This window comes from Streptomyces sp. NPDC059875 (genome assembly GCF_042731085.1).
Classification (GTDB): domain Bacteria; phylum Actinomycetota; class Actinomycetes; order Streptomycetales; family Streptomycetaceae; genus Streptomyces.
Window position 1 is genome coordinate 54,972 of record NZ_JBHWJZ010000009.1, and the last position, 48,063, is coordinate 103,034.

The following is a 48,063-nucleotide window of genomic DNA, read 5'->3' on the forward strand; positions in this document are numbered from 1 at the left end:
CCGTCCCGCTGTCGGCGTACGCGATGTCGAAGCGCTCCCGCCGCCCCGCGAAGTACTCGTCCAGCTGCCGGGCGATCTCCTCGAACGCCTCGGGCGCGTGCCGCCAGCCGTCCTCGACGGCGGCGGCACCCTTCTGCCCGGGCAGCGACAACGAGACCAGTGCGGTCCGCCCGTCCTCGTCGGTGCCCCGCCCGACGAGCAGCATCTCGCCCAGGGGGCCCTCGACGTACGCGTACACCGTCATGACAGTTCCTCTCCTCGCGCTCACTCCGCGTCCAGTGTGCGAGGCCCGCCACCCCTGAGGCTGGCGGCTTTCGGACACGCAGTCCGTGACCGGCGCTCGTGACTAGCGGTAGTTCACGAACTGGATCGCGAAGTCGAAGTCCTTGCCCTTGAGCAGCGCCTGCACGGCCTGCAGGTCGTCCCGGCTCTTCGAGCTGACGCGCAGCTCGTCACCCTGGACCTGCGCCTTGACGCCCTTGGGGCCCTCGTCGCGGATGGCCTTCGCGACCTTCTTGGCGTTCTCCTGGGAGATGCCCTCCTCGATCGTCGCGAAGATCTTGTACTCCTTGCCGGACAGCTGCGGCTCGCCGGCGTCCAGCGACTTCAGCGAGATGCCGCGCTTGATCAGCTTGGTCTCGAAGATGTCGAGGATCGCCTTCACGCGCTCCTCGCCGTTGGCCTGCATCAGGATCTTCTCGCCCGACCAGGAGATGGAGGCGTCGGTGCCCTTGAAGTCGTAGCGCTGCGAGATCTCCTTCGCGGCCTGGTTGAGGGCGTTGTCGACCTCCTGCCGCTCGACCTTGGAGACGATGTCGAAACTGGAGTCGGCCATGACGTGTGGCTCCTTGCGTCGAATGCGTTGCGGTTGCGTGGGCGTACGAGGCAAGCCTAGTCATCCGATCACGCTCGAACCGCTGATCAATCCGGTGGCGAAGCACCCCTGAGGATCAGGTATCGTTTACGTCGTTGCCACGGAGCACCGCCGAAAAGCGGCTCCGAGCAGCGACATCCCATGGCGGTGTGCCCGAGTGGCCAATGGGAGCGGACTGTAAATCCGTCGGCTTAGCCTACCCAGGTTCGAATCCTGGCGCCGCCACGCGATAAGAACGGCCCCTGATCTGCGGAAACGCGGAGCAGGGGCCGTTCTGCTGTGCAAGTGGGAGCGGCAGCGTCCCGGCCTGTCTCACGGGCCCGTAGGCTCGCAGCATGGTGGGTGCACAGCCGCGTGGGGCGGAACGGGGGCCGGGGCGGCCGCGCGAGGAGCGGGTCACCGGGGCGGTCCTCAAGGCGGTCGTCGACCTGGTCGCCGAGCAGGGGATCGGGGCGGTCACGATGGACGTCGTCGCGGCACGGGCCGGGGTGAGCAAGCCTGCCATCTATCGGCGGTGGCCCACCAAGCAGGATTTGATCATCGCCGCCGCGGAGACCCGTCTGGGCGTCCTGGCGGTGCCTGATCTGGGTGACTTCCGGGCCGAGCTGCGTTTCGTGCTCACCGCTCGCTTGGAGGCCTATCGGCTGCCGGGTACGGACCGGCTGATCGCGGGCCTCATCGGCGCGGCGGCCGAGACCGGCGCGGTGCGAGGCCAGTACGCGGAGTACACCGAGCGGATCACGAGCGAGACGAGGCGCATCCTCGAGCGGGGGATCGTCCGCGGTGACGTGGGCCCGGACACCGATGTCCGGGCCGCAGCCACCTTGGTGGCCGCGCCACTGATCTTCCGGCTGATCGGTGAGCAGGAGATGCCCGACACCCGCTTCGTGGACACCCTGGTCGATCTCGTCGCCCGCGCTGTCGGCCCGGTCGACTGACAGCCTCCGGGCGCGATTTCAGGTTCCACATTTCATGCCGTCAGGTCTCTTGCCTCCCCACACCCTAATAACAATACTGCCGGTATCGATTTTAGCCCTCGTCGCCGGAGGCCTCATGGACAGCGCCGTCACCACCCCCGCCCCCGCCCTCGACAAGCCGCTGATGCACTACGGCAAGCGCACGCTCGACCGCCTCGAGCCGGGCGCGCCCCAGCCCGACTACGAGCTCCTGGACGTCAGCCCGCTCACCCCGCACATCGGCGCCGAGATCGACGGCGTCGACCTCTCGCTCCCGATCGGCGCGGACCTCGCGGAGGAGATCAGGCAGGCCCTGCTGGAGTGGAAGGTGCTCTTCTTCCGCGACCAGTACGCCTTCGACCCGCAGTCACAGCTTGCGTTCTCCGGTCTGTGGGGCGAGCCGGAGTCGAACCCCTTCTTCCCCAAGGGCGACACCGTCGGCGTCTCCCGGCTGGCCAAGGACGCCATGGCCATCGGCACCGAGAACATCTGGCACAGCGACCACTCGTTCATGGCCGCGCCGGCCCTCGGCTCCGTCCTGCGCGCCGTCGAGGTCCCGTCCGCCGGTGGCGACACCATGTGGGCGGACATGGCGGCCGCCTACGACAACCTCACCGAAGCCATGAAGGCCCGGATCGAGGGGCTCACCGCCGTGCACGACTGGGTGCCCAGCTGGGGCTCGCTCATGACCGAGGCCCAGGTCGCGGCGCACCGTGCGAACCTGCCGGCCGTCGAGCACCCGGTGGTCGTCCACCACCCGCGCACCGGCCGCAGGCTGCTCTACGTCAACGAGCCGTTCACCACCCGGATCGTCGGCCTGTCGGACGAGGAGAGCCGCGAGCTGCTCGCCGAGCTCGTCCTCCAGGCCCGAATCCCCGAGTACCAGGTGCGCTTCCGCTGGCAGCCGGGCTCGGTCGCGATCTGGGACAACATCGCCACCCAGCACTACGCGATCAACGACTACTTCCCGCAGCGCCGGGTCATGGAACGCATCGCCATCGCCGGCGTCCCGCTCTCCTGACGGTCCACCGGACCTGTCCCGCTTCTCGCCCTCCCTCCCCATCCAGTCTCCGCGGAGCCCTTGTGACCGACACCGATGTCGCACCCGCTGTGCCCGCCGGCCCCCTGAAGGCGCCGAGCAGATCCGGACGCCGCGCGTGGATCGTCACCGCGCTGCTCGTCGTCTTCATGATGATCAATTTCGCCGACAAGTCCGTGCTCGGGCTGGCCGCGGAGGAGATCCGACAGGACCTCGGCCTGTCCGCGTCGGCCTTCGGGCTCGCCAGCAGCGCCTTCTTCCTGCTGTTCTCGATCTCCGGTGCCGCGGTGGGGCTGCTCGCGGACCGCATACGGCCCAAGTGGCTGATTCTCGCGATGGCCGTCCTCTGGTCCGTCTCCCAGGCGCCGCTGGCGGTGGGCGGAGGGCTCGCGGTGCTCATCACCTCGCGTGTACTCCTCGGTGCTGCCGAGGGGCCCGCCTTCCCCGTCGCCCAGCAGGCCACCCTGTCCTGGTTCCCCAACCACCGGCGCAATCTGCCCGGGGCGATGATCGTCCTCGGCGTCACCCTGGGGGTCCTGGTCGCGGCTCCCGTTCTCACCTGGGTGATCCAGCACCACGGGTGGCGCTCGGCCGTCGCCGCGGTGGCGCTCGTGGGTGTCGTGTGGGCGCTGCTGTGGATCCCCCTCGGCGGGGAGGGACCGTACGCGGCCGCGTCGGACACCACGTCGGACACCGCGGCGCCGGCCGCCTCCGGCCAAGGGAGGGGCGAGGGGGTGGTGGCGGGAACCGGGCCGGGTTCGGCCCGGCACAGGACGCCGTACCGGCGGATCCTCGCGACCCGTACCTGGATCGGCGCCACGGCCGCCTACTTCGGTACGTACTGGGTCATCGCCTTCGCCCTGGTCTGGCTCCCCTCGTACCTCCAGGACGCGCTGGGCTACGACTCGGCCGGGGCCACCCAGGTGCTGATGCTGGTCTGGGGGCTGGGCGGCCTCGTGGTGCTCGGTCAGGCAGGCCTGACCGGATGGCTGCTGCGCCGCGGGACCGCGAGTCGGTGGGCCCGCGGCGGGGTCGGCGGCGTGCTGCTGCTCATCGGTGCCGTGTCGTGCCTCGCCCTGCCGCTGGCCCCGGCCGGTGCCGTGACCGCCATGCTCCTGGTCGCGGGATTCGGGCTCGCGGGAGCGATGAGCAGCGTCGCCGTCACCACCGTCACGGAGCTGGCTCCGGCCGACCGCCGCGGCGGTGCCCTGGGCATCATGAACGCCCTGGTGACCACCGCCGGTCTGATCGCCCCGACGTTGATCGGGCGCCTCGTGGACACCCACGGCGCCGAGGGCTACCAGCACGCGGTCCTGATCACCGGCGGCGTGCTCCTGCTGAGCGGAGCAGCCGCCCTCACCCTGATCGACCCGGACCGCGACGCCCGCCGACTGTCCGCGTGACCGCGACGCCCCCCCGACTGTCTGCGTGAGCGCCCGCCCGCCGACTGTCCGCGTGACCGCACCCCCGCCGACTCTCTGCGTGACCGTCGCCCCCGCCCGTCCGCGTGACCGCACCCCCGCCCGACCGTCCGCGCGACCCCACGCCCGCCGGCCGTCCGCGTGACCGCACGCGCGTCGTCTTCTCCGCGCGCAGCGCCCAGACCAGGCATGCCTCCCGACCCCACACCTTCCCCAAGGGACGACGTTGAACACCAGCGCCCTCGACACCTCCTTCCTCGACCGCACCGTGGCCGACGTACGCGCCAACGCCGAGTCCTGGACCTCCACCCCCCTCACCGAACGCATAGCCCTCCTGGAGCGGCTGCTGCCACGCGTCATCTCCCGCGCGGCCGAGACGGCCGGCGCGGGCGCCAGGGCGAAGGGATACGGCCCCGGGTCCCCCTGGGCCGCCGAGGACTGGATCGGCGGCCCGTGGGCCCTGGCCCAGAACACCACCGCGCTTCTGCACGTCCTGCGACGGATCGCCGCCGGCCGGGATCCGCTGGACGCCAAGGCCGTCCACGAGGAGCACGGCCGCACCCGGGTGGACGTCTTCCCCGCCACCGGCTGGGACACCCTGCTGCTCAACGGGTTCACGGCCCAGGTGTGGATGCGCCCCGGCGTCACCGCCGAGCAGGCGCGATCGCTCGCCGCGGGCGAGTACCGGGGAAGGCAGGGGAGCCCCGCCCTCGCCCTGGTGCTCGGCGCCGGCAACGTCGCCGCCATCACCGCGCTCGACATCCTGCACAAGCTCTATGTCGAGGGCCAGGTCGTCATCGCCAAGATGAACCCGGTCAACGCCTATCTGCGCCCCCACTTCGCGTACGTCTTCACCGAGTTCGTCGAGCGGGGCTGGCTGCGCTTCGTCGACGGCGGCGCGGACGAGGGCGGCTATCTCGCCCGTCACAACGGCATCGACACCATCCACGTCACCGGCAGCGACCGCACCCACGACGCCCTCGTCTGGGGCACCGACGAGGGCGCCGAACAGCGCCGTCGCGACGACCTCCCGCTGATCGCCAAGCCGTTCAGCAGCGAACTCGGTGGCGTCAGCCCGTGCATCGTGACGCCGGGACCGTGGAGTGCCGCCGACTTCCGCTTCCAGGCCGAACACATCGTCACCAGCAAGATGAACAACTCCGGCCACAACTGCATCGCCAGCCAGATCCTGGTCCTGCCGCGCGACTGGGACGGCACCGAACGGCTCCTGGACGAGATCCGGCGGGTGTTGCGTGAACTGCCCCCGCGCACCGACTACTACCCCGGCGCCGCCGGCCGTCTCGCCGCGGTGCGCGAGGCGCACCCGCAGGCGGAGATGCTCGGCGACGACTGCAGGCTGCTCGTCCCCGACATCACCGACCACCACGACGACCTCCTCATCACCGACGAGGTCTTCGGCAGCGCCCTGGGCGTCGTACGCCTGCCCGGCGCGACCCCGGCCGAATTCCTGCGGCACGCCGTCGACTTCGCCAACGACACCCTGCCCGGCACCCTCGGCGCCACCCTGATCGTCCACCCGAGGACCGAGAAGACCCACCGGGAGGCGGTGCGTACCGCCATCACCGAGCTGCGCTACGGCACGCTGGGCGTCAACTGCTGGTCGGGCGTCGGCTTCCTTCTCGGCTTCACCCCCTGGGGCGCCTTCCCCGGCCACACCCGGCAGGACATCGGCAGCGGCATCGGCTTCGTCCACAACGCCTTCATGCTCGAGGGCGTCGAGAAGACCGTGCTGCGCGCCCCCTTCACCCCCGCCCCGCGCGGTCTGCTCACGGGCGACCCGTCGCTGTCCCCGCGCCCCCCGTACTTCGTCACCCACCGCACCGCCCTGACGACGGTGGAGCGCCTCACCCGCTTCACGGCGGCGCCGGGCCTGACGAAGCTGCCCGCTCTCTTCGCCTCCGCGCTTCGAGGCTGACCCCCGGTCTGCCGCGCCCGCACGTCCCCGCGCCCGCCGACACACCCTTACGGAGACCCCATGCTCAACCTCGCCGCCCTCCTGGAGCACAGCGCCCGTACCGTGCCCGACCGCACGGCAGTCGTGCTGGGCACCCAGCGGCTGACCTACGCCGAACTGGACACGGCCGCCCGCCGAGTGGCCACCCTGCTGCGCTCACGCGGCATCGAGCCCGGTGACAAGGTCGCGCTGTCCTGCCCGAACCTCCCCTGGTTCCCGATCGTCTACTACGGCATCCTCAAGGCCGGAGCGGTGGTCGTCCCGCTCAACGTGCTGCTCAAGGGCCGGGAGATCGCGTACCACCTCGCCGACTCCGAGGCGAAGGCCTACTTCTGCTTCGAAGGCACCGCGGACCTCCCGATGGGGCAGGAGGGCTGGTCCGGTTTCGGTGAGACCCCCGGCTGCGAGCACTTCTTCCTGATGACCGCCGCCCCCACCGAGAACTCGCCGATCGCGGGCGCCGAGACCCTGACCGCGGCGCTGGCCGGTCAGAGCGCGGACTTCGAGACGGCGGCCACCGAGTCCGATGACACCGCGCTCATCCTGTACACCTCCGGCACCACCGGCCGCCCCAAGGGTGCTGAGCTCACCCACTCCAACCTGATACTCAACGTCCTCACCTGCCACAAGTTGTTCGGCGAGGCCGACCACGACGTACACCTGATCGCCCTGCCGCTCTTCCACTCCTTCGGCCAGGTCGTTCAGATGAACGCCGGTATCGCCTCGCAGGCGACGCTGGTGCTGCTGCCGCGCTTCGACGCCAAGTCCACGCTGGCCCTGATGCAGCGTCACGCCGTCACCATCTTCGCGGGCGTCCCCACGATGTACTGGGCCCTGCTCGAAGAGGACGCGCCCGATGTGGACGTGGAGCAGATCGCCAAGAACCTGCGGCTGGCCATTTCGGCCGGCGCGGCCCTGCCGGTCGAGATCCACCGCCGGTTCGGCGAGCGCTTCGGGGTCACCCTCATGGAGGGGTACGGCCTCTCGGAGACCAGCCCGGCGGCCACCTTCACACCGCGCGGTGAGGAGGCGCGCCCGGGCTCCATCGGACTCCCCGTCTGGGGCGTCGAGGTGGACCTGGTCGACAAGGACTGGACCCCGGTCCGGGGCGCCGACGCGATCGGCGAGATCGTCATCCGCGGGCACAACATCATGAAGGGCTACTACAACCGGCCCGAGGCGACCGCCGAGGTGATGCGCGACGGCTGGTTCCGCACCGGCGACCTGGCCCGCCGGGACGCCGACGGATGGTTCTACATCGTCGACCGCGCCAAGGACATGATCATCCGCGGCGGCTTCAACGTGTACCCGCGGGAGATCGAGGAGGTGCTGCTCACCCACCCCGCCGTGAGCATGGCGGCCGTCATCGGCGTGCCGCACGACCGCCACGGCGAGGAGATCAAGGCCTGCGTGGTCCGCGCGCCGGGAGCGACGCTCACCGAGGAGGAGCTGATCGACTGGTGCAAGGACGAGATGGCGGGCTACAAGTACCCCCGTCTGGTGGAGTTCCGTACGGTCCTTCCCACCAACGCCACCGGCAAGATCCTCAAGCGCGAACTCCGGGACATGGACGGCGGCGCGGTCGAGGGGACCGGGTGAGCGAGGCGCCCGGCAGCGCCGACCACGTCGTCGTCGGGGAAAGGGCGGCGGATCTGCTCGCGGCGAGCTGAGAACGAGAACGCCGGGGCGACCGGTCCCTCGGAGACCGGCCGCCCCGGCCTTCACTCGCCCGCCACGGCCTTCACCGCCACCGTCACCGGGATCGAGCCGCCGATCAGTTCCAGGGTCAGGCCGGCCGTCGCCGGAGTGTCCAGGAGTTCCGCGAGGACCGCCGCCACGTCGTCGCGGGAGATCGGGCCGCGGCCCGTCGAGGCCTCCAGGCGGACCAGGCCCGTGCCCGCGTCGTTCGTCAGCATGCCGGGGCGCAGGATCGTCCAGTCCAGGCCCTTGCGGGCGCGTACGGAGTCGTCCGCCGCGCCCTTGGCGCGCAGGTAGACGTCGAAGACCTCGTCGCCCTTGTGGGCGGCGTCGGCGCCCATGGACGAGACGACGATGTAGCGGCGTACGCCCGCCCGTTCCGCCGCGTCGGCGAACAGGACCGCGGCCGCGCGGTCCACCGTGTCCTTGCGGGTCGTGCCGCTGCCCGGGCCCGCGCCCGCCGCGAAGACCGCCGCGTCGGCGCCCTGCAGGACCGCCGCGACCATCTCCACCGTGGCCGACTCCAGGTCCAGCACGACCGGTTCGGCGCCCGCCGCGCGCAGGTCGGCGGCCTGCTCCGGATTGCGGATGAGCCCCGCGGGTTCGTGCCCCGCCGCCGAGAGCAGCCGCTCCAGACGCAGGGCGATCTGACCGTGTCCTCCAGCGATGACAATGCGCATACTCACGACCGTACGACGGGACCGGCCGGAGGGCTCCCCGGCTCCGGACGTTCCGGGCGGGCCTGGCGCGGCAGGTCGAGCGCCGCCGCCGAGTCGCAGTACTCCCGCACCGCGCTCGTCCGCGCCACCACCCGGCCCCGGTGCACCACGATCCGGCTGTACGCGAGGGACAGCACGCCCGACAGGCGCTCCCCGCGCACCGCCAGCAGCTCGGCCGGGAAGCCGGCCTCCACCCGTACCTCCGCGAGCCCCATCGCCGTACGGGCCGCCGCGCTCACCGCCGCGTACGCGTCCTCGGCCGGCAGCCCGCCCAGCGAGGCCAGCAGGTACGCGGCCTCCAGCGGGTCCCCGCGCCCCACCGGGTTGGAGACGTCCCGCAGCGCCCCGCCGCCGGCCGCGAGCCGCACCCCCGCGGCGCGCAGCAGCCGGACCGGCGGCGCGGCGCGCAGCTCGGTCGCCCCGCAGCCGCCCTGCGGGAGACAGACCACCGTCACCCCGGCCGCGGCCAGTTGGTCGGCGGCCCGTCGGGCCACGTCCGCGGGCAGCAGGGCCAGGCCCGCGCAGGGGCCGATCGTCACGCCGGGCCGCAGCCCGCCCGCCATCGCCGCCAGTCGGGCGAGCCGCGCCGGGTCGTCGCCGTCGGTGTGCAGGTCGACCGGGCATCCGTGCTCCGCCGCCACCTCCAGGACCGCCTCCACGTACCCGGCCGGGTCGGGGTCGAGGTCCGGGCAGCCGCCCACCACGCCCGCGCCCATCTTCACGGCGTCCCGCAGCATCGCGAGGCCGTCCGCGCCCGCCACGCCGGTGAGCAGCCGGGGCACGGCGACCGTCGTCAGTTCCGCCAGTCCGCGCAGCGAGCGCCGGGCCTGGAGGACGGCTTCGAGGGGGCCGAGGCCCTGGACGTCGCCGATCCGCACGTGCGCGCGCAGCGCGGTGGCGCCGTGGCCGAGTTGCAGCAGCGCGGCCTCGGTGGCCCGCCGCTGCACCTCCTCGGGGGCGTACGAGACGGGGCCGGGGGAGTCGGCGCTGAGCGCGGTGTCGGCGTGGGCGTGCGGCTCCGCGGGGGCGGGGAGCAGGAGGTAGCCGGCGAGGTCGACGCGGGCGCCGAGGGCGGTGAGGCTGCCGGCCGTACCGACCGCCTCGATCCGGCCGCCGCCGAGCCGGACGTCGACCGTCCGTCCGTCGGTGAGCCGGGCGTTGGAGAGCAGGAGCGAGGTGGAGTCGGCGGTGGCGGCGGCCCAGTCGTCGGGCGGCTGGGGCTGCTTGCTGTCGGCTGACATCGGGCTCCTCAAGGCTCCTCAGGTTCCAGCTCACGTTCCAGCTCAAGATCAAGATCACGCAGCGTGGGGCCGAGCCTAGGGGCGCTCCGCCCGCCCTTCGAGGAGGAGCGCAATAGTCGTACTGATGAGGCCACGTGTGGCGTACGGGACGGGCGAGAAGACCTCGCGAAGACCTCGTGCGCGGGCGCGCGGAGGGAGGGCGGGAAACGGATTTGGGCGATCGGCGGAGGACCGTGTAATGTCTTCATCGCTCGCCCCAATAGCTCAGTCGGTAGAGCGTCTCCATGGTAAGGAGAAGGTCTACGGTTCGATTCCGTATTGGGGCTCTGGTGAGGAGGAACCCGCCTTCGGGCGGGAACCCGATCATCAAAGCGGTGTAGCTCAGTCGGTAGAGCAAGCGGCTCATAATCGCTGTGTCACCGGTTCAAGTCCGGTCACCGCTACACACAGTAGCCGATTGTGGGGTCGGTCCTTCGATCGGCTACTCTTCTATGCGTTCATCCGTCCATCCGTCCGTCAAGGAGCACTCACGTGGCTGCCACCGACGTCCGCCCGAAGATCACGCTGGCCTGCGTGGAGTGCAAGGAGCGGAACTACATCACCAAGAAGAACCGGCGTAACAACCCGGACCGTCTTGAGATGAAGAAGCACTGCCCTCGCTGCAACTCGCACACGGCGCACCGCGAGACGCGCTAATCAGGCTCGTACACGAGGCCGTCCCCACCAGGGGGCGGCCTCGTGTCGTTTGTCGGCAACAAATCCAGGAGGTATCGAGTCCATGGCGCTCGACCAGTCCTTCGTGGGCCGGACCTATCCGCCCACCGCGCCCTACGAGGTGGGCCGCGAAAAGATCCGCGAGTTCGCCGAGGCGATCGGCGACGCGAATCCCGCCTATGTCGATCAAGAAGCGGCGAAGACTCTCGGTCACCCCGATGTGATCGCCCCGCCGACTTTTGTGTTCGCGATCACCTTCAAGGCCGCGGGGCAGGTCGTCGAGGACCCGCAGCTGGGCCTGGACTACAGCCGTGTCGTGCACGGCGACCAGAAGTTCGCGTACACCCGGCCGGTGCGGGCGGGGGACCGGCTGTCGGTCACCTCGACCATCGAGGCGATCAAGTCGCTGGCGGGCAACGACATCCTGGACATCCGCGGTGAGGTCCACGACGAGACCGGCGAGCACGTCGTGACCGCGTGGACCAAGCTCGTGTCGCGCGCCCCCGAGGAGGTCTGAGGATGACCGCGAAGATCGCTTACGACGAGGTCGAGGTCGGCACGGAGCTGCCGGCGCAGTCCTTCCCGGTGACGCGCGCCACGCTGGTGCAGTACGCCGGCGCCTCCGGGGACTTCAACCCGATCCACTGGAACGAGAAGTTCGCGGTCGGGGTCGGTCTGCCCGACGTCATCGCGCACGGCATGTTCACCATGGCCGAGGCGATCCGCGTCGTGACCGACTGGGCCGGCGACCCGGCGGCCGTCGTCGAGTACGGCGTGCGCTTCACCAAGCCGGTGGTCGTGCCGAACGACGACAAGGGCGCGCTGATCGAGGTCAGCGCCAAGGTCGCGGCCAAGTCGGACGACAACCAGGTCCGGGTGGACCTGACGGCGATGTCGGCGGGCCAGAAGGTCCTGGGCATGTCGCGGGCCGTGGTCCGGCTCGCGTAGAGCCGTCGTGATGGAGGGGGCGGTTGCCGTGCGCGGCCGCCCTCTCTCTGCCCTTGCGAAGTTAGTGATTGAGTACTAACTTGGTCTCATGGTCCGGATGAGTGCGGAGGAGCGGCGCGAGAGCGTCATCCGAGCGGCGATGAGCGAGTTCAGTCGCGGCGGTTACTACGGCACGTCCACCGAGGCGATCGCCAAGCGCGTCGGCGTCTCGCAGCCGTACCTCTTCCGGCTCTTCCCGGGCAAGAAGGCCATCTTCCTGGCCGCGTCCGAGCGCTGCATCAGCGACACGGTCCGCGTCTTCGAGGAGGCGGCGGAGGGGCTGTCCGGCGAGGAGGCCCTGCGTGCCATGGCCAACGCGTACACCCGGATCATCGCCGAGGATCCCGACCGGCTCCTGATGCAGATGCAGGTGTACGTGACCGTCGCCGCCGCCGAGGCGGCCGGCGACCACGAGTTCGGCGAGGCCGTGCGGGCCGGCTGGATGGGGCTCTGGGAGACCGTCCACCTCGCGCTCGGTGCGGACACCGACGAGACCACGACCTTCCTGGCGTACGGGATGCTCATCAACACCCTCGTCGCCATGGGCTTTCCCCCCGAGCACCGGGTCTGGGAGGGGTTCTACCCGTCCGCCCGTCGCCTCGGTCGTCTGGAGAAGTAGCGCGGGCCGGCGTCATGCGTCCCGGCCTTTCCATGATCCGGAAAGTTAGTTATCAATAACTAACCCGAGACCTGAGGGGCAGCAATGAACCAGCCAGCAGCCCGCCGCGGTTCCGCCGCCTGGGCCCTCGTCATCACCAGCGTCGCCGGCTTCATGGCGGCCCTCGACAACCTCGTCGTCACCACCGCCCTGCCCTCGATCCGCGAGGACCTCGGGGGAGCGCTGCACGACCTCGAATGGACCGTGAGCGCGTACACCCTCACGTTCGCCGTCCTGCTGATGTTCGGCGCCGCCCTCGGCGACCGCTTCGGACGCCGCCGACTCTTCGTCGTCGGACTCGCCGTCTTCACCGGCGCCTCCGCCGCGGCCGCGCTCGCCCCCGGCATCGACGCGCTGATCGCCGCGCGCGCCGTCCAGGGCGTCGGCGCCGCGATCATGATGCCGCTCACCCTCACCCTGCTCACCGCCGCCGTCCCGGCCGCCAAGCGCGGAATGGCGTTCGGCATCTGGGGCGCCGTCAACGGCCTCGCCGTGGCCTCCGGCCCTCTCATCGGCGGCAGCCTCACCGAGCACATCTCCTGGCAGTGGATCTTCTGGCTGAACGTTCCGCTCGGCCTCGCCCTCCTGCCGCTCGCCCGGCTGCGCCTGGCGGAGTCGTACGGCACCGGCGCCCGGCTCGACGTCGTCGGCACGCTTCTCGCCAGCGGCGGCCTCTTCGGCATCGTGTACGGGCTGATCCGCGGGCCGATCGACGGCTGGACCTCCGCGACGGTCCTCACCGGACTGATCGCGGGCGCCGCGCTCGTCGGCGGGTTCGTCCGCCACGGCATCCGTGCGAAGGCGCCGATGCTGCCGATGCGGCTCTTCCGCGACCGCGCGTTCTCCGGGATCAACGCGGCGAGTCTGCTGATGTTCCTGGGCATGTTCGGCTCGATCTTCCTGCTCAGCCAGTACATGCAGGGCGTTCTCGGGTACTCGCCGACTGAGGCGGGGCTGCGGATGCTTCCGTGGACCGGCATGCCGATGATCGTCGCGCCGCTGGCCGGCGCGCTGTCCGACCGGATCGGCGGCCGCCCGGTCGTCGCGGCGGGGCTCGCCCTCCAGGCGATAGGCCTCGCCTGGTTCGCGCTCGTCGTCACCCCCGACGTCTCGTACGCCGCGCAGCTCCCCGCGCTGGTGGTGAGCGGTGTCGGCATGGCGCTCTACTTCGCGCCGGCGGCCAACCTCGTCATGTCCAGCGTCCGCCCGTCCGAGCAGGGCATCGCGTCCGGCGCGAACAACGCCCTGCGCGAGGTCGGCGGCGCGCTCGGCGTCGCGGTGATGGCCTCGATCTTCGCGGCGCAGGGCGGGTACGGGTCGGCGCAGCAGTTCGTGGCCGGTCTGGAGCCGGCGCTCTGGGTCGGTGCCGGGATGGTGGCGCTCGGCGCCCTGTCCTCACTGTTCATCCCGAGGCGCGGGGCCGGGCAGCGCCCGGGCCCGACGGAGTCGCCCAAGACCGAGGCGGAGGAGCCCGGCGAGAGCCCCCTCGCCACGGTGTGACGGCGCACCGGCCCGGCAGCGGCCGGCCGGCGCGCGGCCCGCACGGCAGTCCAGCCAGGCCGCACCGAACGCCGCCGGGGAGACCCGGCGGCGTTCGGTGTCCCGCCCGGTCCGGTGTCCCGCCCGGTCCGGCGTCCCGCCCGGTCCGGCGGCCCGGAACGCCCGGCCCTCCGCCGGACCCCGGCGGCGCACAGGTCTTCCGCTCCCCGGCGCACCGGTGCTTCGCCCGGTGGGGGCGTCCGCCCTCCGCCCGGTGCCCCGGGCTCCGTCTGGCGGGCCCCGGCCGCCTTGCGCTCGGCGCCGCTTGGTCTTCTGCCCGTCCGCTGCCCGGCCCTCCGCCCGGTGGCGTCCGCTGTCCGGCGGACACCGCTCTTCCGGTCGGCGGCGTCCGCCCTCCCGCCCCCGGGGGGCGACGGGCCACGCGAGGGGAGCGGTCTGGTCGTCGGCTCAGCAGTGCCGTACGTCGCGCGGGTCCCGCTGCGCCGGGATACGGCCCCAGCACCCCTGGTCGTGTCAGGGCTCGGTGTCCCGTGCCGGAGGCGGACGCGGCTCCCGGGTGGGGCGGACCCGTACCCTTGGGGCCGTGCAGCTTCTCCAGGACGCCCCCCTCGCCCCCCTGACCACCTTCCGGCTCGGCGGTCCCGCCGGGCGGCTCGTCACGGCCGTCACCGATGACGAGGTGATCGCCGTCGTCCGCGAGGCGGACGCCAACGGCACTCCGCTGCTCGTCATCGGCGGGGGATCGAACCTGGTCATCGGCGACAAGGGCTTCGACGGAACCGCCCTGCGCATCGCCACCACCGGCTTCGCCCTCGACGGCACGCGGCTGGAGCTGGCCGCCGGTGAGGTCTGGACGGACGCCGTGGCGCGCACGGTCGAGGCCGGGCTCGCCGGGGTCGAGTGCCTGGCCGGGATCCCCGGCTCGGCGGGTGCGACGCCGATCCAGAACGTCGGCGCGTACGGCCAGGAGGTCTCCGCCACCATCACCGAGGTCGTCGCCTACGACCGCCGGGCCGACGAGACCGTCACCCTCACCAACGCCGAGTGCGCCTTCTCGTACCGCCACAGCCGCTTCAAGGCCGACCCGGACCGCTACGTCGTGCTGCGCGTCCGCTTCGAGCTGGAGGACGCGGCCGGGCTCTCCGCGCCGATCAAGTACGCCGAGACCGCCCGCGCCCTCGGCGTCGAGGCCGGCGACCGCGTCCCCCTCGCGCAGGCCCGGGAGACCGTCCTGAAGCTGCGGGCCGGCAAGGGCATGGTCCTGGACCCCGCCGACCACGACACCTGGTCCGCCGGCTCCTTCTTCACCAACCCGATCCTGACGCAGGCGGAGTACGAGACCTTCCTCACGCGCGTCGCCGAGCGGCTCGGCACGGACGTGACCCCGCCCGCCTTCCCCGCCGGGGACGACGGCGCCGTCAAGACCTCGGCGGCCTGGCTCATCGACAAGGCCGGCTTCACCAAGGGGTACGGCTCCGGCCCCGCCCGTATCTCCACGAAGCACACCCTCGCGCTGACCAACCGCGGCGAGGCCACCACCGAGGACCTCCTCGCGCTCGCCCGCGAGGTCGTCGCCGGCGTGCGCGACGCCTTCGGGATCACGCTCGTCAACGAGCCGGTGACGGTCGGCGTCAGCATCTGAGCGTTCCGATCCGAGCATCCACGGAACCCTTTGGGTTCCCCACGTTGTCGAGTGGGTGACAGGCTCCCGGGAAGCGGGGGCCGCACGCTCGTCGAGGGGGAGCCGTGGAGGGGACGGGCCCACCGGACTTCGCCGATTTCGCGGAGTCCGCGTACGCCTCACTGCTGCGCACCGCCCGGCTCCTGACCGGTGACCCGCACGCCGCCGAGGACCTCGTCCAGGCCGCGCTGGTCAAGGTCTATCTGCGCTGGGGCGGTGCGGCGGGCTGGGACTCACCCCAGGCGTACGCCCGCAAGGTCGTCGTGAACCTCTACGCGACCTGGCGCCGCCGCCGCTGGCACACCGAGGTCGTGCGCCCCGGGAGCGACACCGCACCCGACACGGCGCCCGACACCCGCGACATGGCCGGCGGCGCCGACGCGCGCCTCGAACTCGCCCGTGCGCTCGCCGCCCTGCCCCGCGCGCAGCGCGCGGTGGTGGTGCTCCGCTTCTACGAGGACCTGTCCGTGGAACAGACGGCCGAGCTGCTCGGCTGCTCGCCCGGGACGGTCAAGAGCCGGACCAACAGGGCCTTGGAACGGCTGCGCGCCGGGGGCGCGCTCGCCGGATACGCGGGAAGGGGCGCGTGATGGACGACCGCGTGATGGACGACCGCTTCATGGACGACTCCGAGGACTCCCTGAGGCGCGGACTGCGCGAGCTGGCCGACGGCGGCACCGGACCGCCGCCCGTCGGCGCGGTCGTGGCACGGGGGCGGCGGATCCGGCAGGTACGGCGTTCGCTCGCGGCGGGAGCGGCGACGCTCGTGGTCGCGGGCGGCTCGGTCCTGGGCGTCCGCTGGACGGACCCGGACCCGGCCCCGGAGCCGCTCGCCCCACCCCCGGGCCCGACCGCGCTCCCGTACGAGGGGAAGTACCGGCCCCAGCCCCCGTCCGGCCCCCACGACCCCCTGGACACCGGGCCCCGCGCGCCGGTGGAGAACGTGCGCTACCGCTACGACCTGTCGGCCGTCTGCGATCTGCGGTACGCCGTCTTCGGCGGGCGCCTCTGGGAGCGCGCCGAAGACGGCTCCTCGGTAGCGGTGCGCTGGGCGGCGGACCGGATGCGGGGCTACATGAGCTGGTCGGACGGCCGGCGCTCCCGCTCCGAGCCGGACACGGCGGTCTTCGAGACGGACACGCCCGCCCTGCCCGCGATCACCTTCCGGCCGCTGGCCGGGCCCGCGCCGGAGTGCCTCGGCGAGGAGCCCGAGCGGCGGTACGGGGACGCTCCGGCCGCCACGCTCGGTCCGGACCGGCCGGTGCGGGGCGTCCGGTACCCGTACGACATGACCAAGGAGTGCGGGATGCGCTACGCGGTCTTCGGGGGGAGGCTGTGGCGGGCCGAGGCCGAGGCCGAGGGCCGGACGGAGACGATCGTCGACTGGGTGAACGACCTCCCGCTGGCGGCCTTCATGACCCTGACCTCGGAGCGGGCCGCGGTCCTGGAGTGGCCGGCCGGGGCCGGGGAGACCTCGCGGACGACCACGTACCGCCCGGTGGAGGCGCGGGGCGACGACTGCGCGTAGGCCGCCGCCCCAGCCCGTCCCCCGCCTCAGTACGCGACGCCCACGCCCTGCCCGACGGTCGCCGGGTCGTCGATCATCGCCAGCATGGCGTGGGCGACGTCGGCGCGGGCGAGGGAGCGGCCCCGGGGCGGGGTGCCGCCGACGACGGAGCGGTAGCGGCCGGTGACGGGCTTGTCCGTCAGCTTGGGCGGGCGTACGGACGTCCAGTCCGTGGCGCTGGCCGCCAGGTCGCCCTCCATCACGCGCAGGTCGTCGTAGATGTCCTTCAGGACGGAGTTGATGATCGCGAGCACGGCCTTGTCGAGGACGCTCTGGCCGTCCGGGACGGGGCCGAGCGGGGCGGCGCTGACCACCAGCAGGCGCCGGACACCCTCCGCGTCCATGGCGGCGAGGACCGAGCGGGTCAGCTTCGCGGCGACGCCGGCGTCCGCGCGGCTGCGCGCACCGAGCCCGGAGAGCACCGCGTCCTTGCCCGCGACGGCCCCGCGCAGGGCGTCGGGGTCCGTGAGGTCCGCGCGGTGGACCTCGAGCCGCTCGCCGGTCACCGTGAACCGCGCCGGGTCGCGCACCACCGCCGTGACCTCATGGCCCGCGGCCAGTCCCTGGCGGACGATCTCCTGGCCGATGCCGCCGGTCGCACCGAAGACAGTGAGCTTCATGTCGCACCCTCCTGGGGTGGGTAAGTGTTCACTCACCCCTAGAGTGAGTGTGTACTCACCCTCTCGTCAAGCGCGGTTGGAGCGGCCATGGAGAAGAAGCCCACCCGGGAGCGGATCCTCGACGCGGCCCATGAGCTGTGGACCACCGTGGGCCTCGCCCGCACGACCACCAAGGAGATCGCACGGGTCGCCGGATGCTCGGAGGCGGCGCTGTACAAGTACTTCGCCGGCAAGGAGGAGCTCTTCGTCGCCGTCCTGACCGAACGTCTCCCCAAGCTGGCACCGCTGCTCGAATCGCTGGCCGCCGAACCGGGTCGGCGCACGGTGGAGGAGAACCTCACGGAGATCGCCCGCCAGGCGGCCCTCTTCTACGCCGAGAGCTTCCCGATCGCCGCGTCCCTCTACGCCGAGACCCGGCTCAAGGCCCGCCACGACGCGTCGATGCGGCGGCTCGACGCCGGGCCGCACCGCCCCTTGGAGAGCCTCGACGCCTACCTGCGCGCCGAACAGGCGGCTGGCCGCGTCGACGCCGGCGCCGACACCTTCGCGGCGGCGTCCTTGCTGCTCGGCGCATGCTCCCAGCGGGCCTTCGCCTACGACGCGAAGATCGGCAAGGAGCCCCCACAGGACCTCGACACCTTCGCGACCTCCCTCGCCCGCACCCTGCTGGCCGGCATCGGCTAGGCCACCGGCGCGGCCAGCCAGTCGTCGATGCCCGACAGCAGTTTCTGCCTGACGTCCGCCGGGGCCGCCGAGCCGCGGATCGACTGGCGGGCCAGTTCGGCCAGTTCCGCGTCCGTGAAGGCGTGGTGGCGGCGGGCGATCTCGTACTGGGCGGCGAGGCGCGAGCCGAAGAGCAGCGGGTCGTCGGCGCCCAGCGCCATCGGGACACCGGCCTCGAAGAGCGTGCGCAGCGGAACGTCCTCGTGCTTCTCGTAGACCCCGAGGGCCACGTTGGAGGCCGGGCAGACCTCGCAGGTCACGCCCTTCTCGGCGAGCTTGCGCAGCACCCGCGGGTCCTCCGCCGCCCGCACCCCGTGGCCCACCCGCGCCGCCCGGAGGTCGTCCAGACAGTCCCGTACGGACGACGGACCCGTCAGCTCGCCGCCGTGCGGGGCCGCCAGCAGACCGCCCTCGCGGGCGATCGCGAAGGCGCGGTCGAAGTCGCGGGCCATCCCCCGGCGCTCGTCGTTGGAGAGCCCGAAGCCGACCACGCCCCGGTCCGCGTACCGCACCGCGAGCCGCGCGAGCGTACGGGCCTCCAGCGGGTGCTTCATCCGGTTCGCGGCCACCAGGACCCGCATCCCGAGCCCGGTCTCCCGCGCGGCCGCGTCCACCGCGTCCAGGATGACCTCCATCGCCGGGATCAGACCGCCGAGCAGGGGAGCGTACGAGGTCGGGTCGACCTGGATCTCCAGCCACCCCGAGCCGTCCCGCACGTCCTCCTGCGCCGCCTCGCGGACCAGGCGCTGGATGTCCTCGGGCTCCCGCAGACAGGACCGGGCGATGTCGTACAGGCGCTGGAACCGGAACCAGCCGCGCTCGTCGGTCGCCCGCAGCTTGGGCGGTGTGCCACTGCTCAGCGCCTCCGGGAGATGGACGCCGTACTTGTCGGCCAGTTCCAGGAGGGTCGTGGGCCGCATCGAACCCGTGAAGTGCAGGTGCAGATGTGCCTTGGGCAGCAGGTTGATGTCGCGGAAAGCGTGCTCGGAAACGTGCTCCATTGAAGGATCTTGCCGCACCCGAATGGACGAACACAGCCCCTTTCCCCGATCGGGACCTTGCTAGAACGTAAAAACGGACCCCCGGTTCCGGAGAACCAGGGGTCCGCGAGCCACTCGGTGAGCCGTCAGTCGCGGGCCTCCGCCAGCAGCTTCTGCATCCGGGACACGCCCTCCACCAGCGGCTCGTCACCCAGGGCGTACGAGAGCCGCAGGTAGCCGGGGGTGCCGAAGGCCTCGCCCGGGACGACCGCGACCTCGACCTCGTCCAGGATCAGCGCGGCCAGCTCGGCCGAGGTCTGCGGACGCTTGCCGCGGATCTCCTTGCCGAGCAGCGCCTTCACCGACGGGTACACGTAGAACGCGCCCTCCGGGGTCGGGCAGAGGACACCCTCGATCTCGTTGAGCATCCGCACGATGGTCTGGCGGCGCCGGTCGAAGGCGCGCCCCATCTCCGCGACCGCGTCCAGGTCGCCCGACACGGCGGCGAGCGCGGCCACCTGCGCCACGTTGCTCACGTTCGACGTCGCGTGCGACTGCAGGTTGGTCGCGGCCTTCACGACGTCCTTCGGGCCGATGATCCAGCCCACGCGCCAACCGGTCATCGCGTACGTCTTGGCGACACCGTTGACCACGATGCACTTGTCGCGCAGCTCCGGCATGACGGCCGGCAGGGACACGGCGGAGGCGTCGCCGTAGACCAGGTGCTCGTAGATCTCGTCCGTCAGCACCCACAGACCGTGCTCCACGGCCCAGCGGCCGATCGCCTCGGTCTCGGCCTCGCTGTAGACCGCGCCGGTCGGGTTCGACGGGGAGACGAAGAGGACGACCTTGGTCTTCTCCGTGCGCGCCGCCTCCAGCTGCTCCACCGAGACGCGGTAGCCGGTGGTCTCGTCGGCGACGACCTCGACCGGGACACCGCCCGCGAGCCGGATCGACTCGGGGTACGTCGTCCAGTACGGGGCCGGGACGATGACCTCGTCGCCCGGGTCGAGGATGGCCGCGAACGCCTCGTAGATGGCCTGCTTGCCGCCGTTGGTCACCAGGATCTGGGAGGCGTCGACCTCGTAGCCGGAGTCGCGCAGCGTCTTGGCGGCGATCGCGGCCTTCAGCTCGGGCAGACCGCCGGCCGGCGTGTAGCGGTGGTACTTCGGGTCCTTGCACGCCTCGACGGCGGCGTCGACGATGTAGTCCGGGGTCGGGAAGTCGGGCTCACCCGCGCCGAAACCGATCACCTTGCGCCCGGCGGCCTTGAGGGCCTTGGCCTTGGCGTCGACGGCGAGGGTCGCGGACTCGGAGATCGCACCGATGCGGGCGGAGACCCGGCGCTCGGTCGGAGGGGTAGCAGCGCTCATACGGCCCATGCTCCCAGACCCGCTTCCCGCCCGGCACACAGGTTTCAGGGAGCGGACAGGAACGGTCATTCCTGGTCGTACGAGGGTCCGCGGGGGCCCTCACGTGCTTTCTGTTCGACGCGGGGCTCATGAACACGTACACTCACTGCTCGTTGGCCCTCACCGACCTCGTCTCACGATGCGGTAGGTTGGGGAAGCCGCAAAGGGTCGTAGCTCAATTGGTAGAGCACCGGTCTCCAAAACCGGCGGTTGGGGGTTCAAGTCCCTCCGGCCCTGCTACACACACCGCCAGGATGTGTGCGCATGTACGTACTTCTATGCACCGCCGTGCGGATCCACCCGGCACGGCACTGCCATGACCCGGGATCAGGTGAGAAGCGTGACGGACGCCGTGGGCTCCATCGACATGCCTGATGCCGAGGACGAGGCGCCGGACTCGAAGAAGAAGGCCCGCAAGGGCGGCAAGCGCGGCAAGAAGGGCCCTCTGGGCCGTCTCGCGCTCTTCTACCGCCAGATCATCGCGGAGCTCCGCAAGGTCGTCTGGCCCACTCGTAGCCAGCTGACGACGTACACCACGGTAGTGATTGTCTTCGTTGTCATCATGATCGGCCTTGTCACCGTGATTGACTATGGCTTCCAGGAAGCAGTCAAGTACGTCTTCGGCTGACTTCTTGTTCCACCCCATCTGTATCCAGGAAGAAGCAGCCACCGTGTCTGACCCGAACCTGAACGAGTCTGTTTCCGAGGACGAGCTCGACATCCTCGAGGCGGCCGACGAGGACCAGGCTGAGGCTGCTGACGCCGCTGCGGGCGAGGCTGCCGAAGAGGCCGCCCTGCAGATCGAGGACGAGTCCGACGAGGACATCGCGGACGAGGTCGAGGACGAGGACGACTCCGAGTCCGAGGACACCGACGTCGAGGCCGAGGTCGAGGCCGAGGAGGCCGACGAGGAGCCCGCCGCTCCGGTCGACCCGATCCAGGCCCTCCGTGACGAGCTCCGTGGCCTGCCCGGCGAGTGGTACGTGATCCACACCTACGCGGGCTACGAGAAGCGCGTGAAGGCCAACCTCGAGCAGCGTGCCGTCTCGCTGAACGTCGAGGAGTTCATCTACCAGGCCGAGGTGCCCGAGGAAGAGATCGTCCAGATCAAGAACGGCGAGCGCAAGAACGTCCGGCAGAACAAGCTGCCCGGCTACGTTCTCGTCCGCATGGATCTGACGAACGAGTCCTGGGGCGTCGTCCGCAACACCCCCGGCGTCACCGGCTTCGTGGGCAACGCCTACGACCCGTACCCGCTGACCCTGGACGAGATCGTCAAGATGCTCGCCCCGGAGGCCGAGGAGAAGGCCGCCCGCGAGGCCGCCGAGGCCGAGGGCAAGCCGGCTCCGGCCCGCAAGGTCGAGGTCCAGGTGCTGGACTTCGAGGTCGGCGACTCGGTCACCGTCACCGACGGTCCCTTCGCGACCCTCCAGGCCACGATCAACGAGATCAACGCCGACTCGAAGAAGGTCAAGGGCCTCGTCGAGATCTTCGGTCGCGAGACTCCGGTCGAGCTCAGCTTCGACCAGATCCAGAAGAACTGACCGCACAGGTCACAGGTTTCCGACCCAGGTCAGAGTGGCTCTCACAGCCGCTCTGACCTGCTCGGTTTTTAGCCGCACGTCTATACCCGTTATCGTGGTGCGGTATGCCTCCATCCGGATGACCGGATGGCGGGCTGAACACTCTCACTAGGACCCGGAGAGAGCAATGCCTCCCAAGAAGAAGAAGGTCACGGGGCTTATCAAGCTCCAGATCAACGCTGGTGCGGCCAACCCGGCCCCGCCGGTCGGTCCCGCGCTGGGCCAGCACGGCGTCAACATCATGGAGTTCTGCAAGGCCTACAACGCCGCGACCGAGTCGCAGCGTGGCATGGTCGTGCCGGTGGAGATCACGGTCTACGAGGACCGTTCCTTCACCTTCATCACCAAGACTCCGCCGGCCGCCAAGCTGATCCTCAAGGCCGCGGGTGTGGACAAGGGCTCCGGCGAGCCGCACAAGACCAAGGTCGCCAAGCTGACGGCTGCCCAGGTCCGCGAGATCGCCACGGTCAAGCTCCCCGACCTGAACGCCAACGACCTCGACGCCGCGTCGAAGATCATCGCCGGCACCGCCCGTTCCATGGGCATCACGGTCGAGGGCTGATCACCCCCCTCGTGACCTCAGTGGTAGGGCCGGCGCGGCCCGCACCACGACTCCATACCTGAACCAACAGGAGCAGAAGTGAAGCGCAGCAAGGCTCTCCGCAGCGCGGACGCCAAGATCGACCGGGAGCGGAACTACGCCCCCCTCGAGGCCGTCCGTCTCGCCAAGGACACCGCCGCCACCAAGTTCGACGGCACCGTCGAGGTCGCCTTCCGCCTGGGTGTCGACCCGCGCAAGGCCGACCAGATGGTCCGTGGCACCGTGAACCTCCCGCACGGCACCGGTAAGACCGCCCGGGTCCTGGTCTTCGCGACCGGTGACCGTGCCGAGGCCGCAGTTGCCGCTGGCGCCGACATCGTCGGTTCCGACGAGCTCATCGACGAGATCTCCAAGGGCAACCGCCTGAACGAGTTCGACGCCGTCGTCGCCACCCCGGACCTCATGGGCAAGGTCGGCCGCCTCGGCCGCGTCCTCGGCCCGCGTGGTCTCATGCCGAACCCGAAGACCGGCACCGTCACCCCCGATGTCGCCAAGGCTGTCAACGACATCAAGGGCGGCAAGATCGAGTTCCGCGTCGACAAGCACTCGAACCTGCACTTCATCATCGGCAAGGTCTCCTTCGACGAGACGAAGCTGGTCGAGAACTACGCCGCGGCTCTGGAGGAGATCCTCCGTCTGAAGCCGTCCGCCGCCAAGGGCCGCTACATCAAGAAGGCGACCCTGACGACGACGATGGGCCCCGGCATCCCGCTGGACTCCAACCGCACCCGCAACCTCCTCGTCGAGGAGGACCCGGCCGCGGTCTGAGCCCCACAGGCTCACTGAGTGGTCACCGGCCCCCTGCCCCTCCTCGGAGGGGCGGGGGGCCGGTTTTTTCGTACGACGCCGTCGGTGCGGTGGGTTACCGTTCAGTCGACCGACGAACTGAAGATCAAGGGGTGGGGACTCATGGGCAGGACCTCGTGGAAGCGCGCCGGTGTCTCGCTGGTCGCCGTGGCCGTCGTGGCCGGTGTCGCGGGCTGTGAGGGCGGCGGAGGCGGGGGCGGCGGCAAGAAGGCCGCCGAGGCGCCGGCAAAGCCGCAGATCCAGACCCATGCGGCCGTCACGAAGGTCATCCAGGCCGCGTACGAGAAGACGTCGGCCGCCAAGTCCGCGAAGATCCGGATGACCATGACGATGCCGGCCGGCCTGGAGGGCGGCGGCACCATGGAGATGACCGGTGTGCAGGGGTGGGACCCCGCGGTGATGGACATCACCATGAAGGGCTCCATGTTCGCGACGGGGAATCCCGAGGGCCCCGAGCAGATGCGCGTGATCATGCTCGACGGCGCGATGTACATGGACGTGGGTGCCGAGCAGGCCGCCGAGATGGACGGCAAGCGCTGGATGAAGCTCGACTTCAAGGCCGCCGCGGAGATGTCCGGGGACAAGAACCTCCAGAAGTCGATGACCGGTGGCCTGGAGAACATGAACCAGGACCCGGCCAAGCAGATGGCCCTGATGCTGGACTCGCCGAACCTCAAGCACGTGGGCCCGGAGAAGGTCGACGGCGTGGAGGCGCAGCACTACAAGGGCTCGCTGACCCTGGAGCAGATGGCCGCCACGAACAAGTCCCTCGACGTGCTCTCCGAGAAGGAGCGCAAGGACCTGCTCGACAGCGTGAAGAAGTCCGGCATCACGGGCTACGACACCGAGCTGTGGGTGAACGGCGACGGCTACCCGGTGAAGATGGACATCGGAATGAAGACGCCCCAGGGCACGGTCAAGATCGTGGGCCACTACTCGGAGTACGGGGCCAAGGCCGCCGTCCAGGCGCCGCCGGCCAAGGACACGACCGACCTCTTCGAGATGCTGAAGGGGCTGAAGGGCCTCGGCGCGGACGCCGGCCAGGCCTGAGCCGACTGAGCCGTACGGGCGGATTTGCTCCCCGCCCTTGCTGTCGCGTACTCTTCCACAGAAGCCAAAGACCGCTGGTCGTTGCTGTGCCCCCGCAAGGGAGTGCAGTGGCCGAAGGTTCGCTGAGATGCGAACGGCCCGCGCAGGTGATCGTGGAAGAGTTCCCGGATCTTGATCCGGTCGAGCTGAGCCCCGTGCGCCTGCGCCGGGGCGTTTTCTTTTGTTCAGCCCCTTCTGAGCGGTCCTCATCACCCGGAAGGAGGCCGACGCTCTATGGCAAGGCCCGACAAGGCTGCCGCGGTAGCCGAGCTCAAGGACAAGTTCCAGAGCTCGAGCGCCGTCGTGCTGACCGAGTACCGGGGTCTCACCGTGGCCCAGCTCAAGACGCTGCGCCGTTCGCTCGGTGAGAACGCCCAGTACGCCGTGGTGAAGAACACGCTGACCAAGATTGCGGCCAACGAGGCCGGGATCACCTCGCTCGACGACCAGTTCACCGGTCCGACGGGCGCTGCCTTCATCACCGGTGACCCGGTGGAGTCGGCGAAGGGTCTTCGTGACTTCGCCAAGGACAACCCGAACCTCATCATCAAGGGCGGTGTCCTTGATGGTAAGGCGCTGTCCGCCGATGAGATCAAGAAGCTTGCGGACCTCGAGTCCCGCGAGGTTCTGCTCTCCAAGCTGGCCGGTGCCTTCAAGGGCAAGCAGTCTCAGGCTGCCTCCCTCTTCCAGGCGCTGCCGTCGAAGTTCGTCCGCACCGCGGAGGCGCTTCGCGTCAAGCTCGAAGAGCAGGGCGGTGCCGAGTAACTCGGCTCGCGCAATGATCGCCGCCCACTAGGGCGACGGTCGCAGCGGGCCGAAAGTACGCCCGCCTCTATATACAACCGGCACCTGCCGATTTAGTGGAAGGATCGCCCATCATGGCGAAGCTCTCTCAGGACGACCTCCTCGCCCAGTTCGAGGAGATGACCCTCATCGAGCTCTCCGAGTTCGTGAAGGCGTTCGAGGACAAGTTCGACGTCACCGCCGCCGCCGCCGTCGCCGCTGCCCCGGTCGGCCCGGGCGCCGTTGCCGAGGTCGTCGAGGAGAAGGACGAGTTCGACGTCATCCTCACCGGCGCCGGCGAGAAGAAGATCCAGGTCATCAAGGTCGTGCGTGAGCTGACCTCCCTGGGCCTGAAGGAGGCCAAGGACCTCGTCGACGGCACCCCGAAGCCGGTCCTCGAGAAGGTCGCCAAGGAGGCCGCGGAGAAGGCTGCCGAGTCCCTCAAGGCTGCCGGCGCCTCCGTCGAGGTCAAGTAACACCTCGCGAGTCTCCTGACTCGCTCAGGCGCCTCTCAGGCGCCTCGTGAAGGGCGATCACCCATTCGGGTGGTCGCCCTTCGGCGTACCCGGGACGGGCGTGGCGGGGGTCGTGCGAGCCGTGAGGAGCGGAGTATGGTGATCTTCGCCGTGCGCCCCCGCTGACCGGGGGGCCTTGACGAACCGCACGCAGCGCGCAATTCTCAGGACGCGTCGTCACAACGATCCGTATCCGAGGCATGGATCGACGGCGGAACGGGCAGTATCGAGGTGCGCCGCACGGCGCGAGGTACCGCGGAGTTGAGAACAACGAGGGTCGCGAAAAACTCGCCCTGGACATCAGTGGGCCAAGTGGCTACACTGACCCTTTGCGCTGCCTGTTAGCTGCCCCCTGCCCGTCACCTGGGGCATACCCTCGCGAGAGCATTGTCGGCAGACCTGACCTGACCTGGGCTTTTGGCCCCATCGGGAATCGTCTGTCCCTCTGCATCGCTGGGGACCGGTACGCGCGTAGTGAGTCCGAGCCCTCGGAAGGACCCCCTCTTGGCCGCCTCGCGCAACGCCTCGACCAATACGAACAACGGCGCCAGCACCGCCCCGCTGCGCATCTCCTTTGCAAAGATCAAGGAGCCCCTCGAGGTTCCGAACCTCCTCGCGCTGCAGACCGAGAGCTTTGACTGGCTGCTCGGCAATGCCGCCTGGAAGGCTCGCGTCGAGGCAGCTCTCGAGTCGGGACAGGACGTCCCCAGGAAGTCGGGTCTGGAGGAGATCTTCGAGGAGATCTCCCCGATCGAGGACTTCTCCGGGTCGATGTCGCTGACCTTCCGCGACCACCGCTTCGAGCCCCCGAAGAACTCGATCGACGAGTGCAAGGACCGTGACTTCACGTACGGCGCCCCGCTCTTCGTCACGGCCGAGTTCACGAACAACGAGACCGGCGAGATCAAGTCCCAGACGGTCTTCATGGGCGACTTCCCGCTCATGACGAACAAGGGCACCTTCGTCATCAACGGCACCGAGCGTGTCGTGGTCTCGCAGCTGGTCCGCTCGCCGGGCGTCTACTTCGACTCCTCGATCGACAAGACGTCCGACAAGGACATCTTCTCCGCCAAGATCATCCCGTCCCGGGGTGCCTGGCTGGAGATGGAGATCGACAAGCGTGACATGGTCGGTGTCCGCATCGACCGCAAGCGCAAGCAGTCCGTCACCGTCCTCCTGAAGGCTCTCGGCTGGACCACCGAGCAGATCCTGCAGGAGTTCGGCGAGTACGAGTCCATGCGCGCCACCCTGGAGAAGGACCACACCCAGGGCCAGGACGACGCGCTGCTCGACATCTACCGCAAGCTCCGTCCGGGCGAGCCGCCGACCCGTGAGGCCGCTCAGACGCTGCTCGAGAACCTCTACTTCAACCCGAAGCGCTACGACCTCGCCAAGGTCGGCCGCTACAAGGTGAACAAGAAGCTCGGCGCGGACGAGCCGCTGGACGCCGGTGTCCTGACCACCGACGACATCATCGCCACGATCAAGTACCTCGTGAAGCTTCACGCGGGCGAGACCGAGACGATCGGCGAGTCGGGCCGGGAGATCGTCGTCGAGACCGACGACATCGACCACTTCGGCAACCGTCGTCTGCGCAACGTCGGCGAGCTCATCCAGAACCAGGTCCGTACGGGTCTGGCTCGTATGGAGCGCGTCGTGCGTGAGCGCATGACCACCCAGGACGTCGAGGCGATCACGCCTCAGACCCTGATCAACATCCGGCCGGTCGTCGCCTCCATCAAGGAGTTCTTCGGCACCAGCCAGCTGTCGCAGTTCATGGACCAGAACAACCCGCTGTCGGGTCTCACCCACAAGCGCCGCCTGTCGGCTCTTGGCCCGGGTGGTCTGTCCCGTGAGCGGGCCGGCTTCGAGGTCCGAGACGTGCACCCGTCCCACTACGGACGCATGTGCCCGATCGAGACCCCCGAAGGCCCGAACATCGGTCTGATCGGTTCGCTCGCCTCGTACGGCCGCGTCAACGCGTTCGGCTTCATCGAGACGCCGTACCGCAAGGTCGTCGACGGTCAGGTCACCGACGAGGTCGACTACATCACCGCCGACGAGGAGGACCGCTTCGTCATCGCCCAGGCGAACGCGACCCTGAACGACGAGCTCCGCTTCACCGAGCCGCGCGTTCTGGTCCGCCGCCGTGGTGGCGAGGTCGACTACGTCCCGCCGACCGAGGTCGACTACATGGACGTCTCGCCGCGCCAGATGGTGTCGGTCGCGACGGCCATGATCCCCTTCCTCGAGCACGACGACGCCAACCGTGCCCTCATGGGCGCGAACATGATGCGTCAGGCGGTGCCGCTGATTAAGTCCGAGGCCCCGCTCGTCGGTACCGGCATGGAGTACCGCTGTGCCACCGACGCCGGTGACGTGCCGAAGGCCGACAAGGACGGTGTCGTCCAGGAGGTCTCGGCCGACTACATCACCGTCGCCAACGACGACGGCACGTACACCACGTACCGGATGGCCAAGTTCTCCCGCTCGAACCAGGGCACCTCGGTCAACCAGAAGGTCGTCGTCTCCGAGGGCGACCGGGTCATCGAGGGCCAGGTCCTCGCCGACGGTCCGGCCACCGAGAACGGTGAGATGGCGCTCGGCAAGAACCTGCTCGTGGCGTTCATGCCGTGGGAGGGTCACAACTACGAGGACGCGATCATCCTGTCGCAGCGCCTCGTGCAGGACGACGTCCTCTCCTCGATCCACATCGAGGAGCACGAGGTCGACGCCCGTGACACCAAGCTCGGCCCGGAGGAGATCACCCGGGACATCCCGAACGTCTCCGAGGAGGTCCTCGCCGACCTCGACGAGCGCGGCATCATCCGTATCGGTGCCGAGGTCGTCGCCGGCGACATCCTCGTCGGCAAGGTCACGCCCAAGGGTGAGACCGAGCTGACCCCGGAGGAGCGTCTGCTCCGCGCGATCTTCGGTGAGAAGGCGCGTGAGGTCCGTGACACCTCGCTGAAGGTGCCGCACGGCGAGACCGGCAAGGTCATCGGCGTCCGCGTCTTCGACCGCGAGGAGGGCGACGAGCTTCCCCCGGGCGTGAACCAGCTGGTCCGCGTCTACGTCGCCCAGAAGCGCAAGATCACCGATGGTGACAAGCTCGCCGGCCGTCACGGCAACAAGGGTGTCATCTCCAAGATCCTTCCGATCGAGGACATGCCGTTCCTCGAGGACGGAACCCCGGTCGACATCATCCTCAACCCGCTGGGTGTCCCGTCCCGAATGAACCCGGGACAGGTCCTGGAGATCCACCTCGGCTGGCTCGCCAGCCGCGGCTGGGACGTCTCCGGCCTCGCGGACGAGTGGGCGCAGCGCCTCCAGGCCATCGGCGCCGACGTGGTCGCCCCGGGCACCAACGTCGCCACCCCCGTCTTCGACGGTGCGCGTGAGGACGAGCTCGCGGGTCTGCTCCAGCACACGATCCCGAACCGCGACGGCGAGCGCATGGTGCTCCCCTCCGGCAAGGCGCGTCTGTTCGACGGCCGCTCCGGCGAGCCGTTCCCGGACCCGATCTCGGTCGGGTACATGTACATCCTCAAGCTCCACCACCTGGTCGACGACAAGCTGCACGCCCGGTCGACCGGTCCGTACTCGATGATCACCCAGCAGCCGCTGGGTGGTAAGGCCCAGTTCGGTGGCCAGCGCTTCGGTGAGATGGAGGTGTGGGCGCTGGAGGCTTACGGCGCCGCGTACGCCCTCCAGGAGCTGCTGACGATCAAGTCCGACGACGTGACCGGCCGCGTGAAGGTCTACGAGGCCATCGTCAAGGGCGAGAACATCCCTGAGCCCGGCATCCCCGAGTCCTTCAAGGTGCTCATCAAGGAGATGCAGTCCCTGTGCCTCAACGTGGAGGTGCTGTCCTCGGACGGCATGTCCATCGAGATGCGCGACACCGACGAGGACGTCTTCCGCGCAGCGGAGGAGCTCGGTATCGACCTGTCCCGGCGCGAGCCGAGCAGCGTCGAAGAGGTCTGACGGGAGTCCGGTACGGGGACTCGGTGAATTTCGCTGAGTCCCCGGCCGGCCCCAGGACCCCCGTTTCAGACCCCAAGACTTACAACCCTGAGAGGGATTGACGCATAGTGCTCGACGTCAACTTCTTCGATGAGCTCCGGATCGGTCTGGCCACCGCTGACGACATCCGTCAGTGGAGCCACGGCGAGGTCAAGAAGCCCGAGACCATCAACTACCGCACCCTGAAGCCCGAAAAGGACGGACTCTTCTGCGAGAAGATCTTCGGTCCGACCCGGGACTGGGAGTGCTACTGCGGCAAGTACAAGCGTGTCCGCTTCAAGGGCATCATCTGTGAGCGGTGTGGCGTCGAAGTCACCCGCGCCAAGGTGCGCCGTGAGCGGATGGGCCACATCGAGCTCGCCGCTCCCGTCACCCACATCTGGTACTTCAAGGGCGTCCCGTCGCGCCTCGGATACCTGCTGGACCTCGCGCCGAAGGACCTCGAGAAGGTCATCTACTTCGCCGCGTACATGATCACCTTCGTGGACGACGAGCGTCGTACGCGTGACCTGCCGTCGCTGGAGGCTCACGTCTCCGTCGAGCGTCAGCAGATCGAGAACCGTCGCGACTCCGACCTGGAGGCCCGCGCCAAGAAGCTCGAGACCGACCTGGCCGAGCTCGAGGCCGAGGGTGCCAAGGCCGACGTGCGCCGCAAGGTGCGCGAGGGCGCCGAGCGTGAGATGAAGCAGCTGCGCGACCGTGCGCAGCGCGAGATCGACCGTCTCGACGAGGTCTGGACCCGCTTCAAGAACCTCAAGGTCCAGGACCTGGAGGGCGACGAGCTCCTCTACCGCGAGCTGCGTGACCGCTTCGGCACGTACTTCGACGGTTCGATGGGTGCCGCGGCGCTGCAGAAGCGCCTGGAGTCCTTCGACCTGGAGGAGGAGGCCGAGCGCCTCCGCGAGATCATCCGTACCGGCAAGGGCCAGAAGAAGACCCGTGCGCTCAAGCGCCTCAAGGTCGTCTCCGCGTTCCTGCAGACCGCGAACAGCCCCAAGGGCATGGTTCTCGACTGCGTGCCGGTGATCCCGCCGGACCTGCGTCCGATGGTGCAGCTGGACGGTGGCCGCTTCGCGACCTCCGACCTGAACGACCTGTACCGCCGTGTGATCAACCGCAACAACCGTCTGAAGCGTCTGCTCGACCTCGGTGCCCCCGAGATCATCGTGAACAACGAGAAGCGGATGCTCCAGGAGGCGGTCGACGCCCTGTTCGACAACGGCCGTCGTGGTCGCCCGGTCACGGGCCCCGGCAACCGTCCGCTGAAGTCCCTCAGCGACATGCTGAAGGGCAAGCAGGGTCGATTCCGTCAGAACCTGCTCGGTAAGCGTGTGGACTACTCCGCGCGTTCCGTCATCGTCGTCGGTCCGCAGCTGAAGCTGCACCAGTGCGGTCTGCCGAAGGCCATGGCGCTGGAGCTCTTCAAGCCGTTCGTGATGAAGCGCCTGGTCGACCTGAACCACGCGCAGAACATCAAGAGCGCCAAGCGGATGGTCGAGCGCGGCCGCACGGTCGTGTACGACGTCCTCGAAGAGGTCATCGCCGAGCACCCGGTTCTGCTGAACCGTGCGCCCACGCTGCACCGCCTCGGCATCCAGGCCTTCGAGCCCCAGCTGGTCGAGGGCAAGGCCATCCAGATCCACCCGCTCGTCTGCACCGCGTTCAACGCGGACTTCGACGGTGACCAGATGGCCGTCCACCTGCCGCTCTCCGCGGAGGCGCAGGCCGAGGCCCGCATCCTGATGCTGTCCTCGAACAACATCCTGAAGCCCGCCGACGGCCGTCCGGTCACGATGCCGACCCAGGACATGGTCCTCGGTCTGTTCTTCCTGACCACCGACGGTGAGCTCCGTGACACCAAGGGCGAGGGCCGCGCGTTCGGCTCCACGGCCGAGGCGATCATGGCGTTCGACGCCGGCGAGCTCGCGCTGCAGTCGCAGATCGACATCCGCTTCCCGATCGGCACCGTTCCGCCGCGCGGCTGGGTTCCCCCGGTCGCGGAGGAGGGCGAGCCGGAGTGGCAGCAGGGTGACTCGTTCCGCCTGCGTACGTCGCTGGGCCGCGCGCTCTTCAACGAGCTGCTGCCCGAGGACTACCCGTTCGTCGACTACTCGGTCGGCAAGAAGCAGCTCTCCGAGATCGTCAACGACCTCGCCGAGCGCTACCCCAAGGTCATCGTGGCGGCGACGCTCGACAACCTGAAGGCGGCCGGCTTCTACTGGGCGACCCGTTCCGGCGTCACCGTGGCCATCTCGGACGTCGTCGTCCCCGAGGCCAAGAAGGCGATCGTCAAGGGCTGGGAAGAGCAGGACGAGAAGGTCCAGAAGCAGTACGAGCGCGGTCTCATCACCAAGGAAGAGCGCACTCAGGAGCTCATCAACATCTGGACCAAGGCGACCAACGAGGTTGCCGAGGCCATGAATGAGAACTTCCCCAAGACGAACCCCATCTTCATGATGGTTGACTCGGGTGCCCGAGGAAACATGATGCAGATGCGGCAGATCGCCGGTATGCGTGGTCTGGTGTCGAACGCCAAGAACGAGACGATTCCGCGTCCCATCAAGGCGTCCTTCCGTGAGGGTCTCTCCGTCCTCGAGTACTTCATCTCGACGCACGGTGCCCGTAAGGGTCTGGCCGACACCGCCCTGCGTACCGCCGACTCGGGTTACCTGACCCGTCGTCTGGTGGACGTCTCGCAGGACGTGATCATCCGCGAGGAGGACTGTGGCACCGAGCGCGGTCTGAAGCTGCGGATCGCCGAGAAGGGTGCCGACGGCATCCTGCGGAAGACGGACGACGTCGAGACCTCCGTGTACGCGCGGATGCTCGCCGAGGACGTCGTCGTGGACGGCAAGGTCATCGCGCCGGCCAACGTCGACCTGGGTGACGTCCTGATCGACGCCCTCGTGGGCGCCGGCGTGGAGGAGGTCAAGACCCGCTCGGTCCTGACCTGTGAGTCCGCCGTCGGTACCTGTGCCTACTGCTACGGCCGTTCGCTGGCCACCGGCAAGCTGGTCGACATCGGTGAGGCGGTCGGCATCATCGCCGCCCAGTCCATCGGTGAGCCCGGTACCCAGCTGACGATGCGTACCTTCCACACCGGTGGTGTGGCCGGTGACGACATCACCCAGGGTCTGCCCCGTGTCGTCGAGCTCTTCGAGGCTCGTCAGCCCAAGGGTGTCGCCCCGATCTCGGAGGCGGCCGGCCGCGTCCGTATCGAGGAGACCGAGAAGACCAAGAAGATCGTCGTCACCCCGGACGACGGCAGCGACGAGACGGCGTTCCCGATCTCGAAGCGTGCCCGTCTGCTCGTGGGCGAGGGCGACCACGTCGAGGTGGGCCAGAAGCTCACCGTGGGTGCCACCAACCCGCACGACGTGCTGCGGATCCTCGGTCAGCGCGCGGTCCAGGTCCACCTGGTCGGCGAGGTCCAGAAGGTCTACAACTCGCAGGGTGTGTCGATCCACGACAAGCACATCGAGATCATCATCCGGCAGATGCTGCGCCGTGTGACGATCATCGAGTCCGGCGACGCGGAGCTGCTGCCGGGCGAGCTCGTCGAGCGCTCGAAGTTCGAGACCGAGAACCGTCGTGTGGTCACCGAGGGCGGTCACCCCGCCTCCGGCCGTCCGCAGCTGATGGGTATCACCAAGGCCTCGCTTGCGACGGAGTCCTGGCTGTCGGCCGCCTCCTTCCAGGAGACGACCCGAGTCCTGACGGATGCGGCGATCAACGCCAAGTCCGACAGCCTCATCGGCCTCAAGGAGAACGTCATCATCGGTAAGCTCATCCCGGCCGGTACGGGTCTGTCCCGCTACCGCAACATCCGGGTCGAGCCGACCGAGGAGGCCAAGGCCGCGATGTACTCGGCCGTCGGCTACGACGACATCGACTACTCGCCGTTCGGCACCGGCTCCGGCCAGGCCGTTCCGCTGGAGGACTACGACTACGGTCCGTACAACCAGTAAGTAGATCGAAACCGAAGGGCGGCACCCCCAAGCCGGGGTGCCGCCCTTCGGCGTACGCGCTACCGGCCCGCCAGCTCCCAGACCGCGAGCATCAGGCCGGCGCTCGCCGTCAGCGCGGCGATGCTGGTGAGCGGCCAGCGGGCGCGCTCCAGGGCGTCCAGCCGGGACTCCATGTCGGCGAGCTGTTTGTCGGTCTGGTCACTGCGCTGCACGAGCAGGGCGAGCGAGCCGTCGACGCGGGCGAAGCCGGCCTCCAGCGTGCCGCGCATCCGCTCCAGCTCGATGGCGACCGTGACCGGGTCGTGCTGCTCAGACTCGGTCATCGGCCGCCCCCGGGGTGGTGCGCAGCCATGCGGGGAGCAGGTTCTGCACGGCCGGCACCGCCATCACCCGGGTGAGGGCGCCGGCGGCGGCGAGCGCCCCGGCGACCCAGGGGAGGGTGGCGGGGACGCCGGAGGCGTCGACGACCGCGGGGAGGACGACGGCGATGGCGACGGCGGACTGGAGGACGGTACGGGCCGTGCGCTTGGCGGCTTCGGACATGGGGGGCTCCTTGCTTCGGGGTACGGGACTACTTCGTGTACGGGACCTTGAGCGCGTTCCAGGACATGGCGCCCGGCCAGCCGTCGGCGTCGGAGCCGCTGAAGCCGAGCTTGCGCTGCCACTTCGCGTAGCTGCGCCGGTCCGCCTCGCCCCAGCGGGGGGACGGGCCGACGGTGTACGCGGAGCAGCCTTCGGCGACGAGCCGGCGGCCCATCGCGGTGACGATCGGGGAGCTGGGGTTCGCCTTGAAGAACGAGGTGCCCGGGAACGGCTGGTAGCGCGGGGCGGCCGGCTTCTGCGGGGCCGGGGGCTGCTTGGCAGGGGCGGCACCGAGCCGCCGCTGGATCCGGTCCCGCATGCCCGGCATGGCGAAGCCGCGCGGGTCGCTCTTCCAGTCGGACCACTCCAGGTGACCGATGACGGACTTGGCGCCCCAGTCGTGGGCGCGGCAGAGCGCGGCGGACGCCCGCTCGATGGCGTCGAGCTGAGCGGCCGGCCAGGGGTCGTTGCCGTTGCCGAGGTTGACGCACTCGAAGCCGTAGAAGCGGGCGTTGCCGTCGACGGCGCCGGGGCTGCCCTGGTGGTGGCGCGGGGCGGGCGGCCGGTCCCCGTACGTCTCGGTGATCACGGCCTGGAGGACCGAGGGGTCGCCGCCGCCGGCGTGGTTGGCGCGGCCGTTGCCGACGAGATGGACCGTGCCGTCCTTGGCGATGACGCCGTGGCAGAGCGGGCCGGGCAGACCGTCGTAGCCGTTGTAGCAGAGCTCGACGGACGAGGCGGTGCCGCTGGAGACGGTGTGGTGGATCATCACGCCGACGACGGGGCCCCAGGCTCCCGCCTGGTTGCGGTGGTGGGTGCGCCAGCCGTCGTGCTCGACGACCTTGACGCCTTCGGCGCGGAGCGCGGCGACGAGCCGGTCCGCGGTGAGGGGAGTGGCCATGGTGACCTCCAGGCTTGCGGGCATGAAAAAAGCCCGCGCGGCGGCGGGCGTACGGGTGGGGCGTGGGGCTTACGGAGCGGGCTCGGGCTCCGGCTCCGGCTCCGGCGGAGCCCAGGTCGCGCAGAGCGCGGCGTAGGCGGCGCGGCGGGTCTCGAAGTCGGCGAGGGCGGTCGTGACGGCGCTCTGGACGGCGGTCGGGTCGGGGGCGACCGGTTCGCCGTCCCGGCCGTTGACGACCACCGTGGCGTAGCCGCGCAGGCTGGCGTCCCCGACGCCGCTCTTGCTGGTCTGGGCGGTGACGTACACCGACGGGTACTGGCCGGTGACCGGGTCTCGCTCCAGCGTGTTGCCGAGGGTGTTGTCGTACACGCGGACGTCGAGGGTGTGGCTGCCCTCGGTGACGACGGCGCGGCCCGCGTAGTCGATGGCCACGCCCCAGGGCTGTGCGGGGTCGATGATCATGGTGTGCTCCTCAGGATCAGGTCTGGGTGCCGTAGATCAGGACGGGCTGTGCGTAGACGGTCCCGCCACCGGCCATGGCCTGGATCTCGATCAGCATGGTCTGGCCGAACCTGCTGTTCATGTCGCCGGGGATCAGACCGGTGTGGTCGTAGGTCGAGCCGGCGGTGACGGCGGGGCCGAACTGCTGGCCGTCGACCAGGACCTTCACCTGGCCGGTGGCGCCGGAGGACACCGCCGTGTTCACGGACAGCCGCAGCTTCGGCTGCCAGATCGGGTTGAAGGACCTGGCGACCGTGGTGAAGGTGGCGCTGGTGGTGGAGGGCCAGTGGGCCTTGTCGACGTTCATCGGCGGCATCAGCTGCAGCCAGGGCCGGGCGAGGCCACCGGTCATGATGTCGTCCGCGAAGATCTCGTGGCCGTAGCCGTCGAAGATCCGGAACAGCGGCCGGTTGATGGTGACGCTGCCGGTCTGTGCGGGCGGGCGGATCTCGCTGACCGCCGGCCGGGTGTTCACGGCCGTGGACAGGGCCTTGAGCCGGCGTTCCATCTGGTTGAGCCGGTCGATGATGTCCTCGGGCAGCTGGGGCATCAGGCCTCCTCAAGGTAGAGCTCGGCGGTGTCGGGGCGGCCGCGCTCCGGGGGAGTGACCTTGACGCCGATGATGCGGTAGCGGGCGTCGAGGCCCTGGGAGTACCACTCGTCCGTGATCCGGATGCGGGCGATGCGGCCGATGAGTGCCGGTGGGACGACCCCGCCGAGATGGATGCTGATCGAGGGGATCACGACGGCGCCCTGGGCCTCGGCGAGTTCCCGCTTGGCCAGCGAGTCGAGGGTGAGCGTGTCGGTGACCTCGTTGTGGTCGGAGGACAGGTCGATCAGCGGCCAACCGTCCGCGAGCAGATCGCTGGCGACCTGCTGGGTGGAGTGGATCGGCCGGGACTCGGTACCGGCGTTGGAGTTCGTCGACGCCCCGCGGGCCAGCGCGGTGGTGCCGCCGCGGGTCGCGTCGTACGGGAAGGAGTACGACAGGATGACGCCGGGCCGGTCGAAGAGCAGGTCGGTGGCACCGTTGACGATCTTGGGCCAGCCGAGCCGGAGCTGCCTGACCCGCTTGCCGTCGGTCGGGTCGCGGTAGACGAGGATCTGGTGCTCGAAGCCGTTCTGCAGTGAGGCCAGCTGGTCGAGCGCCTCCAGGTAGACGGTCTCGTCGCCGTTGCGCCAGGAGGCCGTCCGCAGGACCTCGGACTCCTCCGTGCCGTAGGTGATCCCGAGGCGGCGCGGCTGCTTCCCCTCCGGCAGGGGCACCGTGGGGTCGTCCTGGACGTCGAGTTCCTTCCACAGCCGCCGTGCGATCTCCAGCTGGTCGGTCGGGGTCGTGAACGAGATGTCGGTACGGATGCGGCGGCGGCTCGCGTACGAGTCGAAGGTGGCGGCCTGGACGCCGAGGGTCAGCACCCCGCGCCCGCTGGACTGCAGGGTGGCGGTCCACACGATGCCGCCCCACCACAGGTCGCCGCCGCGCTCCAGGTAGACCGCGGTGCGGCCCTCCCGGACCTTCTTGACCCGGTCGGCGATGTCCTTGTTGGGGATGGGGATGGTGCCGGAGAGCGAGCCGGCCTTGCCGATGTAGTCGTCGAAGGAGACGTCCCGCAGGGGCAGGATGTCGAGGGTCTGGTCGGTGATCAGGTCGCAGAAGATCGCCCGGTAGGGCGTTTCGAGTGCCATGGCGGCCCCCTTACAGGACGTAGGTGGCGGAGACCCACACGGTCCGGCCGTTGGGGATGGTCGCGTTGGGGCTCCAGTCGCGCAGGGTGACCAGCGAGGTGGTGGCCGCGATCGTGGCGGCCCCGGAGCCGTCGGTGTCGGAGGCCGTCGTCTCGAAGGACATGGCCGGAGACCAGCCGGCCGGCAGGTTGCCCAGGGGCAGGTCGGCGATGCGGCCGTCGGCGCCGGCGGTGATCGTCCCGCCGGTGCGGGTGACGCCGAAGCGCACCATGACGACGCCGGCGCGGGTACGCCGGGCGGAGAAGGACGGGCTGCCCCAGCCGGTGGCCGCGGTCGCGCCGTTGCTGGCGACCTCGATGTCGTACGGCGGGTGGTAGTTCACCCACGCGGTGCCGTTCCAGCGCTGGAGCGTGCCGCCGGCGTCCCGGAACTGCCCGACGTAACCACCGGTGGACACCGTGCCGCTGGGCGCGATGCCGCCGATCTCCTTCGGGTACGCGACCCAGGCGGTGCCGTCCCAGCGCTGCAGGAAGTGGGCGTTGTCGTTGTCCTGGTACTGGCCCGGGTAACTGCCGGGCACCGCCGCGTTGTTGTAGACGGGCATGATCCCGCCGACGCCCGCGGTCGTGACGCGCAGGTCGGAGACGGTCCCCGGCGTGGTCCAGGGGATGCCGCCGGTACCGGCGGAGGCCGTGGCGGGGACCTTGACCGAGAACAGCGTCAGCGAGAGGGCCGGCGCGACCGGTGGCTCCGGAACGGCCTTCGCCTCCCCCTGGAGGATCTCGATCGTGGCCTCGCTCTTCTGCGAGCCGTCGAACTGGTCGTCGTACACGCGCAGGACGACGAGGTCGATGCGCGGATGGAGCGGGTTGCCGTCGGCGAAGGTGAGGACGGTGTCCGAGTCGAGCGTGACGTGGTACGGGCCCTGGGCGGCCGGGCCCTGGATGACGGCCCGGCCGTGGAAGAGGGTGGCGGTCATCGGCCCGTTGCCGCTCATCCACAGGCCGCCGACGCGGAACTTGCCGTCGTACGTGCCGGGCATGATGCCGGAGCGGGCGCTGAGGGGCCCGGCGGGGGTGGTCGCTCCGATGTCGGTGTGACGGGTGCCGATGCGGGTCTGCCCGGTGGGCGAGAGCCAGCCGGTACGAAGAACCATGGGTGTGTCTCCTGAGAGGGGTGGTTACGCCAGCGGGTCGACGCGGACGAAGACGTTGTCGAAGCCCGCCTTGAGGCCCAGGGTGTTGGCGACGACCCGGTGCACGACGGTGACCGTGTACGGGAGCCCCGGAGTCAGGTTCGGCAGGCGCACGGAGGTGGCGATCGAGGTGGAGTGCGGGCTCGCGCAGACCGCCGCGCGCTCGTCGTCCGTGGTGTCCAGGACCACCGTCGAGCCCTGCGTCACCCGGACGTTGAGGTACGCGTAGTGGTCGGCGCTGGTGGACGCGACCCGGGCACCGAAGCCGATCAGGACGGTCTTGGACGGCGGGGCGGTGAAGGTCACGGTCAGGGGGTTGATCGCACGGTCGGCGAGGGTCGGGGTGTACGTCGTCGATGTGGTGGTCCCGTGGTCCTGCGACTCGTTGTAGGCCGGTCCCGGCACGGCCGGCAGCCATGCCGAACCGTTCCACCGCTGCAGCTGGCCGAGGGCCGAGTCCCGGTACTGGCCCGTGTAGCTGGCCGACAGGGTGCTCGCGGAGGCCGGGATGATGCCGCCGACACCCGCGGGGTACGAGACCCACTTGCCGCCGTCCCAGCGCTGGAACTGGCCGTCCGCGGTGTCCTGGTACTGGCCCGGGTACGCACCGGGGGTCACCGGCCCCTCGACCGGCACGATGCCGCCGACGGCCACGACCGGGCTGCGCAGGTCCTTGAGCGCGGTGGCCCACGGGATGCCGCCGTTGCCCGCGCTGACGCCGGCCGGCACGGTCACCTCGTACAGCGGGAGGCTGCGCGGCGGGACGGGCATCGCCTTCGGCGTCTGCTCGGCCACGCCTTCGATGACCTCGATCACGGCCTCGTTGCGCTGGCCCTCGTAGAGCCGGTCGTAGATCCGCAGGACGACGAGGTCGACCCGGCCGTACTGCGGGTTGCCCGGCGCGAAGGTGACGGTCTCGGAGGTCGGCAGGGTCACCGGGTAGACGCCCTGGGAGATCTCGCCCTGGATGACCGCCCGCCCCTCGGAGACGGTCGCCGACATGGCGGAGGCGTTCGTCATCCAGAAGCCGGAGAGCCGGTACTGGCCGGTGTAGGAGCCCGGCAGGATGCCGGAGCGGACCTGGACGGGGTTGAGCATGGTGGTGGCACCGGTCTGGGTGAGCCGGGTGTCCTCACGGGTCTGGCCGGTCTCGGCGACCCAGCTGCTGCGCAGGTTCATGGGGTTCTCCAATCGGGGGAGGGGACGGCGTCAGGGCGTCGGGGTGTCAGCACGTGGGGGTGTCAGGACTTCAGCCACTCGGCGGTGAGGGCACAGGCGTAGCCGGAGCCGCCGAGCGTCTTGATCGCAGCGGTGTGGCTGTGGAGGCCCGTCAGCTGGACCGTGTTGCCGGCGGTGAGCCTGATCAGGCCGGAGCCGCCGACGGAGACGGCGCCGTTGCCGGCGGGACCGAGCCAGGTCAGCCGCGACTGCCCGAGGCCGCCGACGGTGACGCGGGCGCCGCGCATGCCGCTCTGGCCGTCGTTGGCCCAGGTGACGTGTGCGGCGATCCGCCACATGCCGCTGCGCGGCACGACGTACGTGTGGGTCCCGTTCCAGCTGTTGGTGTCGTCGACCTCGACGGTCGGCAGGTTGATCGGGGTCCATGTGTTGGGCTGGACGGTCTGCTGCTGGGCGGACAGCCACTGGGTGGCGGCGAACAGGATCTTCCCCGTGCCCTCGACGTACTGCCACGCCGAGCCGTCCCAGCGCTGCAGGATTCCCGAGTCGTCCCGGTACTGGCCGGGGTAGCTGCCGGTCGAGACCTGTGTGCCGGGCGCGATGCCGCCGATCGCCTTCGGGTACGCGACCCAGGCCGTACCGTCCCAGCGCTGGAGCATGCCGCCCGAGTCGCGGTACTGCCCGACGTACGCGCCCTTGAAGCCGCTCGTGGGCATGATGCCGCCGAGCGCCACCACCGGCCAGTGCTGCGTGGTGACCGCGGTGGTGGTCCAGGCGATGCCGCCGTTGCCGGCCGAGATGCCCTTGGGGACCCTGACCGTGTAGAGCGGCAGGGTGCTGCCGGGGCCCGTGGCCGGCGGCACGGGGTTGGCGTGCGGGGCGCCCTTGACCAGGCGGATGACGGCGTCGGTGGTGCCGGTCTTGTCGTAGGCGTCGTCGACGACGGCCAGTTCGATCAGATCGATCCGGTCGTACTGCGGATCGCCGTCCTCGATGGTGATCGTCTCCGGCGAGATCGCGCTGACCAGGTAGGCGCCCTGACGGGTGTCCTTGCCCTGGACGATCGCGCGGCCGGTGCCGATGGTGCACTGCATCGCGGCGGTCCCGGTCAGGACGAAGCCGCCCGGCACGATGCCCGGCCGGGAGCGCAGCGGGGTCTCCTCGGGGGACTGACCACTGGGAGTGAGCAGGGCGGCCAGGGTGAGGCGGGTGTCCTCACGGGTCTGACCGGTCGACTGCAGCCAGGCGGCCCGTACAGTCATGGTTCACCTCTTTCGGTGGAGTGGGCGGGGGTGGGTCACCAGTCGGCGCTGCGCCAGCGGACCGTCATCAGGGCGTCCTCGGTGGCCTCGTCGGGCCGGAAGGACAGCTCGGTGCGCCCCGGTTCGAGCAGGAACAGCTCCTCCGGGCTGGAGTCCGCCATCGCGGTGTGCCGGCGGGAGGCGGTGCCGTTGAGCGTGACCGTGCCGCCGGCGGTGTCGACGACGAGCTCCTCGCCCGCGGCCAGGTCGATCGCGTACCGCAGGCGGCGCCGGCTGCCCCGCTCGGTGACGGTCGGCATGGAGCACGGGCCGCGGAAGGTGATCACCGGGTGGGTGGCGGCGGAGCCGGTGTTCTCGGCGACGGCGTCGCCGGTCGACTTGGCCTCGCCCCAGTTGAGGGGCCAGGTCAGCGGCCAGGTGAGGCCGGACTCGGGCTGCGGGGCGGTGGTGGAGGCGACCTGCTCGTTGACGGCGTAGCGGCGCGGGTCGGCCGCGAGCCATTGGATCGACATCTTCGAGCTGCCCTGGGTGGCGAAGCCCTGGTCGGCGGGGACCACGCGCTGGGCGATCCGGGCGCGTACGGCGAGCAGTTCGCCGTGCAGCCGGATGGTGAGCCAGCGCTCCTCGTCGAGCAGGGCGAGCGCCTGCCGCAGGGCGCGGATGGCCTGGGTGGCCGCGCTGTACTCCGGCATCAGCACGATCGTGCCGCCGACCTTGCGCGGCTTGGCGTACCGGGAGCCCGGCCAGGCTCCGTGCGAGGTCGGGCGGTCGGCGTCGGAGGAGTCGTACTCGGGCAGGTCCTCCCAGCCGGTCAGACCGGAACGGTCGACGGCGAACGGGGTGCCGGGGCCGATGAGAAGCCCGGCCCACTGGATCTGCCCGTCCTGGGTGATCAGCGAGCCGGGCGCGAGGTCGGCCGTGTAGGTGTTTCCGGCGTATGCGGTGGTGGTCTCGGCCATGGGGGCCGTCACCTCACTTCTGAGAGGCTGTCAGGTGGGCGGTCGGCGCTGAGCGGTCAGCGGTGGGAGGCCGCGAGGAAGAGCAGGTCCTCGGCGGTCGACCGGGGTCCGGCGCCGGGCTTCTCGTGGAAGTCCCGTATCCGGTGCGGCGGTCGGGGCGGCTCGCCGGCGGCCGGGACGCGGCGGTTCTCCAGCACGGTGAGCGGGTCGATGCGCGGAGCGTCCGCGGCCCCGGGGAAGACGACACCGCCGTCGGCGAGCATCGGGATCTTGTCGAGGTCGACGCCGAACTTCTTGCCGAGGAGGTTGAAACTCAGCTTGTTGAGGCCGTCGATGATCCAGTTGGCGAAGGCGATGAGACCGTTGATCGGTCCCTTGACGACACCGACGACGGTGCTGAGCGCGCCCTTGATCAGATCGCCGATTCCGCGCATGGCCCCGCTGACCGCGTCCTTGGCGGTGCGGAAGAATCCGGGGATCTTGTCGGTGACGAAGGTCAGGATCGGCCGGACGGCATTCTTGATCCCGCCCATGGAGCTGGAGGCGATCCCGCGCAGGGCGTTCGAGGCGGAATTGACGGAGGTGCGGACGTGGGAGAACCCGCTGATGGCGGATCCGACGATCTTCAGCGCGGTGGTGAACAGCGTCAGATATGCCTTGAAGTAGGTCCCGACGGCCTGACCGAGCAGCTTCATGATCGGCTGGAGGAACGTCCACACCGACTGGAAGCCCTTCAGGACCTGCGCGAAGACCTGCTGCATGATCCGTTGGCCGGTCTCGCTGTTCACCGCGTACGTGATCAGGGCCGCCGCGACGGGCAGGATGACGCCGATGAGGAACCCGAGCGGGTTTCCCCGCATGACGACATTGATGGCCATCACGACGGCGGCGGCGATGGTCATGGCGGTGCCGTAGGTGGCCATCAGACCGACGAGGACATCGGTGAAGGGGAGCAGCGGCATCAGGATGGTGAGGATCGCCGTGACGCCCGCACCGACTTTGGCGAGTACCGACTTCGCCCGGCCGGCCCGGTCGCCGAAGGACGTGACGCCGCGCTGGGCCGACGACCGGCTCAGCTTCGTGACCGAGCCGCCCGCGGAGGCAGCATCGGTACGGAAACGCGTGACAGCGGTGGTGGCGCCACGGGCTTCCGAAGCGAGGCGACCGGCCTTGCCGGTGGCGCCGCGGAGTGCTCGCGTCAGCGTGCCGAGCGCGGTGTTGGCGGGCTTGATGGTGCTGCGCAGATTGCGGATCGCGGCGGGGACACCGGCGAGCAGCCGGTTGCTGTAGATCGGTGTCAGGCCGACGGCACTCATCCGCGCGCCTTCGCCAGGTACATCAGCGCGTCCGCCGTCGACTGCGGGTCACTGCCCCGGGCCGCGTGGTAGTGCTCGATGTGCAGCCCTGCACCCGCGGCGCCGGCCAGGCCGGTACGGGCCGTCATCTGGGCGCGGCGGGCGGTGAGGGCGAGCAGCCGGTCCAGCTTGGAGAGCGGGAGGACGGCCTCGGCCTCGCCGGCCTCGGCGAGGATCGCCGGGACACCGCCGTGGCGGGGCATGACGACACCACCGGTGGCGAGCATGGGGATGGTCGGGATGTTGACGCCGAAGGTCTTGCCGCCGACGAGCGGCACCCAGCCGGGGACGCTGACCTTGACCCGGTTGAGGCTGCCGATCATCCGGTTGATCAGGCCGATCACGGCGTTGATCGGGCCCGACACACCGCTCTTGATGCCGTTGAACGCCCGGGACGCGATGTCCTTGAGGCCGTTCCAGATGGACGACATCTTGTCCTTGACGGCCCGGAAGGCGTTCGGGATCGCGGTCTTGATCCAGTTGACGACCGGGGTGATGACGGCCTTGATGCCGTTCCAGACGGTGCTGATCACCGTCTTGATCGCCTTCATGACCGTGGTGATGACCGTCTTCCAGATCTTCACGTAGGTCTTGATGACGGTGGCGACGGCCTTGACGACCGTGGAGATGGCCGACTTGATGCCGTTCCAGACCGTCTTGATCAGCTGGCCGGCCTTCTTCATGATCGGGCCGATGGCCTTCATGACCGAGCTGATCACGGTCTTGATGGCGCTGAAGGCCTTCTTCATGATCGTCTGCATCGTCTTCGAGCGCGTCGCCATTTCGACGACCTTCTCGATGAGCGGCATGAACAGCTCGATCAGGCGGGCGAGGAAGTTGCCCTTCATGGACTTGTTGAGCTTGTCCTGGCCCTTGGCCGCCTTGCCTGCGCCGGACTCGTACTTTCCGAGCTTGGTTCCGGCGGACTGGCCGGTCTGGCCGGCCTTGGCCATGGAACGCTCGGCCTGATCCGAGGCCGTCTTGAGGCTCTTGAGCTGGGAGGACGATGACTGCGCGGAGGATTTGAGCTGCTTGACCTTGCTCGATGCGGAGTTCGAGCCGTTGCCGACGCGGGTGACGGCCTGGGCGCTCTGTTCGGCGTTGGTCTTGAGGTTCCTGAGAGCCGACGAGGTGCCGGCCAGTGCTCTGCTGAGGGACATGGTCACCTGATTTCAGTGTGGGGAACGGGAGGCGAGGAGGGGGGCCGCCGGCCGGAAGGCGTGGGCGGTCAGGCCTGGATCGCGGCCTCTCCGAGTGCTGTCCTCAGGCGGTTGAGGTCGTCCGTCACGACCTTGGCGCCGTCCTTCGCCCACTGCTTCTTCGCGTCGTCTTCCGCTTTGATGAATCGCTTGGCGTCGTCGAAGCGTTGAGCGGCCTGGTCGGACAGCTTCTTGGCCTTCCGGTTGGCCCGGTCGAGTTCCTTCTCGGCCTTGTCGGCTGCCTTCTTGGCCTTCTGGTAGTTCTTCTCCGCTTCGAGGAAGGCTTCGAGCGAAGCCGCGGTGCCCTCGGTGCGGTATCGGCGCCGCGCGTCGTCGCGGGTCGTCTCGGCCCGGCCCAGCGCATCGCGCCTCTCGGTCGCGTTGGTCTGTGCGGCGGTGAGCCGGCGCAGCTGTTCCTTGATGTCCTTCTGCTCGGCGACGAGCTTGCGGTTCTGCTGCTCGGCCGCGACGTTGAAGTGCTTGGCCTTGTCGGCCCACGGCCATCCGTACCGCTGGCGGCCGTTGATGGTTACACCCTTTTCGTCCATTTTGAACCAGGTGTAATCGAACTTGAAGATGCTGGCGCCGAGCGAGAAGACGGCGAGGCCGGACAACTCCGCCTTGATGAGGGTGATGTCGGCCTTGACGGCGGTGACCGTACTCGTCCAGCCGAAGGCCGCTTCCTTGGTGCTCTTGTAATCGGCCTCGCTGATCCAGGGGGCGTACCAGAGCGAACCGGGCTGCTGTGGGGCGTTGGGGGTGTTGGGGTTCGGCGGGGGCGGCGTGGGAGCTGCCATTGCTGTCCTCGATTCGAGATGTCGTGCCGAAGCGCACCCGGAAACGCCGAAGCCGCCCAGCCCTCGAAGGGCGCAGGCGGCTCATGTGCGTGGCCGGCGGGGGTTCCCGCCCGGCGAGGCGTGGCGTGTGTGGCGTACGGGTGTCAGCGGCGGCGTAGTTCGGCGAGGGCGTCGTTCCACCCCGCCGTGTACGCGCGGATCTCGCGAGCCGCGACCTCTGCGTCGAGGGTGGCGAGCAGTGCGCGCTTGTCGAGGGGACCGGGGCCCTGGAGCAACGCGTTGAGGCGATCGTGGAGCGTGCTCCCGGTACGGCTTCCCCCGGTCTGAGACGTCATGGTGCCCTGCCTTCCGGCGATCGAACGTGCGTACGAAGCATTGTCGAACAGAGGTTCGAGCTTGTCGAGCCTGAAACGTCTGACGGCGTGTCTTCTGGCCTTGTCTCCCGAGGGATTGGTCCTCGATCGGAGCTTGTGTTCGACCGGGTACTCTGGAGGGCGCGTTCCCCGGACCCGACACAGCCGGGGGGCGAAGGGGCGCGAGGGGCGCGTGGGGGACCCCGGGGGGTTGGAAGGCAGTGCGGACGCATGGACACGGAGCCGGGCGCTAACCGGCGGGAGCGGGTCATCGACTGGCTCGAGTCCCACCCGGATCTGCCTCACCTCTTCGCACGGCTCTCCGAACTGGTCCACGTCTACGGGTACGCACCGGAGGACCTGGTCGTGATGCCGAGGTCCGTGGTCGACCGTCGCGAGGCCGCCGCCTTCACCGCCGGCTGGGCCGAGGCGATGTCGGAGGAACTCCCGCGCATACGGCGCGAGTACGAGAAGCGCGTGGCCGACGCCTACGCGCAGGGTCAGGGTGACGCGCGTGGAATCCGCCGCCCGCAGCGACGCGTGGACGCCGGCGAGGGCGACGGCGCCCGCGTCATCCCGCTGCCCTTCGCGCGACTCCTCGAACCGCCCGCCGTCGTCCTCCAGACCGAGGCGCGGATGCGCACGGAGCGCGAACTCCTCGACCGCAGACCGGAGCAGGACCTTCCGCAGGATGAGCCGCAGCACGCGAACGCGGGCCCTCCGCAGCACGACGAGGGCACCCGTCCACACGTGGAGGAACCCGCCACCGAACGCGACGTCCTGCCGACCGCGCAGGAGAGCCGCACCCGCAGGACCGCGCAGCCCGTTCGGAAGGTCGTACGCGGCAAGGGGGGCCGCCCGATCGTCCCGCCGCTCGCCGGGGTCCCCGGACAGACGGGATCCGGGAGCGACCGCGCGGCCTCCGAGCCGGCGGAGCCGGACGGACGCGCCCGCAAGGGGCGCAGGCTGTCGGAGCGGGCCAGGGCCCTGGAGGAGGAACTGACCGCCGACCGAGCACAGGAAGCGCCCCCGGAGCCCGCTCCCTGACGGGAACGGGCTCCGGGGGCCGGGGGATGCGGCATCGGGACGCGGGATCAGCCGAAGAACCGGGCGAGCGCTCCGGGGGAGACCATCTCGTGGGTACTCGCCTCCGTGGAGCCCTCGTCCTGTTCCTCCTCGTCATCGTCCTCGTACTCGTCCTGGACGTCCGGACGCGGGACGGGCGTCGGGTACTCGGGCTGATCGCCGTCCTCGCCGGTGTTGACACACTGGAACATCCAGTTGGCGACGGCCAGATGGTCCACCACCGCCGCGAGGAGATGGTCGGTGACCGACCACTCCGCGGCCTCGCCGTGCAGCTCCCGCTGCACGGCGCTGTCCCGCGGCAGATGCGTGATCAGCGCACTGAGCCGTCGGCTGGACAGCTCGCCCCGGTGCCAGTCGAGGAGATCGACGCGGTAGTAGCGGAGGAGATCCGCCTCAAGGGCCTCGGCGTGTTCGTCGACGAACTCGACGAGGCTCAGTCTTCCCCCAGGCCGAGCCCGGTCTCCTTGCCGTAGGCCTCCAGGATGGCGGCGATGTCCTGCATCGTGATGTCGTGCTGCTCGAAGCGGCTGAACTGCTTCTCACCCATCAGGAGCGCGAGCAGGCCGTCCACGTCGTTGTCGTCGAGCTTGCGCAGCGCCTTGGCGGTCGCGCGGCTGAGTTCGGTGGGAAGGGTGTAGCTCTCGCCGTCCAGTTCGAAGGACCAGCTGTTGCCGGTGGCCTCCAGGCGCTGGGCGCGAGCGGCGTTGACGTCGAAACGGGCCATGGTGATGCGTACTCCTTGTTCGAGTGAGTGAAGAGGAGAGGGGGCGGGGGGGGGGGGGGGGGGGGGGGGCCCCCCCCGGGGGGGGGGGGTAAGACCGGGGGGGGGGTATGGGGGGGGGTGAAATGTTAGGTGGCCCCCGGGGGGGCG

General features: G+C 69.8%; 47 protein-coding genes and 4 tRNA genes (1 of these 51 cut by a window edge). 28 read left to right on the top strand and 23 right to left on the bottom strand.

Annotated features, from left to right (window positions below):
* Positions 1-244, bottom strand: the 5' portion of a protein-coding gene (locus tag ACFV9D_RS13790) for a methylated-DNA--[protein]-cysteine S-methyltransferase (RefSeq protein WP_385145028.1). 257 nt of this gene lie to the left of the window's left edge; 244 of the gene's 501 nt are visible here — the first part of the coding sequence; its start codon is at positions 242-244; its stop codon lies beyond the left edge, outside the window.
* A 102-nt stretch (positions 245-346) separates the two neighbouring features.
* A complete protein-coding gene (locus ACFV9D_RS13795) occupies positions 347-835 on the bottom strand; it encodes a YajQ family cyclic di-GMP-binding protein (RefSeq protein ID WP_147980723.1) in 489 nt (162 codons plus the stop codon).
* 182 nt (positions 836-1,017) lie between these two features.
* Between ACFV9D_RS13795 and ACFV9D_RS13800 the strand changes: the two genes are divergently transcribed.
* From ACFV9D_RS13800 to ACFV9D_RS13825, 6 genes are all read left to right on the top strand, one after another.
* Positions 1,018-1,099 (top strand) — tRNA-Tyr (locus ACFV9D_RS13800).
* A 110-nt stretch (positions 1,100-1,209) separates the two neighbouring features.
* Complete coding sequence (locus tag ACFV9D_RS13805) at positions 1,210-1,812, top strand: TetR/AcrR family transcriptional regulator (protein ID WP_385145031.1); 603 nt, start codon at positions 1,210-1,212, stop codon at positions 1,810-1,812.
* A 115-nt stretch (positions 1,813-1,927) separates the two neighbouring features.
* A complete protein-coding gene (locus ACFV9D_RS13810; protein WP_385145033.1) occupies positions 1,928-2,851 on the top strand; it encodes a TauD/TfdA dioxygenase family protein in 924 nt (307 codons plus the stop codon).
* Positions 2,852-2,913: 62 nt separating this feature from the next.
* Positions 2,914-4,272: an MFS transporter gene (locus ACFV9D_RS13815; RefSeq protein WP_385145035.1), complete on the top strand. Its 1,359-nt coding sequence runs from the start codon at positions 2,914-2,916 to the stop codon at positions 4,270-4,272.
* A 244-nt stretch (positions 4,273-4,516) separates the two neighbouring features.
* Positions 4,517-6,226, top strand: a complete 1,710-nt coding sequence (locus ACFV9D_RS13820; protein WP_385145037.1) for an aldehyde dehydrogenase family protein — start codon at positions 4,517-4,519, stop codon at positions 6,224-6,226.
* A 60-nt stretch (positions 6,227-6,286) separates the two neighbouring features.
* Positions 6,287-7,864 (top strand): long-chain fatty acid--CoA ligase, encoded by a 1,578-nt coding sequence (locus ACFV9D_RS13825; RefSeq protein ID WP_385145039.1) that lies wholly within the window; start codon positions 6,287-6,289, stop codon positions 7,862-7,864.
* 122 nt (positions 7,865-7,986) lie between these two features.
* Here the strand turns inward: ACFV9D_RS13825 and ACFV9D_RS13830 are convergent, their stop codons facing one another.
* Both ACFV9D_RS13830 and ACFV9D_RS13835 read right to left on the bottom strand, forming a co-directional pair.
* On the bottom strand, positions 7,987-8,643 hold the full coding sequence (locus ACFV9D_RS13830) for an SDR family oxidoreductase (RefSeq protein WP_385145041.1): 657 nt from the start codon (positions 8,641-8,643) through the stop codon (positions 7,987-7,989).
* 2 nt (positions 8,644-8,645) lie between these two features.
* The gene (locus tag ACFV9D_RS13835) at positions 8,646-9,923 is read right to left on the bottom strand and encodes an amidohydrolase family protein (RefSeq protein WP_385145043.1); all 1,278 of its coding nucleotides are present in this window, start codon (positions 9,921-9,923) and stop codon (positions 8,646-8,648) included.
* Between the two features lie 253 nt (positions 9,924-10,176).
* Between ACFV9D_RS13835 and ACFV9D_RS13840 the strand changes: the two genes are divergently transcribed.
* The 10 genes from ACFV9D_RS13840 (at position 10,177) to ACFV9D_RS13885 (ending at position 16,991) form a co-directional block, all read left to right on the top strand.
* Positions 10,177-10,249 (top strand) — tRNA-Thr (locus ACFV9D_RS13840).
* Between the two features lie 44 nt (positions 10,250-10,293).
* A tRNA-Met gene (locus tag ACFV9D_RS13845) sits at positions 10,294-10,366 on the top strand.
* 88 nt (positions 10,367-10,454) lie between these two features.
* Positions 10,455-10,619, top strand: coding sequence for a 50S ribosomal protein L33 (gene rpmG / locus ACFV9D_RS13850; RefSeq protein WP_003956487.1), 165 nt, complete (start codon positions 10,455-10,457; stop codon positions 10,617-10,619).
* 82 nt (positions 10,620-10,701) lie between these two features.
* A complete protein-coding gene (locus ACFV9D_RS13855) occupies positions 10,702-11,154 on the top strand; it encodes a MaoC family dehydratase N-terminal domain-containing protein (protein ID WP_385145045.1) in 453 nt (150 codons plus the stop codon).
* A 2-nt stretch (positions 11,155-11,156) separates the two neighbouring features.
* The gene (locus ACFV9D_RS13860; protein WP_385145047.1) at positions 11,157-11,585 is read left to right on the top strand and encodes a MaoC family dehydratase; all 429 of its coding nucleotides are present in this window, start codon (positions 11,157-11,159) and stop codon (positions 11,583-11,585) included.
* Between the two features lie 88 nt (positions 11,586-11,673).
* Positions 11,674-12,243 (top strand): TetR/AcrR family transcriptional regulator, encoded by a 570-nt coding sequence (locus tag ACFV9D_RS13865; protein WP_385145049.1) that lies wholly within the window; start codon positions 11,674-11,676, stop codon positions 12,241-12,243.
* Positions 12,244-12,327: 84 nt separating this feature from the next.
* A complete protein-coding gene (locus tag ACFV9D_RS13870) occupies positions 12,328-13,782 on the top strand; it encodes an MFS transporter (RefSeq protein WP_385145051.1) in 1,455 nt (484 codons plus the stop codon).
* Positions 13,783-14,338: 556 nt separating this feature from the next.
* On the top strand, positions 14,339-15,424 hold the full coding sequence (locus ACFV9D_RS13875; RefSeq protein WP_385145053.1) for a UDP-N-acetylmuramate dehydrogenase: 1,086 nt from the start codon (positions 14,339-14,341) through the stop codon (positions 15,422-15,424).
* 104 nt (positions 15,425-15,528) lie between these two features.
* Positions 15,529-16,053, top strand: a complete 525-nt coding sequence (locus ACFV9D_RS13880) for a SigE family RNA polymerase sigma factor (protein ID WP_385145055.1) — start codon at positions 15,529-15,531, stop codon at positions 16,051-16,053.
* Positions 16,053-16,991: a hypothetical protein gene (locus ACFV9D_RS13885; RefSeq protein WP_385145057.1), complete on the top strand. Its 939-nt coding sequence runs from the start codon at positions 16,053-16,055 to the stop codon at positions 16,989-16,991. The genes ACFV9D_RS13880 and ACFV9D_RS13885 overlap by 1 nt, the downstream gene beginning before the upstream one ends.
* Positions 16,992-17,017: 26 nt before the next feature.
* Here the strand turns inward: ACFV9D_RS13885 and ACFV9D_RS13890 are convergent, their stop codons facing one another.
* Entirely contained in the window at positions 17,018-17,650 is a 633-nt protein-coding gene (locus ACFV9D_RS13890) for an NAD(P)-dependent oxidoreductase (protein ID WP_385145059.1), read from the bottom strand.
* Positions 17,651-17,737: 87 nt separating this feature from the next.
* Here ACFV9D_RS13890 and ACFV9D_RS13895 point away from each other — a divergent pair, with 87 nt between their 5' ends.
* Positions 17,738-18,334: a TetR/AcrR family transcriptional regulator gene (locus ACFV9D_RS13895; RefSeq protein WP_385145061.1), complete on the top strand. Its 597-nt coding sequence runs from the start codon at positions 17,738-17,740 to the stop codon at positions 18,332-18,334.
* On the opposite strand, the gene ACFV9D_RS13900 is transcribed toward ACFV9D_RS13895, so the two are convergent.
* Both ACFV9D_RS13900 and ACFV9D_RS13905 read right to left on the bottom strand, forming a co-directional pair.
* Positions 18,331-19,374 carry an adenosine deaminase gene (locus ACFV9D_RS13900; protein WP_385145063.1) on the bottom strand — a complete coding sequence of 348 codons (1,044 nt, stop codon included), beginning with the start codon at positions 19,372-19,374 and terminating at the stop codon, positions 18,331-18,333. The two genes, ACFV9D_RS13895 and ACFV9D_RS13900, sit on opposite strands and share 4 nt — an antisense overlap.
* Before the next feature lie 125 nt (positions 19,375-19,499).
* Complete coding sequence (locus tag ACFV9D_RS13905) at positions 19,500-20,726, bottom strand: pyridoxal phosphate-dependent aminotransferase (protein WP_385145065.1); 1,227 nt, start codon at positions 20,724-20,726, stop codon at positions 19,500-19,502.
* 203 nt (positions 20,727-20,929) lie between these two features.
* Here ACFV9D_RS13905 and ACFV9D_RS13910 point away from each other — a divergent pair.
* The 10 genes from ACFV9D_RS13910 to ACFV9D_RS13955 all read left to right on the top strand — a co-directional run bounded on the left by ACFV9D_RS13910 (position 20,930) and on the right by ACFV9D_RS13955 (position 34,137).
* Positions 20,930-21,002 (top strand) — tRNA-Trp (locus ACFV9D_RS13910).
* Between the two features lie 103 nt (positions 21,003-21,105).
* Complete coding sequence (secE, locus tag ACFV9D_RS13915) at positions 21,106-21,393, top strand: preprotein translocase subunit SecE (RefSeq protein ID WP_361860960.1); 288 nt, start codon at positions 21,106-21,108, stop codon at positions 21,391-21,393.
* A 43-nt stretch (positions 21,394-21,436) separates the two neighbouring features.
* Entirely contained in the window at positions 21,437-22,309 is an 873-nt protein-coding gene (nusG, locus tag ACFV9D_RS13920) for a transcription termination/antitermination protein NusG (protein WP_385145068.1), read from the top strand.
* A 166-nt stretch (positions 22,310-22,475) separates the two neighbouring features.
* Positions 22,476-22,910, top strand: coding sequence for a 50S ribosomal protein L11 (gene rplK / locus ACFV9D_RS13925; protein ID WP_030318720.1), 435 nt, complete (start codon positions 22,476-22,478; stop codon positions 22,908-22,910).
* Positions 22,911-22,988: 78 nt separating this feature from the next.
* Positions 22,989-23,717: a 50S ribosomal protein L1 gene (rplA, locus tag ACFV9D_RS13930; RefSeq protein ID WP_385145070.1), complete on the top strand. Its 729-nt coding sequence runs from the start codon at positions 22,989-22,991 to the stop codon at positions 23,715-23,717.
* Between the two features lie 141 nt (positions 23,718-23,858).
* A complete protein-coding gene (locus ACFV9D_RS13935; RefSeq protein ID WP_385145072.1) occupies positions 23,859-24,806 on the top strand; it encodes a hypothetical protein in 948 nt (315 codons plus the stop codon).
* A gap of 273 nt (positions 24,807-25,079) precedes the next feature.
* Entirely contained in the window at positions 25,080-25,610 is a 531-nt protein-coding gene (rplJ, locus tag ACFV9D_RS13940) for a 50S ribosomal protein L10 (RefSeq protein ID WP_215069828.1), read from the top strand.
* A gap of 113 nt (positions 25,611-25,723) precedes the next feature.
* Positions 25,724-26,104, top strand: coding sequence for a 50S ribosomal protein L7/L12 (gene rplL, locus ACFV9D_RS13945; RefSeq protein ID WP_385145074.1), 381 nt, complete (start codon positions 25,724-25,726; stop codon positions 26,102-26,104).
* A gap of 543 nt (positions 26,105-26,647) precedes the next feature.
* Entirely contained in the window at positions 26,648-30,130 is a 3,483-nt protein-coding gene (gene rpoB / locus ACFV9D_RS13950; RefSeq protein ID WP_385145076.1) for a DNA-directed RNA polymerase subunit beta, read from the top strand.
* A gap of 107 nt (positions 30,131-30,237) precedes the next feature.
* Entirely contained in the window at positions 30,238-34,137 is a 3,900-nt protein-coding gene (locus tag ACFV9D_RS13955; RefSeq protein WP_385145078.1) for a DNA-directed RNA polymerase subunit beta', read from the top strand.
* 59 nt (positions 34,138-34,196) lie between these two features.
* On the opposite strand, the gene ACFV9D_RS13960 is transcribed toward ACFV9D_RS13955, so the two are convergent.
* The 14 genes from ACFV9D_RS13960 to ACFV9D_RS14025 all read right to left on the bottom strand — a co-directional run bounded on the left by ACFV9D_RS13960 (position 34,197) and on the right by ACFV9D_RS14025 (position 46,088).
* The gene (locus ACFV9D_RS13960; RefSeq protein ID WP_385145080.1) at positions 34,197-34,460 is read right to left on the bottom strand and encodes a hypothetical protein; all 264 of its coding nucleotides are present in this window, start codon (positions 34,458-34,460) and stop codon (positions 34,197-34,199) included.
* Entirely contained in the window at positions 34,447-34,680 is a 234-nt protein-coding gene (locus ACFV9D_RS13965; protein ID WP_385145082.1) for a hypothetical protein, read from the bottom strand. The genes ACFV9D_RS13960 and ACFV9D_RS13965 overlap by 14 nt, the downstream gene beginning before the upstream one ends.
* A gap of 28 nt (positions 34,681-34,708) precedes the next feature.
* Positions 34,709-35,620, bottom strand: coding sequence for a peptidoglycan-binding protein (locus ACFV9D_RS13970; protein ID WP_385145314.1), 912 nt, complete (start codon positions 35,618-35,620; stop codon positions 34,709-34,711).
* A gap of 69 nt (positions 35,621-35,689) precedes the next feature.
* Positions 35,690-36,082, bottom strand: a complete 393-nt coding sequence (locus tag ACFV9D_RS13975; protein WP_385145084.1) for an ATP-binding protein — start codon at positions 36,080-36,082, stop codon at positions 35,690-35,692.
* Between the two features lie 16 nt (positions 36,083-36,098).
* On the bottom strand, positions 36,099-36,671 hold the full coding sequence (locus ACFV9D_RS13980; protein ID WP_385145086.1) for a hypothetical protein: 573 nt from the start codon (positions 36,669-36,671) through the stop codon (positions 36,099-36,101).
* The gene (locus ACFV9D_RS13985) at positions 36,671-37,807 is read right to left on the bottom strand and encodes a hypothetical protein (RefSeq protein ID WP_385145088.1); all 1,137 of its coding nucleotides are present in this window, start codon (positions 37,805-37,807) and stop codon (positions 36,671-36,673) included. Before ACFV9D_RS13985 ends, ACFV9D_RS13980 begins: the two co-directional genes overlap by 1 nt.
* A gap of 10 nt (positions 37,808-37,817) precedes the next feature.
* Entirely contained in the window at positions 37,818-38,963 is a 1,146-nt protein-coding gene (locus ACFV9D_RS13990; RefSeq protein WP_385145090.1) for a hypothetical protein, read from the bottom strand.
* A gap of 24 nt (positions 38,964-38,987) precedes the next feature.
* Positions 38,988-40,181, bottom strand: a complete 1,194-nt coding sequence (locus ACFV9D_RS13995) for a hypothetical protein (RefSeq protein WP_385145092.1) — start codon at positions 40,179-40,181, stop codon at positions 38,988-38,990.
* 62 nt (positions 40,182-40,243) lie between these two features.
* Complete coding sequence (locus ACFV9D_RS14000) at positions 40,244-41,443, bottom strand: hypothetical protein (RefSeq protein ID WP_385145094.1); 1,200 nt, start codon at positions 41,441-41,443, stop codon at positions 40,244-40,246.
* Positions 41,444-41,478: 35 nt separating this feature from the next.
* Entirely contained in the window at positions 41,479-42,402 is a 924-nt protein-coding gene (locus ACFV9D_RS14005; protein ID WP_385145096.1) for a phage distal tail protein, read from the bottom strand.
* A 56-nt stretch (positions 42,403-42,458) separates the two neighbouring features.
* Complete coding sequence (locus ACFV9D_RS14010) at positions 42,459-43,718, bottom strand: tape-measure protein (RefSeq protein ID WP_385145098.1); 1,260 nt, start codon at positions 43,716-43,718, stop codon at positions 42,459-42,461.
* Positions 43,715-44,917 (bottom strand): phage tail protein, encoded by a 1,203-nt coding sequence (locus ACFV9D_RS14015; RefSeq protein ID WP_385145100.1) that lies wholly within the window; start codon positions 44,915-44,917, stop codon positions 43,715-43,717. The genes ACFV9D_RS14010 and ACFV9D_RS14015 overlap by 4 nt, the downstream gene beginning before the upstream one ends.
* A 68-nt stretch (positions 44,918-44,985) precedes the next feature.
* Complete coding sequence (locus tag ACFV9D_RS14020; RefSeq protein ID WP_385145102.1) at positions 44,986-45,753, bottom strand: hypothetical protein; 768 nt, start codon at positions 45,751-45,753, stop codon at positions 44,986-44,988.
* Between the two features lie 143 nt (positions 45,754-45,896).
* Positions 45,897-46,088: a hypothetical protein gene (locus ACFV9D_RS14025; RefSeq protein WP_361761353.1), complete on the bottom strand. Its 192-nt coding sequence runs from the start codon at positions 46,086-46,088 to the stop codon at positions 45,897-45,899.
* A 249-nt stretch (positions 46,089-46,337) separates the two neighbouring features.
* Between ACFV9D_RS14025 and ACFV9D_RS14030 the strand changes: the two genes are divergently transcribed.
* On the top strand, positions 46,338-47,153 hold the full coding sequence (locus ACFV9D_RS14030; RefSeq protein ID WP_385145104.1) for a hypothetical protein: 816 nt from the start codon (positions 46,338-46,340) through the stop codon (positions 47,151-47,153).
* A gap of 47 nt (positions 47,154-47,200) precedes the next feature.
* On the opposite strand, the gene ACFV9D_RS14035 is transcribed toward ACFV9D_RS14030, so the two are convergent.
* Positions 47,201-47,530, bottom strand: a complete 330-nt coding sequence (locus ACFV9D_RS14035) for a hypothetical protein (protein ID WP_385145316.1) — start codon at positions 47,528-47,530, stop codon at positions 47,201-47,203.
* A 95-nt stretch (positions 47,531-47,625) separates the two neighbouring features.
* The gene (locus ACFV9D_RS14040) at positions 47,626-47,916 is read right to left on the bottom strand and encodes a hypothetical protein (RefSeq protein WP_385145106.1); all 291 of its coding nucleotides are present in this window, start codon (positions 47,914-47,916) and stop codon (positions 47,626-47,628) included.
* Positions 47,917-48,063 lie beyond the last annotated feature (147 nt).

Coding starts and splice junctions, on each gene's coding strand:
- ACFV9D_RS13795 (WP_147980723.1), bottom strand. CDS start 835: ATGGCCGACTCCAGTTTCGACATCGTCTCCAAGGTCGAGCGGCAGGAG.
- ACFV9D_RS13805 (WP_385145031.1), top strand. CDS start 1,210: ATGGTGGGTGCACAGCCGCGTGGGGCGGAACGGGGGCCGGGGCGGCCG.
- ACFV9D_RS13810 (WP_385145033.1), top strand. CDS start 1,928: ATGGACAGCGCCGTCACCACCCCCGCCCCCGCCCTCGACAAGCCGCTG.
- ACFV9D_RS13825 (WP_385145039.1), top strand. CDS start 6,287: ATGCTCAACCTCGCCGCCCTCCTGGAGCACAGCGCCCGTACCGTGCCC.
- ACFV9D_RS13830 (WP_385145041.1), bottom strand. CDS start 8,643: ATGCGCATTGTCATCGCTGGAGGACACGGTCAGATCGCCCTGCGTCTG.
- ACFV9D_RS13835 (WP_385145043.1), bottom strand. CDS start 9,923: ATGTCAGCCGACAGCAAGCAGCCCCAGCCGCCCGACGACTGGGCCGCC.
- ACFV9D_RS13855 (WP_385145045.1), top strand. CDS start 10,702: ATGGCGCTCGACCAGTCCTTCGTGGGCCGGACCTATCCGCCCACCGCG.
- ACFV9D_RS13860 (WP_385145047.1), top strand. CDS start 11,157: ATGACCGCGAAGATCGCTTACGACGAGGTCGAGGTCGGCACGGAGCTG.
- ACFV9D_RS13865 (WP_385145049.1), top strand. CDS start 11,674: ATGGTCCGGATGAGTGCGGAGGAGCGGCGCGAGAGCGTCATCCGAGCG.
- ACFV9D_RS13870 (WP_385145051.1), top strand. CDS start 12,328: ATGAACCAGCCAGCAGCCCGCCGCGGTTCCGCCGCCTGGGCCCTCGTC.
- ACFV9D_RS13885 (WP_385145057.1), top strand. CDS start 16,053: ATGGACGACCGCGTGATGGACGACCGCTTCATGGACGACTCCGAGGAC.
- ACFV9D_RS13890 (WP_385145059.1), bottom strand. CDS start 17,650: ATGAAGCTCACTGTCTTCGGTGCGACCGGCGGCATCGGCCAGGAGATC.
- ACFV9D_RS13895 (WP_385145061.1), top strand. CDS start 17,738: ATGGAGAAGAAGCCCACCCGGGAGCGGATCCTCGACGCGGCCCATGAG.
- ACFV9D_RS13900 (WP_385145063.1), bottom strand. CDS start 19,374: ATGGAGCACGTTTCCGAGCACGCTTTCCGCGACATCAACCTGCTGCCC.
- ACFV9D_RS13905 (WP_385145065.1), bottom strand. CDS start 20,726: ATGAGCGCTGCTACCCCTCCGACCGAGCGCCGGGTCTCCGCCCGCATC.
- rplK (WP_030318720.1), top strand. CDS start 22,476: ATGCCTCCCAAGAAGAAGAAGGTCACGGGGCTTATCAAGCTCCAGATC.
- ACFV9D_RS13935 (WP_385145072.1), top strand. CDS start 23,859: ATGGGCAGGACCTCGTGGAAGCGCGCCGGTGTCTCGCTGGTCGCCGTG.
- rplJ (WP_215069828.1), top strand. CDS start 25,080: ATGGCAAGGCCCGACAAGGCTGCCGCGGTAGCCGAGCTCAAGGACAAG.
- rplL (WP_385145074.1), top strand. CDS start 25,724: ATGGCGAAGCTCTCTCAGGACGACCTCCTCGCCCAGTTCGAGGAGATG.
- ACFV9D_RS13960 (WP_385145080.1), bottom strand. CDS start 34,460: ATGACCGAGTCTGAGCAGCACGACCCGGTCACGGTCGCCATCGAGCTG.
- ACFV9D_RS13965 (WP_385145082.1), bottom strand. CDS start 34,680: ATGTCCGAAGCCGCCAAGCGCACGGCCCGTACCGTCCTCCAGTCCGCC.
- ACFV9D_RS13970 (WP_385145314.1), bottom strand. CDS start 35,620: ATGGCCACTCCCCTCACCGCGGACCGGCTCGTCGCCGCGCTCCGCGCC.
- ACFV9D_RS13975 (WP_385145084.1), bottom strand. CDS start 36,082: ATGATCATCGACCCCGCACAGCCCTGGGGCGTGGCCATCGACTACGCG.
- ACFV9D_RS13980 (WP_385145086.1), bottom strand. CDS start 36,671: ATGCCCCAGCTGCCCGAGGACATCATCGACCGGCTCAACCAGATGGAA.
- ACFV9D_RS13985 (WP_385145088.1), bottom strand. CDS start 37,807: ATGGCACTCGAAACGCCCTACCGGGCGATCTTCTGCGACCTGATCACC.
- ACFV9D_RS13990 (WP_385145090.1), bottom strand. CDS start 38,963: ATGGTTCTTCGTACCGGCTGGCTCTCGCCCACCGGGCAGACCCGCATC.
- ACFV9D_RS13995 (WP_385145092.1), bottom strand. CDS start 40,181: ATGAACCTGCGCAGCAGCTGGGTCGCCGAGACCGGCCAGACCCGTGAG.
- ACFV9D_RS14000 (WP_385145094.1), bottom strand. CDS start 41,443: ATGACTGTACGGGCCGCCTGGCTGCAGTCGACCGGTCAGACCCGTGAG.
- ACFV9D_RS14005 (WP_385145096.1), bottom strand. CDS start 42,402: ATGGCCGAGACCACCACCGCATACGCCGGAAACACCTACACGGCCGAC.
- ACFV9D_RS14010 (WP_385145098.1), bottom strand. CDS start 43,718: ATGAGTGCCGTCGGCCTGACACCGATCTACAGCAACCGGCTGCTCGCC.
- ACFV9D_RS14015 (WP_385145100.1), bottom strand. CDS start 44,917: ATGTCCCTCAGCAGAGCACTGGCCGGCACCTCGTCGGCTCTCAGGAAC.
- ACFV9D_RS14020 (WP_385145102.1), bottom strand. CDS start 45,753: ATGGCAGCTCCCACGCCGCCCCCGCCGAACCCCAACACCCCCAACGCC.
- ACFV9D_RS14025 (WP_361761353.1), bottom strand. CDS start 46,088: ATGACGTCTCAGACCGGGGGAAGCCGTACCGGGAGCACGCTCCACGAT.
- ACFV9D_RS14030 (WP_385145104.1), top strand. CDS start 46,338: ATGGACACGGAGCCGGGCGCTAACCGGCGGGAGCGGGTCATCGACTGG.
- ACFV9D_RS14040 (WP_385145106.1), bottom strand. CDS start 47,916: ATGGCCCGTTTCGACGTCAACGCCGCTCGCGCCCAGCGCCTGGAGGCC.